The organism is Shewanella sp. UCD-KL21, assembly GCF_001957135.1.
GTDB lineage: Bacteria > Pseudomonadota > Gammaproteobacteria > Enterobacterales > Shewanellaceae > Shewanella.
This window is the reverse complement of record NZ_MPHK01000003.1, coordinates 230,686-288,356: the sequence shown is the minus strand read 5'-3', so window position 1 is coordinate 288,356 and position 57,671 is coordinate 230,686. Positions and strand designations below refer to the sequence as shown.

Genomic DNA, 57,671 nt, shown 5'->3' with positions numbered 1-57,671 from the left:
AATATTAAGCAGTGCACCTAAGAATTAACCTAACTCTTTTACATAGAGAGAAGCTTTTATTGCGTAACGATTTTACAAACTAATAAGTGAGGGCATCTAATTTGGGCTCGATTAATGACAATCAGGCGGATTGTCTGAGTCAATCCATACATTTCCAAAATGATTCAGGATATTGCTACTTGGAGCGCTGGGGAATGACAATATATTTTTTAAAGAAGCAGCAAAGCTTAAACAATACAGGTAATTAAAACGAAAAAAGGCTCATCATTTCTGATGAGCCTTTCGTCTTGAATATGGCGGAGAGATAGGGATTTGAACCCTAGATGGGCTACAAACCCATGCCGGTTTTCAAGACCGGTGCATTCGACCACTCTGCCATCTCTCCGAACGAGCGAGATAATAGCTATCTCACTCGCTGCTGTAAAGCATAAATTTAAGATTCTTTACTGTTTGCTTAAGTTAGCATCAATCTGCGCTGTTTTTATTAGCATGAAGGCCAATATTAGCTGGATCAGGCTTAATAAAGTTATTGCTTACCGATGCCCAGCTATCATGCTTAGAGAGCAAGTAACCCAAATAAACCACAACTGCACTGACCACAATACCAAAACCAATAGCCACTTCATTATATTGCACTAACATGGCGACAATACTTGATGCGCCAAACGCCATACCTATTTGAATGAAGTTTTGTAGGCCAGCAGCTTTGGTGGCATTTTGACTAAATTGTTGTAAAGCATTGTTCACTACAATTGGATAAATAGCTCCATTACCTGCTGCAAGTAATGAGAAGGTAATCAATAACGGATAAATTGATTCCATTGGAATAACTAAAGTAACTAATGCGATGGTTGCAACACAGAAGAAAAACAGTCCCAATAAATATTTAAGCGCCAGAGTAGTATCGAACTTTTTCACTAGAACTTTGCTCATGTAACCACCGACGATAAACATGATGGTTTGCGGAATAAAGCTTAAACCAATGGCTTTTGCTTCATAACCAAATTTAATCATCACACTTGGCCACACGGTTAAATAGCTAAAGAATGCTGCTGAACAAGCACCAAAGATTACTACGTTACCTAAAAAACGGGTGTTTTTTAAAATGGTTTTATAGCTGATGTTTTCTTGTGGTTCTGTTTGCTTGTTTTCTGGTGCTACTAACAGTTTAGTCATAACGATAAGCGCAACTGCAAGTATTGCTAAAGTAATGAACACTGCGCGCCAGCCAAATGCATCAACGATTGAAGCGCCAATAAGCGGTGCAACGGCAGGCGATAGTGCCACTAAAGGCATGATGTTTGAAAACACTTTCTGCGCTTTTTCAGCATCATATTTTTCAACCACAATGGCCTGCCAAATGACACCAGCACTACACGCACCTAATGCTTGAAAGAATCGCGCAATGTTAAGCATAATAATCGAGTCACTAGCAACAATTAAGCCGCTGGCCGCAGCAAAGATGGCCAAACCGATCATTAAGGCTTTTTGTTTACCTACTTTTTCAACTAATGGACCATAAAGCAATTGGCCAATGGCTAAACCCGCTAAGAAAGTCGTTAACGAAAATGCGACGTTATTTAAGCTGGTATCAAACGAGTCAGCGATGTTTTGAAATGCTGGTAAATACATGTCGGTGGCGATAAAGCCAAGCATACTTAATAGCGCTAAGTAGCCGAGTAAAATAAAGTACTGCAAATTGGCAGTGTTTGATGATGCGTTCTTCATGAAAAAGTGTCCGAAATTGGCTTAATTAAAAATCAGCGTGCAGTCTAATCACTTGCAAAAGCAATGTGAAACGTTTACTTTTGATGACTGCATTCATAAATTTTCACAGCAAAGGATCGCAAGCTATGCTTTCAGAACAAGCATTAGAAATGATCGACATTGTCGCTCGCCTTGGTAGTTTCACGGCTGCAGCAAATCAATTACATAAAGTACCATCAGCCGTCAGTTATGCAGTAAAACAAATTGAAGATGAACTTGGTGTCATTTTGTTTGAAAGGCATCATCGCAGTGTCAGCTTAACTGAGCCAGGTAAACATTTTGTCGCCCACGCCAGAGAGCTGTTGGCAGACATGAATGACTTAAAGCGCAGCACTCAGCGTGTGGCTAATGGCTGGCAGCCGACTCTTTCAATTGCTTTAGATAATATTGTCCGTGCTGATCGTATTAGTGTATTGATTGCAGACTTCTATCGACACTTTAGTGATGTAGAGTTAATCATCCGCATAGAAGTGTTTAATGGCGTATGGGAAGCACTCGCAACCGGTCGCAGCGACATTGCCATTGGTGCAACCACAGCAATCCCTGTGGGCGGCGTATATCAGTATAAAGACATGCGCGAGATAGAATGGGCGTTTTTAGTCAGTCGTAACCACCCTCTTGCAGACATTGACCGCCCATTAACAGACGATGAATTACGCATCTATCCGTCCATTTGTTTAGAAGACACCTCAAGGGAAATTCCTAAACGTACTACCTGGCTGCTGGCCAATCAGCGCCGGTTAGTGGTACCAGACTGGATAAGAGCATTCAATTGTTTCCGTGATGGCTCTGGTATCGGCTATATGCCTCGAAATCTTGCAAAACCCTTTATTGACTCTGGGGTGTTAATTGAAAAGACCTTAGAACATCCAAGAAATGCCAGCCCATGTTGTTTAGCATGGAATCAAGAAAAAATGTCACCTGCCCTTGAGTGGGTATTAGAATACTTAGGAGATACCGATAAGCTACACCAAGAGTGGTTAGCTTAACCACAAAAGCTGCATGTTGGTGACACTATTAACACGTTGTAATGATAATTTAATGTTCAGTTCAGCTTTCTTAGTAAAAATGTTGTAAAGGACAATTTTTGTTATATGCACATGTGACATTAAATAGACATTAAATAATAGTTAACATGACAGTAGCACTGATATACCTTTAAGCTGTGTTAAAGCTAAGGTATTATAAATCTAAATAATTTAATAAATATCTTTTGTAGTGACTCTACGTCATTACAGTTTTTTTCGAGTCTATGGAGACTGTTATGAATCAACAAACTTTATCGGGCCATCAAGCTACCACGATGGAAACCAATAAACTTATCAAAAATACCTACATGTTATTGTCGATGACGCTTGCCTTTGCAGCAGTCATGGCAGGTGTAGCCATGATGATGAACATTGGCCCTTTCATGTCAATCGGACTATCACTGGGTAGTATCGTAGTCATGATGGTGACTCTGAAAAAAGCAGACAATGCGTCAGGGCTTGCGTGGATTTTTGCCTTTACCGGCATGCAAGGTGCATCATTAGGCTACATCTTAAACCACTATGCTGGTTTAGCTAATGGCCCTGAGCTTATTATGCAAGCGTTTGGTTTAACTTCGGTTATCTTTATTTCTTTATCTGCGTATGCCATTACGACTAAGAAAGATTTCAACTTTATGGGCAGCTTCCTGTTTGCTGGTCTGATTGTGGTTATCGGCGCATCACTAATCAACATGTTTGTTGGTAACAGCGTAGCCTTTATGGCAATTCAAGCTGCAGTAGCGATGCTGATGGTAGGCTTAATCCTTTATGATACAAGCCGTATCGTCAATGGTGGCGAAACTAACTATATCCGTGCAACGATTTCGTTGTTCTTAAACTTCATCAACTTATTTATGGCGCTATTACACTTAATGGGCATGGGTAACGATGACTAGGCGTTAAGTTACTTGGTTATTCATTTGGTTCTAACCTTGTGATTAATCGGTTTACTACGCTAAAATGGCTCCCTTATTAGGAGCCATTTTTTATTGTTATGAATAAATTTATTATCCAAGTTAATGGCACAGTTTATGGCTCAACAGCGAGCTTTAGAGCATTGCGCTTTACTGTAAGCGTATTGTCACTCGGCCATGAAGTAAGCCGAATTTTCTTTTATCAAGACGGCGTGACCAATAGCAGTCAATTAATCTGCCCTGCCTCTGATGAACATGACATGCATAAAGCATGGAAATCCTTGGCCACTGAGCACAATATTCAGTTGATAAATTGCGTATCTGCAGCGCTGCGCCGCGGCGTGTTATCACAGCAAGACGCCAGCGAAAATGCGAAATCACAGTTTAATTCTAGCGCGCCATTTGAAATGGGTGGTTTAGGTGAGCTGGTCACCGGTATTGAAACATCTGACCGATTAGTATGTTTTTAATGCTGATTTTAAATTGCTTGGCAAGGTAACCACATGAAGCAAATTTGCGTTATTTTCCGACAAAGCCCATTGGGCAATAGCTCCAGCCGTGAAGGCTTAGACTTTGCACTACTGAGTGCCAGTTTTGAGCAACAAGTTAGCGTGGTATTTACTGATGAAGCCGTGCTGCATTTACTCGCCGATCAACAAGCTGAATTAGTTGGCAGTAAAGATTACCTGTCGACGTTTAAAGCACTGAATATTTATGATATTGAAACCGTTTTAGTGTGTGAGCAGTCAGCAAAACAATTTGGCATCACTGAAGACAAGTTTAATTTTGAGGCGCAATTAGCTGACAGCGACGCCATTAAGCAATTATTAGCACAAAGTCATGAAGTGGTGGTTTACTAATGATTTTACATCACATTCAAACCTCAGCGACCACTGACAACGCGCTTAATTGCTGCTTACGTTATATTGCTAGTGAAGACAGTATCATCCTTGCTAACGATGCGATTAATTGCTTATTACAAAGCCATTGGCAGCAAAAATTGCAAGATATACAGATTTATATATTATCTGAAGATATACAAGCTCGAGGCTTAACAGCACTTTTACCTAGCAGCGCTAATATCTCAATTATTGATTATGACCAGTTTGTACTGGCTACATTGAAACACACGAAGGTGATTACTTGGTAAATTCAATTGAATTTAATGGGCAACAAATAGAGGTTGATGCTCAAGGTTATTTAAAAAACGTTGCTGATTGGCAACCTGAAATGGCGGCTATTTTAGCTGCAGGTGAAGATATCGTATTAACCGAGCAACATTGGGAAGTGGTCAATTTTGTACGTAATTTTTATCTTGAATACAAAACAAGCCCAGCGATTAGAGTGTTAGTAAAAGCCATTGGCCAGACGTTAGGGCCTGATAAAGGTAATTCAAAATACTTGTATACTCTCTTTCCTGTGGGCCCAGCTAAACAGGCGACTAAAATTGCAGGCTTACCAAAACCTGCTAAGTGCCTATAACTCTTATGTAAGCAGACTTGCTAAATTTACAGCACAAAAAAACCAAACACTATGTTTGGTTTTTTTATGCTCAGATAACGCCTTAGCGCTAGCGAAGACTTAGCCTATTTTTTCTAGGCCGCGCATGTACGGACGTAATACTTCAGGCACGGTAATAGAGCCATCTGCATTTTGGTAGTTTTCAAGGATAGCAACTACTGTACGACCAACAGCAAGGCCTGATCCGTTTAAGGTATGAAGCAAGGTTGGCTTCTTATCATTAACACCACGGTAGCGTGCTTGCATACGACGTGCTTGGAAGTCTTTCATGTTTGAACAAGAAGATATTTCGCGGTAGGTGTTTTGCGCAGGTAACCACACTTCAATATCGTAAGTTTTCGACGCGCCAAAACCCATGTCGCCGGTACATAAAATAACGGTACGATATGGAAGACCTAGCCCTTCTAGTACTTTCTCAGCATGACCGGTTAGCTCTTCTAACGCATTCATTGAATCTTCAGGTTTAACAATTTGAACAAGTTCAACTTTATCAAACTGGTGCTGACGAATTAGACCACGAGTATCACGACCGTAAGAGCCCGCTTCACTTCGGAAACAAGACGTTAATGCCGTCATTTTAAGTGGTAAATCTGCTTCTTCAACGATAGTGTCACGTACCACATTGGTTAAAGGTACTTCAGCAGTTGGAATCAAGCTTAAACCTTGGCCTTCTTCAGTGGCCGGTTTAGTGTGGAACAAATCTTCACCAAACTTAGGTAGCTGACCTGTGCCTAATAAGCTTTCTTCGTTAACCAGTAATGGTACATACATTTCTGAATAACCGTGGTTTTCAGTATGTAGATCTAACATGTACTGACCCACAGCGCGGTTTAGGCGTGCGATTTGGCCTTTCATTACCACAAAGCGAGAACCGGTGATTTTAACGGCGTTTTTAAAATCTAACCCGTCTAAATCTTCACCCAGTTTCACATGATCTTTTACTTCAAAATCAAATGTAGTTGGCTCGCCCCAAGTGCGGACTTCAACGTTATCATTTTCGTCAGCACCGGCTGGTACTGCGTCATCTGGTAAGTTAGGCATGCTCATAGCAATAGCATTTAACTCAGCTAACAATTCAGCTAGTTCAGATTTTTTCGCATCCAGTTGAGCACCTAAGTCCCCTACTTTAGCCATGATTTCACTGACATCTTCACCACGACCCTTTGCTTGACCAATGGACTTAGAAATTGCATTTCGGGATGCTTGCAATTCTTCTGTGGCCACTTGTAGCGACTTACGCTTTTCTTCTAAAGCGGTAAGGCGGCTAATATCAAGGATAAACCCACGCTTAGCTAACAGCTCAGCGGTGACTTCAAGTTCGTTACGCAAAAATTTTGGATCTAACATGTTTTATATTCTTAATAGTTAAATGCGAGAAAAAACTAGCTGCTGACCGACATATACCATGAAAATACACAGTACAACGTTCAACAACACGTTGAGAATAGCTTTTGCAAAAAGACCTTCTTGCATTAGCAATAATGTTTCATTGGAAAAAGTAGAAAAAGTCGTTAAGGCGCCTAACAATCCAACACCTATCATGGCTTTTAATTCAGGACTTAACTGGCTGGCTTGACCAATAGCATAAACCACACCCATCAAAAATGATCCCAATACATTTACCAACAGTGTACCAAAAGGGAAACTGCTTCCAAATAGCTGAAGCATGAAAATTGAGATTAGATAACGAAAAACAGCCCCAATTGAACCACCAAGGGCCACAAACATGATATTGCTCATGCTAATCATAGCGTTTTACCTCACTGGTTCGGTCTAGTTCTGCTAAATGGGCCAGTTTATCTTTAATTCTTTTTTCAAAGCCGCGTTCAGTTGGGTAATACAATTGACTGTCTTTTATTGACTCAGGGAAGTAATTCTCACCAGTTGCATAGGCACCTGGTTCATCATGAGCATAGCGATACTCTGCCCCTAAGCCCATATTTTTCATCAATTGCGTGGGAGCATTGCGTAAGTGATCTGGCACAGATTCATGCCCTGTTTCGCTAGCCAGCACTCTTGCTGCTTTAAAGGCGGTATACACTGCATTACTTTTTGGTGCACTGGCCAAGTACACAATCGCTTGGGCGATAGCGCGCTCACCTTCAGCAGGACCTACGCGGTGATAACAATCCCAAGCATTAAGGGCGATATTCATTGCGGTTGGATCGGCGTTACCCACATCTTCAGAGGCAATAGCTAATAATCTACGTGCAACATAGAGAGGATCGCCGCCGCCTTCAAGTATTCGACAATACCAATACAATGCGGCATCGGGAGCTGAGCCTCTCACTGACTTATGCACCGCAGAAATCAAATCATAAAATTGATCGCCATTTTTGTCATAAGCAGCCATTTGATGCCCAGCCACTTGCGTCAGCATCTCTTGGGTAAATTCACCGTTATCAGCCACTAAATCACTCATTAGCTCGAGTAGATTTAATGCTTTGCGGGCATCACCATCACTAATTGAAGCTAACTGCTGCATTATTGTTTCAGAAATAGTAAAACCACGGTTACCGAAACCACGCTCAGTATCCGTTAATGCTTGATTGATAATCGCAGCAATATCGTCGCCATCTAAGCGATTAATCAAATAGACTCGGGCACGAGACAATAAGGCGTTATTGAGCTCAAAAGATGGGTTTTCAGTGGTCGCGCCAACAAAAATAACTGTACCGTCTTCAATGAAAGGTAAAAACGCATCTTGTTGGCTTTTATTAAAGCGATGCACTTCGTCCACAAACAATAATGTACGTTGACCGCGGCTTTGGGCTACTGCTTTCGCTTGCTCGATGGCGGCGCGAATTTCTTTAACCCCTGAGGTGACCGCAGAAATGCGCTCAACATGGGCATTGGCATAATGCGCCACTAGCTCAGCTAAGGTGGTTTTGCCTGTGCCCGGTGGCCCCCATAACAACATAGAGTGAGCTCGATTGGCCTCAAGTGCTTGGCGCAGTGGCTGACCTTTACCGAGCAAATGCTGCTGGCCAACATACTCGCTTATGTCCCTTGGGCGCATTCGTGCGGCTAAAGGACGAAAGTCTGGGGCAAAATCGAAACCTAAAGTAGACACAATAACCTACTGAACAAGGCTTGAGCGTTGATCGTCTATATCAACGTTTGCCGGTACGGTAAATTCAAATAAGCCGTTTTCGTCTTCGGCAACCTTGGTTTGATTTGATAGGGTGAACTGACTGTAATTGCCTTGCTCATCTAACAAATTAAAATCGCTTAGCTCTGCCTCATTGAAGCACACTGTGACAGTCACCACACTTGAATCATCCGCTTTGGGCTTAATGGAATAACAGGCTTTAGCTGATTGCGGTTCAATTTGCTCAACACGGTATTGTGACCAAGTGGCTTCATCGCGGTGCACCAGCAGCGCCATTGGCGACGCGTCGATAGCATCAGCAAAGTCCATGACTGAAACTTCTTCAGCAAAAGGGTTATAAATCCATAAGTCTTTACCATCTGCCACAATGAGCGACTCATCAGGCTCAGTTAAATGCCAATAAAACTTGTTAGGATAAGCAAGGGCAAATACGCCTTTTCCTGACTGAATAACTTTATTGTTTATATCGGTAACTTGCTGAGTAAAATCCGCTTTTAATGAATCGGCTTTGGCTAGGCGATCACGCAATTGCGCTGACTCATCAGCTAACGCATTGCCTGACAATAATAATGCTAAGGCTGTAACAACAGCAAAACGCTTGTTCATATAAATTCCTAATACTGTATTGCTAATTCTTAGCGGTAAACTTTTAAGGCTAGTGGTGATGTCTTTGCCACTTTTTGCCACTAAGGCTTTTCTTTATAAGCTTGATTATCAATGGCGTCATTATAACGGCTAATTTAATCACACAGGCTATAAACGCAGTGATTATGATGATCGGTCCGCGGTTAGTTTCTCGGTGGCGGCGGAGCTAAAACTTCACGATTACCATTATGGCCTTGCGTACTGACAATCCCCTGCGTTTCCATCATTTCGATAATCCGCGCTGCGCGGTTATAACCAATTTTAAACTTACGCTGCACACTTGAAATTGAGCCTCGACGGGTTTCAGTGACAAACGCAACCGCTTCATCATATAACTGATCGGTATCATCATCAGATTCTGCAGCTTCACCAGGCAGCAATACTTGCTCACCTTCACTGACGCCATTTAAGATTTCTTCAATATAACGCGGCTTACCACGAGCATGCCAGTCTGCCACCACTTTATGCACTTCATGATCGTCAATGAAAGCGCCATGGACACGAATAGGCACGCTGGTACCAGGTGGTAAGTACAACATGTCACCCATACCAAGCAGTGTTTCAGCGCCTTGCTGATCTAAAATGGTTCTAGAGTCAATTCTTGATGACACTTGAAAAGCTATACGTGTTGGCACGTTTGCTTTAATCAAACCGGTGATCACATCTACAGAAGGCCTTTGGGTGGCTAAGATTAAGTGTATACCCGCAGCACGAGCTTTTTGCGCAATACGGGCAATCAGCTCTTCGACCTTTTTACCGACAATCATAATCATGTCAGCAAATTCATCAACCACCACCACAATCGATGGTAATTTTTCGAGCTCTGGCGCCTGTTCATCCATACTGTCAGATGAGGTCCATAATGGGTCAACTATCGGTTCACCTGCTTCTATGGCTGATTTAATTTTAGCGTTATACCCTTTTAAATTACGTACCCCAAGGGCTGACATTAACTTGTAACGTCGCTCCATTTCACCAACACACCAACGTAATGCATTAGCCGCTTCTTTCATATCGGTAACCACTTCACATAACAAATGAGGAATACCGCCATATACGGAAAGCTCCAACATTTTCGGGTCAATCATGATAAAGCGCACATCGTCAGGACCTGACTTATACAAGATACTGGTGATCATCACGTTCACGCCAACTGACTTACCCGAACCAGTGGTACCAGCAACCAATAAATGCGGCATTTTGCCTAAATCAACCACCACGGGATCGCCAGCAATATCTTGCCCAAGCACCATGGATAAATCAGATTTACTTTCTTCAAAGGTTTTAGAGTCTAATACATCGCGCATAAATACCGTTTCACGGAATTTATTCGGTAGTTCAAGACCCACAAAAGCTTTACCAGGAATAACCTCAACAACACGGACACTTTCTGCCAATAATGAACGGGCTAAATCTTTAGATAAATTAGTGATCTTAGAGGCTTTGACACCAGGGGCTAATTCAAGTTCAAATCGAGTCACCACAGGGCCTGGGAATACCCCAACAACATTAGCGACAATATTAAAGTCAGCCAGCTTAGTTTCAACCAGCCTCGCGACAATATCGAGTTCTTCTTTGGTAATTGGGTTTTCTTTTCTGTCAGGTACATCTAATAAGGTAATACTTGGCAGTGGCGGCATTTCAACTTTAGATTGGCCATAAACTATTTGGGGCTCTTGGCCTGGCAACACCACAATGCCTTCAACAATACGCGCTTGCTCAGCTGGTTTTGGCGTTGCAGGGTTTGGCTGCGCGGTCGCTGTTGCACCAGTGCTATGAGTTTGACTGAATGCTTCATCTAACGGGTCGCTATGACTAACATGAGCCTCAGACTGTTCACTTAAATGATGATTCGCTTCAGTAAAATCAGCTGCGGGGGCATCCCCTGAAGCGACCCAAGGCGGGGTTAAATTATCATCGTCTTGCTGATCATTGCTGGCGTTTAATTTGGGTTCAACTCTACCATTATGGGAAGTTAATTTAGCCTCATGGTCTATTTCAGCGCCAAAACCGGGCTCGACATCTGCCTCTAAATCAGCAGTCAAATTCGTTTCTTCTTTGTCGCGACTGGGTATCACTTTTGATTTTATACGGCTGAAAATAGAGGTTTTCTCTTCGAATTCATTAGTTTCAGTTTCTAAAGCTGCAGTAACTTCAGTCTCATCATGGGGCATACTCGTGAGATCAATTGCTGCAGCATCAAGCTCCGCTTTGTCATGCTTTACGTTGCCCGCATCGTCACGGCCCTGTTTAAATTTATCAACGACAGACATAAAGCCGCGGGTATCTTCGGTTTCGTTACTGGCTGAGAGGTAACTTGGGATGCTAATGATTTTTTTTATACACCAAATAGTGGCTAAACCAGTACTTTCAATAACGGTTAACCAGCTTATACCAGTAGTTAAAGTAAAACCTGCGCCGATAAAACATAGCAGCAATAAGGTTGTGCCAAGGTTATTAAAGTAAGGCATCATTGCTTGGCTGATCACATCCCCTGCCACTCCGCCAGCAGAAAATACATACATGTCATCGGCATTCATACTCGCTAACGCTGCCAATGCAAACACCATCAGTAAAAAACCGATAATCCTTAATCCGACAGAAAAATAGTCGATTTCAAACAGTTTGTGAGTACGATTAAAAATAAACCAGCCAGAAGCAGCAATAATTATTGGGATGAGATAGGCAATGAAGCCGAAAAAATAAAATAAAACATCAGCTGTCCATGCGCCAACGGCGCCAGTTAGATTACTGATTTCACCTTGGAAATGCGACTGACTCCAGCCGGGATCATTAGGATCGAAGCTGCTAAGTGCAATAAGAATATAAGTTGCAGTCATGCAACAGATGATCAACCCACCTTCCAAAAGACGCTGAAGACCACTAAGTGTTTGAAGACTATTTCCCTGAGACAAACGAAAACACCCAAATAAGATTTAAAAAGAATGATAACAATAACAGAATATCAATGTGTATGCAGTGATTATGCAACGCGCGGATGCCAAGCTCAACCTAATGTTTTCAGATAGATGCCTGTAGAAGAGAAATAATTTTAATCTGGCTTTAGTTGGTTATTTTTAAGCCTAAGAATGAGCTTGCTGTAAATTTTAGGCAAAAAAATAAAGGGCAATGCCCTTTATTTTTATTGGTTATTAAATTTAGTAAGTATCAGCTAATAAATTTAAGGCAACTTTATTCGTTTGCTTAACTTCTTCCATAACCACGTAAGTACGAGTATCAGAAACTGATGGTAACTTAAGTAATGTCTCACCTAACAAACGGCGATAAGCTGACATGTCTGATACGCGGGTTTTTAGTAGGTAATCAAAATCGCCAGAAACCAAATGACATTCTTGAATATCATCTAACAACTGAACGGCTTTGTTAAAGCGTTCAAAAATATCAGGGGTATCTCGAGTTAAGGTGATTTCCACAAATACAAGTAACGATGCACCCAAGTAATGAGGATTCACTAATGCAGTGTAGCCATTAATGTATCCTTGTTTCTCAAGACGTTTAACTCGCTCTAAACATGGTGTTGGACTCAGGCCAACACGCTTAGATAACTCCACATTTGATATGCGACCATCAATTTGAAGTTCATTGAGGATATTACGGTCAATCCGATCTAAATCTTTCACAGAATTTTTCTTATTATTTGCCATATTATTAACCTTGCTTTAGCACAAAAACAACATATTCATCTTTTAATGTGTAAAGTTTAGCAGCATAAACTGCGACAGGGGCACTATACTAGACTTCCCTGAAATAAGCACGTTCAGGTCATCGAATATAATAACTATTGGCTCGCAAAAACGAGTGAAAATCAATTAGAGGCTCAAAATGATTATTGGTATCCCTACTGAAATCAAAAACCATGAATACCGTGTTGGTATGGTTCCTTCAAGCGTTCGTGAATTAACAATTAAAGGTCATGATGTATTTGTTCAATCAGATGCAGGTATTGGCATTGGATTTACTAACCAAGATTATATTGATGCCGGTGCAGAAATCTTAGCAACCGCAGCAGAAGTGTTTGCGCAATCAGATATGATAGTAAAGGTTAAAGAGCCGCAAGCGATTGAGCGCGCCATGCTGCGTGAAGACCAAATTCTATTCACTTATTTACACCTTGCACCAGACTTACCACAGACCGAAGATTTGATAAAAAGTAAGGCCGTTTGTATCGCCTATGAAACCGTAACAGATGACCGTGGTGGCCTTCCTTTATTAGCGCCAATGTCAGAAGTTGCTGGGCGTATGTCGATTCAAGCAGGTGCACGTGCACTTGAAAAATCACTCGGCGGCCGCGGTATGTTACTGGGCGGCGTTCCTGGTGTTGAACCAGCCAAAGTCGTTATTATTGGCGGCGGTATGGTCGGTACTAATGCAGCGCAAATGGCGGTAGGCATGGGCGCTGACGTGGTTGTACTTGATCGTAGCATCGATGCTCTACGTCGTTTAAATGTACAATTTGGTTCTGCAGTTAAAGCCATTTACTCTACTGCTGATGCCATTGAACGCCACGTATTAGAAGCAGACTTAGTCATTGGTGGTGTACTGGTTCCTGGCGCTGCTGCGCCTAAACTTGTAACCCGCGATATGATTAGCCTTATGAAGCCTGGCAGCGCTATTGTTGATGTCGCTATCGACCAAGGTGGCTGTGTGGAAACCTCTTATGCAACCACTCACCAAGAGCCAACTTATATCGTTGATGACGTAGTTCATTACTGCGTTGCAAACATGCCTGGCGCTGTGGCTCGCACCTCAACATTTGCGCTCAATAATGCCACGCTACCGTACATTATTAAGCTTGCAAACAAAGGTTATAAAGCCGCATTATTGCAAGACAAACACTTGCTAAATGGCTTAAATGTCATCCACGGAAAGCTTGTTTGTAAAGAAGTTGCTGAAGCATTAGCACTTGAGTTTACCGAGCCAACTAGCCTGCTTAACTAATCAATATCTGCTGGTTTAAGTACTAAAAAAGCTGCTCAATGAGCAGCTTTTTATGGATTAAACAATCGTGCAACAATTTGTATCTTAAGCTGTTTACAAGCAATTCTCATCCAGAATCGTTCACTTTATCAGCACCACTGAGCAAGCAATTTGCAAACTGAATAAAATGCGTAATTTTAGTTAGCTTTTATTAATTAAAACCACTGCCCACCTCAACCCTACACTCAGCAAGGGTTACAGTAATTACAATGGCTAATATGAGTCATTTTAGTCATACTTTATGCTTACAGTTCATTATCCTGCAGCAAGGTTTAAAGTTAGTGCATTCTACTGTTGGCCAAATCGCTGAAATTCACTACAATTCATCATCAAAATAGCGATTATAAGCAGACTTTTATGTGGCTTCAAAAACAAATATCATTAAAGCCAAAGGCTCGTGGTTTTCATTTAATTACACAAGAGGTATTAACCCAATTACCCGAATTAACAAGGTTTGATATCGGCTTAGTGCACATATTGCTGCAACACACATCAGCTTCTATTACGGTAAACGAAAATGCTGATCCAACTGTGCGGCAAGACTTTGAAGCGTATTTTAATAATGTGGCCCCAGAGAATGACCATATTACATCCACACTTATGAAGGCAGTGATGACATGCCAGCCCATTTAAAATCCAGTTTACTGGGCTGTGAATTAACCCTGCCCATCAGCCAGGGACAATTAGCACTAGGAATGTGGCAAGGGCTGTATTTAGGTGAACATCGTAATCATGGCGGCAGCAGAAAACTACTTGTCACAATACAAGGAGAGTAGTTTTACGGTATTACTATTGCTGAGTTTATTGTTCAAGTAATTTAATGAACGCCTGTTTAGGCAAAGGCTTATAGAAATAGTAGCCTTGAATAGCATCAACATTGTTTTGCTTAACAAAGTCGAGTTGCGCTTGGGTTTCAACACCTTCTGCAGTGACTGATAAATCAAGAGCATGGCTCATGGTCGTAATCGCTTCCACTAGCGCCTTATGTCTAGGGCCCTGCTCAATTTTTTGAATAAAGCTTTTATCAATTTTGATTTGATCCACAGGGAAGTTAGCCAGATAAGATAATGACGAATAACCTGTGCCAAAATCATCCACGGCTATTTTTATCCCCCAACTGCGTAAGTGATTTAGTAGTTGCTCGATCTTTTCGTGTTGCTCCATCATCAGTGATTCTGTAATTTCAATGGTTAATAAGTGAAAAGGAAAATTAACAATTGATTTAGCGGCAATATATGTTTCAAAGCACGCTATAAATTGGTGCTGTAAGTCTGCCGTCATAAACTCATTGGTGGAAACATTCACTGATAATGAAATTGACTGACCTTGTAGCCAATGTTGATATATAAAATCAAGCGCTTGCTCCCTAACCCAATTACCAATAGCTGCAATTTGGCCTGACTGCTCTGCAATGGGAATGAACTCTTCAGGAGAGATAAACTCGCCATTAAGTTGCCAACGTATTAATAATTCGGCCATCTCTACTCGCGTAGATTGAGCCGACATAATAGGCTGAAAATATAACTCAAAAGATTGATTAATTACGGCTTTGGTTAATTCCATCTGTAAATAAGCGATTCTTTCGGCTTTCTTTTGCATGCTTTGGTCAAAGAATTGATAGCCATTGCGACCTTGTCGTTTGGCATTATGCATTGCTTGGCTAGCACAATTTACCAATGCATCTACTTCCGTGGAATCATCAGGATAACGAGCAATACCAATACTCATTGAAGCTTGAATAGTTTTACTATTAAGCCAAGTGACATTGCTTACAACCTGATTGATTTGTTTGGCAAGCTTTATTAGCTCGTTTGCAGACATCTTACCTTGTAAGAAGACGCCAAATTCATCACCTGCTGTTCTTGCAAAAATACACTGCTCTGAAAACAGAGGGGCTAATCTTTTTGAGACCTCAATTAATAATCTGTCACCGCATTCATAACCTAAACTGTCATTAATAAATTTAAAATTATCAATATCCATCAATATGATTGAGCAACCTACCTCAGTTTGCTTGCTGCGCTCTTGCTGCCAAACATAATCATAGATTTTGTTAACAAAATAACGACGATTGGCCAAACAAGTTAATGCATCATTATTAGCCTGAAAATGAATAAGCTTGCTTGCATCTTTGTGTTCACTGATATCACTGATCAACCATGAAAAGCAATTTTGTTCACCATGGTAATCCCTAAATGAGGTTACTGTTACGTCAGCATCAAAGGTCTTGCCATTACGTTTGCGGCCTGTTAACTCACCTTGCCAAGTTTTACCGATAGCAAGGTTTTTCATTAAAGACGTGATATTTTCTTGCTGAGAATGTTCGAAAAAGCTCTTTGGTTCAAAGCTCTCTGAGTCAACAGTAATATCGCCACAGATACTTTTAAACTCAGGGTTAATAAACAAAATGGTATTGTTTTCGTTAACGATCAATAAGCCCATAGGCAGCTTACTGAATATTTTACTGGTAAGTCTTTGTAAGTGCAGTGCTTGACTACGCTCAATGGCTAAACTCGCTAGACGTGCAGCCTCTTGGATCAAGTCGAGATCTAATGCAGATGGAGACTTTTGGGTATCATAATACATGGCAAAAGTGCCAAGTACTTCGCCTGCAGAGTCAATAATGGGCTCAGACCAGCAAGCTTTTAATGGTAGTTCTTTATAAAGAGCCCAATTGGGATGAGTTGCAATATCTTCAACAATAACCCTTAAACCACTGGTTGCAGCAGCGCCACAAGAGCCCACTTTAGGCCCAATTTCGATGCCATCAATAGCTTGATTATATTGTTCAGGTAAGCTGGAGGCAGCGCCAGATAACAACCTTTTTTTGTCATTGCTCATTAACAGCACTGACGCCCTGGTACCGATCTTTTGCGCTTCTATTGATAAAACTAATGAATGCAGAATTTCTCGTAACGGGGAACCAGCTAACAGCATGGTAAGTATTTGGCTATAACGGTCATGACGTGAAACGCGCGTTGTTAGTACATCATAGTTTGCTGATTGTGATGCAAAAGTTTGCCCGCTATCCATAAAATTCCTTTTGAGAATAAACCATCTGACTTTACCACTTACCGTTAATGCAGATTATTCACTCTTAAGGTTAATTGCACAATAAGCTAGTAACTATTTGTTTCTTATGAATCTCTACGACTAGTCACTAACATTTATCACTAAAGCAATGCTACTTTTTATTGGGTATATATCGCAGCTAGAAAAAAAACAGTGAAGTTATCTAACTGCACTGTTTTTATTAGGTATGATTTTATTTTAAAACAATGAATTTACACTTCGCTTGTGCGTTCCATTCTTGCTAGATAAAAACCATCAAATCCATGCTCAGCAACCAAGATTAATTCATCATCTAATAATGTAAAATGTGGGTTTGCAGCTAAAAAGGCATCAACTTGATTTCGGTTTTCATCAGGCATAATTGAACAGGTGGCATAGACTAATATTCCGCCCACTTTTACCATTCGGCTATAGCTTTGCAAAATATCTTTTTGTAGCTCAATTAATACCGGTAACCTTTCTGGCGTGTCACGCCATTTAGAATCTGGGTTACGTTTTAACACCCCTAAACCTGAACAAGGTACATCAAGTAGGACTCTGTCAGCAGTCAACTTCATCCGTTTGATGGTTTTGCTGCTAGCGATAATGCGGGTTTCAACATTATGGGCGCCTGCTCTTCTTGCTCTAATTTTGAGGTTATCGAGTTTCCATTGCTCGACATCCATAGCAAGTAAACGACCTTTACCTTGCATTTGTGCGGCAATGTGCAAAGTTTTACCGCCAGCGCCGGCGCAAGCATCAACAACCCGCATACCTGGTTTTGCATCAACTGCAGCAGCAACGAGCTGCGAGCCAGCATCTTGTTGTTCAAAATAGCCTTGTTTAAATGCATCGGTTTTGAATAATGCAGAATCTGAACGTATCTCTAACGCACTTTCAACGCCTTCAACCTCTGCAGTAGCGACCAACTCTTTAGTCAATCGTTGCTTTAATTCTTCACGGGTGCCTTTTAAGCTGTTAGCACGAATATAACGCTTTGGCGCTTTAGCTAAAGCCGCTCTTTCGGCAGGCCATTTTTCGCCAAGTTGGGCTGAACCTAACTCGTCTAACCATTCAGGGCAACCATCCCATAATGCTGGTTGCGCTTTTGCGAGTTCTAGACGCTCTGCAAACTGCGCGCTATCAACTTGTAATGCATATTCCATTTTTGGTAAATCAAGATCGTGAAATAAATGCCAGCCGTTTAACAACTTAGAGCCAGTACGTTCGATATCTTCTACTTTGATATCAACCAAATAGCAGTAAAGGTTTAAACGGCGCAAAATATCACCAGTAACGAGAGTAATTCTTGCTAGCTCCGCAGGTGGATATTGCATACCTGAAAAGTTATGTGAATAAGCACGATCTAAAGGTTTACCTTCAGTTAGCACCATAGTTAACACATTAATGACCAGTTCAGATGAACTGCCTGAGAGCGGGTAAGTTAGCATTGGGGGATCTCAACGAGTTATGGAAATAAGATAAAACAGAAAAAGCGCATGGATCATAGGAGTTAACCGCCTTTTAAGCAAGTATTGATTCCTATTTATTGGCAGTGAAATAACAAAAAGGCAGCCATTAGGCTGCCTGATATAAAGCGTCTGCTTGTTGGTTACATTTTAGAGCCTTTAGCGCCGTAAAATATGATAAATGCATAACACACTACAGGCAAAATAAATGCCGGTTGTATGCCCATAGTATCAGCCATTACCCCTTGTAATAATGGGATGATCGCTCCACCAACAATCGCTAAACATAAAAAGCCACTGCCTTGCGAAGTGTGCGGGCCTAGATCTCTTAATGCTAGGCTAAAAATGGTTGGGAACATAATGGAATTAAATAAACCAACCGCTAAAATTGCCCACATGGCCACTTCACCGCTGGTATTAATCGCAACTAATACTAAGGCCGCAGCCATTAGACCATTAAAGGCTAACATGGTGCCTGCTGGTATTTTTTGCATAAGCGCTGAGCCAATAAAGCGACCAATCATCGCCCCGCCCCAGTAATAGGTAATGTATTTTGCTGCATCAGCTTCTTGAAGCCCAACGATATGCTCTTCACCTAAAAAGTTAACCAAAAAGCTGCCGATTGATACTTCAGCGCCAACATAAACAAAAATGCCCACAGCGCCCAATACCAAATGAATGCTTTGCAACGCGCTGGTTTTACCTTTGTAAGTAACCTTACCATCTGTTTCTACTGCGCTATGGGATTGGATAACTGGCAACTTTAACTGCGAAAAAATCACTGCTAAAACCGCTAACGTGGCAGATAAAAATAGATATGGCATTTTTACTACGTCTGCTTCTGCTTGTGCTTGTGCATGGCTTAACTCGCCTACCGCACCCGTTGCGACTGACAAAATCAACACTGCACCAAAATATGGGGCGACAGTGGTGCCTAATGCATTAAAGGCTTGGGTTAAGTTTAGGCGGCTTGAGGCTGTTTCTTCAGAGCCCAGTGCATTTACATAAGGATTAGCAGCTACTTGTAAAATGGTGATACCTGAAGCCAATACAAACAATGCCCCTAAAAACAACGCGTAGGTTTCAAGTGCTGCTGCGGGGTAAAATAAGGCGCAACCGATACTCGCAATCACTAAACCGGACACAATGCCTTTTTGATAGCCTATCTTTTTAACCAGACTGCCAGCAGGCAATGACACTAAGAAGTAAGCGCCAAAAAAACAAAACTGAATCAGCATGGCTTCAGTGTAACTTAATGAAAATACCGCCTTTAGATGAGGGATTAAAATGTCATTTAAACAGGTAATAAATCCCCACATGAAAAACAGTGAGGTTAACGATACTAGGGCGAAACGGTAACTCCCGTCGCCAGTACTGCTCACTGTTGTTGAACCAGTTGGAATAGCTGAAGCCATAATATGAATTCTCTTGTTATCGTTGTTATCACCAATTACTAGCATCTCTGCTAGCAACTGAATCTTGTTTTTATAAACCAAAAGCAAATATAAAAACAGCAACAGATTAAGTTGCTGTTTTATCGTTACATTATTTAATTAATGCAAAGAAACTTCCAAATGCGTTTAATGTTAGTTTAGCGTCAGCTTGCAAGGATGCAGATTCAAGACCGTGTCCATCTTTAACTGCAATAATGTCATAAGCTGAGGCATCAAATGTATTGGCACTATTATCTAAGTTAAATACCACCAGCATTTTTTCAGACTCAAACGAGCGAACAAAGGCTAAGATATTATTGTTACACTCATTTGTCCCATCAATAAAATCGATATCACCTATCACCAATGCAGGATATTGCTTGCGCCATTTTAAAAAGTGACGGTATGAGTGTAGATTCGACTGACTATCGGCTTCTTGAACATCAGCAGCCATAGCTTTATGAGCAGCAGGAATAGGTAACCAAGTTTTACTGCTGTCAGAAAAACCCGCTTGTTGATGATCGCTCACCCACGGCATAGGGGTTCTGCAGCCATCTCGGCCTTTAAACATTGGCCAGAAGGTAATCCCAAATGGATCTTGTAGCTCACTAAACTCTATAGGCGCTTCAGTTAAGCCTAATTCTTCACCTTGATAGCTGCAGACACTGCCTCGCAGCGAAAACAACATCGCATTGAGCATTTTAACCATGGCAGGATTAGTTTCGCCTTTGCCCCAACGCGTGGCGACACGTTGCACATCATGGTTACCTATGGCCCAGCACGGCCAGCCGTCACCAATACTGGCTTCTAGTTCTTCAACTGTTTGGCGTATATAAGCAGCGCTAAAATCATTGGTCAATAGCTCAAAACTATAGGCCATATGCAATCGATCGTCGCCTTGGGTATATTCAGCCATGGTCGCTAAGGAGTCTTCTGCTGACACTTCCCCTAAGGTCACGGCACCTGGGTATTGATTAATAAGCGCCCGCAACTCTTCAATAAAGCCGACGGTTTGTGGTCTCGTGTTGTTGTAATAATGATACTGGTAGGCATAAGGGTTATCTTCACTAAAGCCACGACCTTGGCGTTGATCTTTGGGTTTAGCAGGATTATCACGCAGCTGCTCATCGTGATAGCAAAAAGTAATCGCGTCTAAGCGGAAACCATCAACGCCTTTTTTAAGCCAAAAATCGACATTTTCCAGCACTGCGGCGCGAACCTCTGGATTATGGAAATTTAAATCAGGCTGACTTTTTAGGAAGTTATGCAAGTAATATTGCTGGCGACGTGGTTCCCACTCCCAAGCACATCCACCAAAAATTGCTAACCAGTTATTTGGCGCGGTGCCATCTTCTTTAGGGTCGGCCCAAACATACCAATCAGCTTTGTCGTTATCACGACTTAATTTACTTTGCTTAAACCACGCATGCTCTTCAGATGTATGACTTAATACTTGGTCGATGACTATTTTGATATTGAGCTTATGCGCCTTTGCTATCAGTTCGTCAAAATCTTTCATGGTCCCGAACATAGGATCAACATCGAGGTAATCACTGATGTCGTAACCAAAATCTTTCATTGGCGACTTAAAAAAGGGCGATATCCAGATTGCATCAACATTCAAACTAGCAATGTAATCAAGTTTGGTAATTATTCCTTGTAGATCACCGACTCCGTCGCCATTTGAATCCATTAAGCTTCGTGGATATACCTGATATATCACTCCGCCGCGCCACCATGATAACTGACTCATTACTCGCCCTCTGTAATAAAAGCATTAACCATATAGCTACCTCACCCATGGTTAACCCTATGTTGCGACCTAGTAACTGGTCGTCATTATTATTTAATTGCCTCGAGGATACGTGAATAATGAAATCGGGTTCAATAGAGCTGCATACGTATGCAAAGAATTAATACAATTTTTAAAAACACAAAACAAGAACATAAGTGATATAATTCAGCCACTTAAATAAGCAACCAACAAGCTTCTGAATGTTAAAAAAAAGTGATGATACGACCGTTTTCAGTCTGCAAAAGCTTTGAATACGTATGCATAACGTTGTCGATGAAAGAATGCTAGGAGTAGTATCTTTACCGTTCCGCAACAAAGTGGAAATAAACCTCAGCGCTTATGCAGTCATTTAAGCAAGCTGAAGTAAAAATACTATAAAGACTGTAATTATAAATAATAGAAATCTAGCAGCTCGACCTTATATAAAGGGCTGCTGGCCATTCAGAAGGGGAAAGATGGATGTCGCTATTTAAACCAAGCTTACTAACGTTAGCAATGGTAGCTGCCAGTACAAGTATGTACGGTTACGCTGCTGAAGCAGAAGATGCTGTCACTGCAGATGAATCAATTGAAGTTTTAAAAGTCACTGGTATTCGTCGTAGTTTAAAAGAATCACAATCATTAAAAATGTCTTCATCTTCAATCGTTGAAGCTATTTCAGCAGAAGATATCGGTAAATTACCTGATGTCAGTATCGCAGAATCACTTGCACGTCTACCGGGTGTTTCAGCTCAGCGTCTTGATGGCCGCGCAAACGTCATCTCAATCCGCGGCATGGGGCCGGATTTCACTACAGCGACACTTAATGGCCGTGAACAAGCGTCTGTTAACGATAACCGTGGTGTTGAATTTGACCAATACCCTTCTGAATTATTAAATCGCGTTGTTGTTTACAAAACACCGGATGCAACCGTTATGGCTCAAGCTATTGGTGGCACGGTAGATATGCAAACAATCAGCCCACTAACCCATGGCGAGCAAACATTCGCTATCGGTATTCGTGGTGAAATGAATGACCTAGGTGCATTAAATAGCGGTTCTGATGATACCGGTTACCGTGGCAGCATTTCTTATATCGACCAATTTGCAGATGACACTATTGGTATCGCATTAGGTTACGCTCGAATGATGTCACCTAACCAAGAAGAGCGCTGGCAAGCATGGGGTTACCCAGAAAATGATGCCGGTGAAAGTGTTTTAGGTGGTGCAAAACCTTTCGTTCGTTCATCAGAACTTGAGCGCGATGGTGTTTTAGCAGTATTTGAATATGCGCCAAATGATTTCTATCAAACAAAAGTAGACCTTTATTACTCTAAGTTTACTGATGACCAACGTTTACGTGGTATTGAAATACCAGCAGCTTGGGGTGCTAACGGCGGCATAGAAGCAACTAACGTCGAAAATGGGCTTGTTACTGAAGGGGTTATTCGCGGCGCTGAAGTAGTTGTACGTAACGATGTCAACAAACGTGATGCTGAATCGCTATCAGTTGGCTGGAATAACAAATTTCAAATCAATGATAACTGGAATGTGGAAGCTGACATCGGTCTATCTAAAGCCGAACGTACTGATATTGGTATGGAAAGCTACAGTGGCACCGGTCGTGGCACAGGCGTTGGCGCTGTCGACGATTTAGGTTTTGCTTACAATGGCGATGGTAGCTACAACTTTACTCATGACTTAGATTATTCTGATCCAAATGTCATCAAATTAGGCGATCCATTAGGCTGGGGTAACCCACTGGGCAACAACACCCAAGATGGTTTCATTAACAAACCTGAAATTGAAGATGAACTAAAATCTTTCCGTTTAGCTGCTGAATATGTGTTTGATGAAAGTGCTGTTCGCAGTATCGAATTTGGCGTGAATTACACTGAGCGTGAAAAATCTAAATTAGATAAAGGCTACTTCCTAACGCTTAAAGGCTATGATGGAACTGATCCTAACTATGTGATGACAGTACCTGACAAATACCTATTAAGATCAACATCATTAGACTTCTTTGGCATGGGCGATGTATTAAGCTATGACTCTTTAGCCTTCTACAATGATGGCAACTACACAGAAACTGATGTTGCTGACGTTGATGCGAGTCGTGCGGTAAATTCTTGGGATGTGAACGAAGAAGTCACTACCGCTTTTGTTATGGCAACCATTGATACTGACGTTTACGATGTACCTTTAACAGGTAACTTTGGTGTTCAAGCCGTTCAAACAGACCAAAGCTCTAATGGTACTGCGTCTACGTTAGAAAATGGCGAACTGGTTACTAACGCCAACTACGACAGCGCATCTTATACTGAATGGTTACCTAGCTTTAACTTAGGGTTTGAAGTTGCTGAAGGTCAAATGTTGCGTGTCTCTGCAGCCCGTACCTTAACCCGAGCTCGTATGGACCAAATGAACTCCAACATTGGTTATAGCTATGAAGCTAACCCAACTGACGGCGTAAACTGGTCTGGTAATGCAGGTAATACTCAGTTGCGCCCATGGTTAGCACGCCAGTACGATATCAGTTACGAAAACTACTTTAGCGATCAAGGCTACTTTGCATTAGCGGTATTCTATAAAGATTTAGAAAACTACACTTATAAGCAAACAGCATTTATTGACTTTACTGACATCGTTCCACCTCAAAACCCAGGTGATAACCCAGTAGGTCGATTTGAGCAATGGCAAAACGGTCAAGGCGGTTATGTTCAAGGTATTGAAGCGTCATTCTCTATGGACTTTGGTATGTGGGCTGATGCGCTAGAAGGCTTTGGTACGGTATTAAGTGGTTCTTACAACGACAGTGAAGTTAAAGAAACCTCTGATAGCGAGCCAACAAAATTACCAGGTCTTTCAGAGAAAACCTTCAATGCGACGGTTTACTATGAAAACTCTGGCTTTGAAGCACGAGTTAGCTCTCGCTACCGTAGTGACTTCTTAGGTGAAGTCACCGCAATCAGCTTAACTCGTCAAAATGTTAATGTTAAAGCTGAGACTGTGGTTGATGCGCAAATTGGTTATGACTTCTCTGAAAGTGGTATTGATGCCTTATATGGTTTGTCAGTGTTATTGCAAGTGAGTAACTTAACTAATGAGCCATTCACTTCATATACTGGTGATGATGCTCGTCATGTGCGTGATTACCAAAACTATGGTCGTAACTACATGTTAGGTGCGAACTACAAGTTCTAATCTGCATAAGACCAATAAGCCTCTGTAACCTGTTACAGGGGCTTTTTTACTTTATATCAACCCATTATTTAATGAGGCGATTACTATGAATAACAACAAAATAAAACACATTGTAATTGTAGGGGGGGGTACGTCAGGCTGGATGACCGCCGCCATGTTAGTTAAGCTATTTAAACAGCAGCTCAACATCACCTTAATCGAGTCAGAAGATATCGGCACCATTGGTGTTGGCGAAGCCACTATTCCGCCACTGCAAATATTTAATAATGTATTAGGCATTAAAGAAGCAGATTTTATCAAGCAAACCCAAGCAACTTTCAAGCTGGGTATTGAGTTTGAAAATTGGGGTAATCAAGATCAAAGCTACATGCATGCCTTTGGCAATGTAGGTAAAGATATTGGCTTTACCCAGTTCCATCATTACTGGAACAAATCCAAACCCACTGATATTTATCATTTCTGGGATTTTTCATTAAATTACCAAGCGGCTAAAAATAATAAATTCTCCATAATGGATCGCGTTCAAGGCTCGCCATTAGCTGGTATCACCCACGCTTATCACTTTGATGCCAGCCTCTACGCTAAGCTATTACGTGACTACAGTGAAAAGCTGTCAGTTAAACGTATCGAAGGCTTAATCACCTCCGCAACCCTTGCCAATGACGGCAGCATTGAATCTGTCTCATTAAAAGATGGCCAGATAATTAGCGCTGACTTTTTTATCGACTGCTCAGGCTTTGCTGCCTTGCTAATTGAAAAGCAATTAGATGTCGGTTATGAAAACTGGCAGCATTGGCTCCCCTGCGACAGCGCTTATGCAGTGCCTTGTGAACGAACTGAAATATTAACTCCTTATACTCGCTCTATCGCCCACGATGCAGGTTGGCAGTGGCGTATTCCGTTGCAACACCGTACTGGTAATGGCTTAGTTTATTGCAGTCAATATTTATCTGATGAGCAAGCCAAAGCGTTATTGCTTGAAAACCTCGATGGAAAACCGCTGGCAGAGCCCAGAAAAATCAATTTTAAAACCGGCCGCCGTGAAAAGCAGTGGCATAAAAACTGTGTTGCCATTGGTTTATCAAGCGGCTTTTTAGAGCCACTTGAGTCCACCAGCTTACATTTAGTTCAATCAGCCATCATACGTCTGTCTAAACTATTCCCCCACAATGGCGTTCAGCAAGCCAATGTTGATGAGTTTAACCGTCAATCAAAACTAGAATTTGAACAAATTCGTGACTTCATTATTTTGCACTATCACCTAAATCAGAAAAACTCCCACCATGATTTATGGCAGCAATGCCGTGATATGGCCATACCTGACAGTCTTAAACAAAAAATTGAATTATTTAAAGCCACTGGCACAGTCAGTCGCTACCAAGATGAATTGTTTACAGAAGCCGCTTGGATACAGGTAATGCTCGGCCAAGGCATTATGCCTAAAGACTATAACCCATTAGCTAACAGTGTAAGTGATGCAGAGTTACATGATTATCTGGGCAATATTAAGCAAATCATCAATAGAGCTGTCACCGCTATGCCGTCTCATCAACAATTTATCGATAAATTGTAATTTCATCAAAGGTAAACTTATGACTATTAGAAAACTTGCTCCACTATCGCTGATGCTTAGTTTATTAATGACTAGCGCTGCTACTGCTGAAATCAATAATGTCACCGTTGAACCACAATCTTGGTGGGCAGGCATGCAAAACAGTCAATTGCAGTTATTAGTCTATGGCGAAGGTATTAGCAGCTATGAGGTCAAACTTGTTAAATCTGACGATGTGGCACTAAAAGCGGTTCATCAGTCAGCAAGTAACAATCATCTTTTTATCGATTTAGACTTAACGAATGCCAAGCCGCAAACTATTGAAATCGGTTTGTTTGATAACAATCAGCTAGTTCAAACCCTTGACTACCCTATTCAGGCCCGAGCGGCAGGTTCACGCCAGCGCCAAGGGTTTTCTAATAAAGATGTTATCTACCTCATCACCCCTGACAGATTTGTTAATGGTAATCCTGATAACGATAACCACCCACAGATGCTTGAACTGGCCAATGGCGCCGACAAAGATGGCCGCCATGGTGGTGACATCGCCGGGATCCGTAAAGCATTACCCTACTTAAACGATCTTGGCGTCACGCAGTTGTGGATTAACCCGCTACTTGAAAATAACCAGGCGCAATATTCTTATCACGGCTATTCAACCACTAATTTTTATAAAATTGACCCACGTTTTGGTAGCAATCAAGAATATAAAACCCTGGTTGAAGAGGCTAAACAATATGGCATTGGCATCATCAAAGATGTGATTGTTAACCATATGGGCTCAGGTCATAAATGGATGGGCGACTTCCCCACCGCCACATGGGTCAATGGCCAATCAAACTGGCAGCAAACTCAAACTGACATCATGTACACCAGCCACCATCGCACTACAGTGCAAGATCCATACGCTATGCCATCTGATACTGCAGAATTCGAAAATGGCTGGTTTACCGACACCATGCCAGACATGAATCAAAACGATGCCTACATGGCAAATTACTTAATTCAAAACAGCATTTGGTGGATTGAATATGCCGGCCTCAGTGGCATTCGCGAAGACACCTACTCTTATGCTGATAAAGGCTTTTTAACCACTTGGTCCAAAGCCATAATGGATGAATATCCCAACTTTAATATTGTTGGTGAGGAATGGAGCGATAACCCCATTACAGTAAGCTACTGGCAAGCGGGTAAACACAATGCTGATGGCTATGTCTCACATACCCCGAGCATGATGGACTTTCCACTTTATGAAGTGCTCATTAAAAGCTTAACTGACGAAGAAAGTTGGGGCAGCGGGCTTATTAATCTATACGAAATGCTCGCCAATGATGTAGTTTATGCCAAGCCCACTGACTTAGTATTATTTGAAGGCAACCATGACACTAATCGTTTATTTAGTCTAATGAACAATGACCTAGCCCTGTATAAAATGGCCATGTCCTATGTGTTAACCAGTAATCGCATTCCGCAAATATTCTACGGCACCGAAGTGTTGATGCAAAGCCCGACAAAAGATCGTAATGACGGTTTAGTGCGCAGTGACTTACCCGGCGGGTTTGCTGAAGATAAACTCAGTGTATTCAAACCATCGTCTTTGTCCGCCCAGCAACAAGACGCCCTTGCCTTTAATCGCGCACTATTAAACTATCGTAAACACTCATTAGCGATACAACAAGGCAGCCTTAAACACTTCGCCCCTAAAGAGGGTGTTTACCTGCAAGCCCGCGAATATAATCATGCAGGCAGCAAAGAAAGTTTACTGATTATTTACAATAAAAATCAGCAAGAATATGAGCTTGATTTAAGCCGTTTCGCGCCAGTGATTAAACAACATACTGTGGCTAAAGATATCATCACACAACAAACGTATTCATTAACTAAGCCGCTCACTTTAAAAGAAAAAGGTGTCATTATTCTTAAGTTAATCAAATAACGGTTACACTCTTGATCATAACTAAAGCTTGTTAATCGGCTTTAGTTAAATAATATAAATCTGCCACGAGAAGCATATGTATTTACAAAAATTCAGCGTAAGTTTACCGATAAAATTAGCTCTGCTATTAACGGGAGTCAGTATGGCTATTGCAGGTTGCGCCACTGATAAAGCCAGTGTCAATGAGACAGTTAAACTGAGCGGCGCTGAGCAGCTAAGTGCTGCAGCGAAACCTTTAACCGGTAAACCTGTGGTTTATCAGGTTTTTACCCGCCTTTATGGTAATACCAATACCAGCAATAAACCTTGGGGCACGATACAGGACAACGGTGTCGGCAAGTTTAGTGACTTTACCGATATTGCTCTGCAAGACATTAAATCATTAGGGACGACCCATGTCTGGTATACCGGCGTACCCCATCATGCATTGATCAATGATTACACTGACATTGGAATAAGTAATGATGACCCAGATGTGGTAAAGGGCCGCGCTGGCTCACCTTATGCGGTAAAAGATTACTATAACGTTAACCCAGATCTGGCTGATAACCCTGCTAACCGCCTAGCTGAGTTTGAAGCGCTTATATCACGTACCCATCAAAACGGCATGCAGGTGATTATTGATATCGTGCCCAACCATGTGGCTCGCCATTATCAATCAGCCCCACAAAATGCGCCGCTTCCAAGCAATCGCAACTTTGGTGAGCAAGACAATACCGCTGTTGAATATGATAAAAACAATAACTTTTATTATATTGTCGGTGAGAGCTTCTCCGTTCCTGATGCCAAAGATAACTATCAGCCATTAGGCGGCGAGTCTCATCCCCTCGCTGACGGTAAGTTTATTGAAACCCCTGCTAAATGGACCGGTAATGGCTCACGTTTAGCAAAACCTGATGCAAATGACTGGTATGAAACCGTTAAAGTTAACTATGGGGTTAAACCCGATGGTAGTCATGACTTCCCTACACTCCCTAGTGAATATGCCCAGATGTCATCTGCGCAGCATTACCAGTTTTGGCAGACTCAGCCAGTAAGTGACATCCCTGATTCTTGGGTTAAATTTAAAGACATAACCGAATATTGGTTAGCCAAAGGCGTTGATGGTTTCAGATACGATATGGCCGAAATGGTGCCAGTTGAATTTTGGAGTTATCTTAACAGTAATATCAAACACTTAAACCCAAATGCTTTTTTACTTGCTGAAGTGTATAACCCAAGTCTTTACCGTGACTATCTTCATTTAGGAAAGATGGATTACCTTTACGACAAAGTGGATTTATACGATACCTTAAAAGACATTATCCATGGTAAAAAGTCGACGGCTGCCATTGCTGAAGATCAAGCAAAAATAGCAGACATTGAGCAGCACATGCTCAACTTTTTAGAAAATCATGATGAGCAGCGGATTAATACTGGCGACTTTGCAGGCAGCGCAGAAGCCGCCTTACCTGCGATGGTGATTTCGACCACCATTAGTCGCTCTCCGACCTTGTTATATTTCGGTCAAGATGTCGGTGAAAAAGCCGAGCAAAATGCCGGTTTTGGCCAAGCCACCCGTACCAGTATTTTCGATTACGTTGGCGTGCCGGCCCATCAACGTTGGATGAATAACGGCAAATTTGATGGCGGCCAGTCTACTGCAGAAGAAAAAGCCCTTCGCAGTTATTATCAAACCTTAGTTAACTTAAGTCACACGGCGCCAGCCCTGCAAGGTGAGTACTTTGAGCTTGATACGATTAACCGCACAGTGAGCCAAAAAACCAATCAACATGGCTATAACGATAATACCTTCGCCTTTAGCCGTTATAACGACGAGCAGTTTATGCTGGTAGTCAGTAATTTTAGCGACAGCCAAGCTGCGAGTATCAACTTACACCTCCCTGAGGCGTTAATCACTAAAGCCCAAATCAAGGATGGTAGCTATCAATTACAAAACTTGCTTACCATTGGTGCTAACGAAAACCACCCTATGAATGTGCTAAAGCAACAAGCCAGCATTGCGATTAATTTACAGCCTCTTGAATCTCAAGTGTTAGTCATTAATTGGTAATCGACACCTGCTCGGCAGAGCCGAGCTCATTGCGATAGTCAAATAAACACAAACCTGCAATAAAAAAGTTATTGCAGGTTTTTAGGCTAGTGACTCAAATAGTCAGTTAAAAGCAATTCTTATCATAGAAAACGTCATTTGAATGAACGTATTTTGTTATAGATAATGATAACTCTAGTACTTAAATCGTTTCGAATAATTTTTAACAATAAAAACCTAAAATACTTAATCGATAATATTATACATAACTAGCATATTTTTAACTTATTAAAAGCTATTTAATGCTATCGCAATTTTAGTTTATCCCCTCATCATCATTTCAGGTTATGATATTTATTAAAGGTACAATTAAACTTTCAAGCTATGTAATCTAATTCATGTAGCTCTTTAATGAAGTTAGTTGAATACATCCACAATAGGATTTAAATTTTATAATTAAAAGGCCTGATAATGTTATTGATGAGCTTTAAAGATAGGTGGCGCGCAACAGAGCTCAGTCGCGCAATAGAAGTTACTCTTAAATCACAGCCCGTTTGGTTGCAATCATCTAATTCAGCTAAGTCAATTGAGTCAATCTGCAATAAATTATCAGTCATGGTCATACATGACTATAGAAGACTTGATGTGATACCTAAACAACTGACTGAAAAAGAGTTATTAACAATATTCTTCGATGGATTCAGTATACTGATTAATAAAAGCTTAACTGGTGAAACTTTGATTACAGAGGAATACGCCATCATAGCTCTCGCAAGAGCTTTTGCCGTCGATATTGATTTATCCCATGAGCAACAGTTAATAAACCATGCTGAAGCAGTTATTCAATTATCACATAACTGGACTAAACATATACGGCATTCAAACCAAAGTATTCACAATTAACATACGCTTTAACTTACTATTCACCTTAAGGTTTTATTGACAAATACTTTGTCACAGCCTTTAAATAGCAATTAATTTAAAGCATTAAATTAAACAAATGCATGTTACTTTATTTAATTTAACCCAAATAAAATCAAACTTTAGACTTATACTGCATCATTAATGGTAATTATCAACAACGACAACTTGAATACATTTTAAAAGCTATAACAAAAACATAAAATAAAATCATAGTTATAAAATGATTGTAATTACTTAAGCCTCAACCCCAAATTATTGCAATGTAATTTCATTTATTGCAAATAACACTTCTATATATCCACATTTAATAATCACATAATATGAAACCTCATTTTATGTAATTGAATTAACCTCTCGCCCCCAATTAAGCTTTCAAAACACCTGTAAACTATATGTTTTGAATACGTATGCAATAAATTGCCGCTAAAGGATCAACCGCTCTAGTATGTAATGATTAAATAATAACAACAATATGGAGCCTTCATGCTCATACCCACAGCCGCAAACTGCCTTCAGCGTTCAGTTCAATATCAAAAACACACTCATCAGAATATGAGTTTTAAGCTTACAGCCTTGTCAATATTGGTAGGCTTGTCATTAGCAGCTTCAACTCGCGATGTCAGTGCTAAAACCGTTTCAATAACGTCACCTGATAACAATATTACTGTCAGCTTATCTGATGATGCCGATAGACCAGAATATAGCGTCACCCTTAACGGCGAACAGGTAGTAAACGCATCTCGCATGGGATTGGTTTTTGATTCTTTGGGAGAATTTGGCAGTGGTTTTAAGATCAGTAAATCTGCCACAGACAGCAATCAATCCCGCTGGCAACAACCTTGGGGCGAACGTGAATGGGTTGAAGATCATCACAATAAACTCACCACCAGCTTTAGTAATGGCGATTACCACTTTATCGTAGAATTTAAAGTGTTTGATGATGGGTTAGGCTTTAGATATCAAGTGCCAACACAAAAAGGTCTTGCCTCAGAATCCGCCTTAAACATTACCAATGAATTAACTGAGTTCTCCATTCCTGATGCCCATAATGCCACAGCATGGTGGATCCCGGGGCGCGGCTGGAATCGCTACGAATACTTATATAACACGACAACAGTAAACAAAGTCGACCGTGCTCATACCCCCTTCACTTATAAACTCGCTTCAGGCACTCATTTAAGTATTCATGAAGCGGCGCTAACTGATTATGCCGCTATGGTGTTAGATCAGCGTCGTGATGGCACCCTTAAAGCCGACTTAACTCCATGGTCAGACGGCATTTTAGTCAAAACCAAACCAGGTTTCACCACCCCGTGGCGCACCATTCAAATCGCTAAAAAAGCCACCGGCTTACTTAATTCAGATTTAATCCTTAACTTAAATGAACCCAATAAACTCGCAGATGTGTCTTGGGTTGAACCCGGTAAATACGTCGGTATTTGGTGGGGAATGCACCTTAATGAAAACACTTGGGGCTCTGGTGATAAACATGGCGCAACGACCAGCGAAACCAAACGCTACATGGACTTTGCCGCAAAATATGGCTTTGACGGGGTATTAGTTGAAGGCTGGAATCTCGGTTGGGATGGCAGTTGGTTCCATAATGGTGATGTGTTTAGTTTTACCAAGCCATATGATGATTTTGATCTGGATGCTGTCAGTGAATATGGCGCTAAACAAAACGTACGCTTAATTGGTCACCATGAAACCTCAGGCTCTGTAACGAATTACCGTAACCAAATGAGTGATGCTTATGATTTATATCAAAAGCACGGCGTTACTCAAATCAAAACCGGTTATGTCGCCGATGGCGGTGATATTAAACGCGTTGATGAAAACGGTATTACCCGCCATGAATGGCATGATGGCCAGTTTATGGTCAATGAATACCTGCACAGTATTACCGAAGCCGCAAAGCGTGGCATTAGTATTAATACTCACGAACCCGTTAAAGATACCGGTCTGCGCCGCACATATCCAAACTGGATTGCCCGAGAAGGCGCCCGCGGCCAAGAGTTTAACGCTTGGGGCACCCCGCCGAACAACCCGGAACACACAGCGATTTTGCCTTTTACTCGTATGTTGTCAGGGCCAATGGATTTCACTCCAGGGATATTTAATCTCGCGCCACAAGGGCTAGATGCAGTTAATCGGGTGCAAACAACATTAACTAAGCAATTAGCCTTGTATGTGGTGTTATACAGTCCAATTCAAATGGCGGCGGATTTACCACGTAATTATGTTGAACGCCTTGACGCCTTTCAGTTTATTCAAGATGTCCCCACCGACTGGAGTGAGAGTATTGCGGTTGCTGGTGAAGTCGGTGATTTTGTCGCCTTTGCGCGTAAAGACCGCCGCAGTGATGACTGGTACCTTGGCGCACTCACCGATGAACAAGCCCGCAGTTTTGATGTTGAATTATCATTTTTAGATAAGAATCGACAATATGAAGCACAAATTTATCGTGATGGCGCTAAAGCTAATTGGGAAACCAACCCATATGATTACGTCATTGAAACCCAAAATGTTACCGCAAATGACACTTTGGGGTTAAATCTTGCTAAAAGTGGTGGCACTGCGATTCGTTTTAAAGCGCTAAATTAACTCATTTTACTGCTCGTCTTCCCCCAAAACCTGATGGCGTTTTTGACACAACTAACGTGTTCATTGCCATCAGGTTTTTCTTGCTTTACATTGGCCTTGCTAATATCTGTTTGCTTGGCTAAACCACCTTGCTTGGTTACAAATTTGATCAGCTTTCGTTGTGCATAAATGATGAATACGTATGTAATTAGTTGTACCCAAATCCGTCACAAGGCTAATATGAAACCTGCTAAATTTCTCCTCTGCTTGTGTGGATGAAATGGGCTAGGTCGTTACTGGCGCATCACCTTCATCGGATTGTGTCAGGTTTTAAGTGCCTTTTTTACTTCAGCCTTTTTGAAGTGCAAACCAGGTCTTTGGCGAATACCCGTCTTAGGGAGATGTGTATTCGCCATTTTTTTACCTAGTACATTAGCAAACGTGATAATAAGAGTTCAGCCATGAAGTTGAACGACCTATAAAAAGGAAGATACATGTCTACCGATACTATGAGCCAAAATGTTGCCAGTGCTAATGCTCAGACTCAGACTCAGACTCAGCATCGTCAACAACCAGAGTTAAGCTTCTGGCAAATCTTTAATATGTGCTTTGGATTTTTGGGGATCCAATTTGGTTTTGCACTGCAAAATGCCAATGTCAGCCGTATTTTCCAAACGCTAGGCGCCGAAATTGATGAAATACCTATTCTTTGGATAGCAGCGCCTTTAACCGGACTCATAGTACAACCCATTATCGGTTATTTAAGTGATAACACCTGGAACGGTCTTGGCCGTCGTCGGCCGTATTTTTTAATTGGCGCAATTTGTACCACGCTGGCGTTATTTGTCATGCCGCACTCTCCTACTCTGTGGATTGCTGCCGGTATGTTGTGGATTATGGATGCATCAATCAACATCGCTATGGAGCCGTTTCGTGCTTTTGTCGGTGATAACTTGCCTAAGAGTCAACGCACTCAAGGCTATGCGATGCAAAGCTTCTTCATCGGCATTGGCGCGGTTGTTGCCTCTGCACTGCCTTATATTCTTACTAATTACTTTGATGTGGCAAACACAGCACCAGCGGGGGAAATAGCCGATTCAGTTCGTTATGCCTTCTACTTTGGTGGCGCAGTATTATTCTTAGCGGTTGGCTGGACGATTGTCAGCTCCAAAGAATATTCCCCTGAAGAAATTAGTGCATTTCATGCACATGACGATACTAATAACCAAACTGAAACCCTTGAAGATAGTCGAAGCCGCACCGCTGGGCAATATAAAACCGCAGCACTGATTTGGATGACTATTGGCGCTATTTTTACTGGGTTAGTTTATGGGCTCGGTTGGGATAAACAGTTATTTATTCTTAGTATTGGCATCTTTGCTTTTGGCCCATTACAGCTTTATTGCGCTAAGGCACTAGCTGGTATCAAGGATAAAAAACGTGACTCATTAGGTATGGTATTTAACGTCGTTGACGATTTATTTCATATGCCTAAAGCCATGCATCAACTTGCTATTGTGCAATTTTTCTCATGGTTTGCGCTGTTCGCCATGTGGATTTACACCACCTCAGCGGTAACCTCTTATCATTACGGCAGCTCTGATGTTGTGTCACAAGCGTATAACGACGGCGCTGACTGGGTCGGCATGTTATTCGCTTCATACAATGGCTTTGCCGCCCTCGCTGCTATCGTTATTCCTTTTCTCGCTAAGGCTGTAGGCATAAAGCTTACCCACACCATCAACCTAACACTGGGTGGATTAGGGCTAATTAGCTTTTACTTTATAACAGACCCACAAATGTTATGGATCCCAATGATTGGTGTCGGTATCGCTTGGGCATCAATCTTATCAGTCCCTTACGCCATGCTTTCTGGCATATTGCCACCTAAAAAAATGGGCGTGTTTATGGGCATATTTAACTTCTTTATCGTTATACCACAATTACTTGCCGCCAGTATTTTAGGTGTAATTTTAAATACCTTATTTGATGGTGAACCCATTTTTGCACTGATCACCGGTGGAGTATTTATGATTATTGCTGGTATTGCGGTGCTATTTGTTGATCAACCTAGCTCACAATTTAAAGCCTTAAAACAAGACTAATTACATTATAAATTTTTAAAAATATTTGGGGACCGTTATTCATGAGCGCTATGTTAAATATTAATAACTCACAAAAAATTAGCTTTAAAAAATCGTTTGTCGCTAAGGCGATCAATGCCGCTGTGGTGACGGGTTCATTATTGGCATTAACGGCCTGCTCTGAAGCTAAAGTTACGCCAGAACAAGCCAATCAGACAGCTGCTGAAATCACTACCATTAAGCAAGTCGCTCCTGGCGCTCCGGGTATTGATCCAACTTGGGCTTTCTCAGGTAAAACCGGTATTGGCACCTCTTATGAGCCTTATGTAAACGGTCAATACCAAAGCAGCGCTGAAAATCCACTGAGCAAAGTGTGGTTTTCCATCGCCCAAGGTGTGCTTACTGAAACCATGTATGGCTTGATCCACAATGCTCAATTAAAAGAAATGCAGTTCATCATTACTGGTGATGGCTTTGTTGATACTGAAAAACAAGACACTATCAGTAGCATCGAATATTTACATCAAGATGAACAAGGCCGACCATTATCATTAGCCTATAAAGTGATCAATAAAGCGAGAAATGGTCAGTACCAAATCGAAAAGCATATCTTTACCGATCCAAACCGCGACAGCATGATGATGAAGGTCATTTTTACCGCTTTCGCTGACGGTATTACCCCACATTTATATGCCAATCCACATGTAGATAATAGCGGCGCCAATGATATTGCCAGTGTTGAAAATGGCGCGTTAGTGGCATATACCAATAATGCTGACTCATCAGTAATGACCATCAAATCAGATGTGGCATTTACTCAAGCCAGCGCTGGATTTGTCGGAAAGTCTGATGGTTTAGTTGACCTTAAAGACAACGGTCAGCTAAATAACCTCTATAACACCACCAGCACAGATAACAGTGTTATTGGCAATGTGGCGCTTACTGCTCAATATCCAACGTTAAACAAATCAGCAGATAGCAACACCCTAGAAATGAATATTGCTATCGGCTTTGGTCACGATAAGCAAAGCAGTTTAGCCAATGTCGATGCCACACTTAATAGCGGCTATGACAAGGTATTAAGTGCTTATCTTGGCGATGACAAACATGTCGGCTGGAAAGACTATTTAAGTTCATTGCCAGTGCTTAACGACATGAGTGCTAACACCACTGATAACGGTCAACTGCTGTATACCAGTGCTTTAGTGTTAAAAGCGCAAGAAGATAAAACCCACGCAGGCGCACTAATAGCTTCACTGTCTAACCCTTGGGGTGACAGTGTTTCCGCAAAGGTGGGTAGCACAGGTTATAAAGCGGTATGGCCACGGGATTTTTATCAGTGCGCCATGGCATTTTTAGCCATGGGTGACACCCAAACCCCAAAAGTGGCTTTTGAGTATTTAAAGAAAGTACAAGTGAGTCAACAAACACCAGAATATGTCGGCACTCCAGGATGGTTTTTACAAAAAACCCACGTTGATGGTGAAATTGAATGGGTTGGTGTTCAGCTTGATCAAACAGCAATGCCAATAATGCTCGGTTGGAAACTATGGCAAGCGGGCGTATTAACTGATGCTGAAATCAGTCAGTGGTATACCGACATGCTTAAACCTGCGGCAGAGTTCTTAGTTACTGGCGGCAATGTAAAACTAGATTGGAATGACACCAGTATTACGCCTCCTAGTACCCAACAAGAGCGCTGGGAAGAACAAGCGGGTTTCTCCCCGTCTACCACGGCTGCGGTTATTGCAGGGCTTGTAGCCGCCGGTGATTTAGCCAAGCTTGCCAAAGATGAAGATGCTAATAAATACCTACAACTGGCGCGTAAGCTAGAAGCCAGTCTTGAATCAACAATGGTGACCACAACCGGTGAGCTTAGTCAGGACAATAAACCTTATTATGTTCGTATTAGCCCAAATGGTAATCCAAACAATGCCGACAAGTTATTAGATAACAATGGCAAACCGGGTCTTGATCAAAGAGTCATTCTTGATGGCGGTTTCTTAGAGTTAGTGCGTTATGGCGTAAAAGTCGCTAATGACAGTGTGATCCAAAACAGCGTTATGCTAATTGATGATACAAACCTTGAAGATAACCTTCGAGTTAAGTACGAATTTAAAGCCAAAGATGGCAGTTTAATTCCTGGTTTTAGACGCTATGGTAACGATGGTTATGGCGAAGATATCGTTAGCGGTTTAAGCTACGCTGAAAAAGGTAATACCGCAGATCAGCGTGGTCGCGTGTGGCCATTCTTTACCGGTGAACGTGGACACTATGAACTGGCATTAGCTAAAGCCAATGACACCCTTACCCCAGAAAGCCATCAAGCGCTCATTAACACCTATGTTCAAGGCATGGAAACCTTTGCCAATGAAGGCATGATGTTACCAGAGCAAGCTTGGGACGGTGTGGGTAACCCAACGCGTTATAACTACGCCATGGGTGATGGCACCAACTCAGCGACACCACTTGCATGGACACACGCAGAATACGTGAAACTGGTTCGCTCTATGACAGATAAAGCCGTATGGGACTATTACCCTATCGTGGCTGACAAACTGGCTAAATAACCGCAAAGGTTAACATACATTCAAAAGCCGCAAATAAAATTTGCGGCTTTTTTATGGTGCGATTGTCATCTTTGTGTTTGCCTGTGGAAATAGCAAAGAAGACAATGATTATGGCGCCAATCCTAAAGCGGTTAACACTGACGCCTAATATCGAACAACGGCTATTAGTACTAAGCTAAATTAGTTAAAAAAAGCATATTGAATTTCAATATGCTTTTTTATTTGCCCAAACAAAAATCAGACTCCTGAAACTAACTCAATTGCTGTTTTAATTTTAAGCCTGCATTTATTAACAGCAAACTAATACCGCCAGCAATAAGACCAAATAATGCGTTTAACAAGCTTGGGGTAATAGCTTGTAGTATCGCGCCCACATAAGCTAACTCCCCCGTCATTATCGCTATCTGGCTAATCTGCTCACTTACGATATGAATTCCATGGGTTAAAATGCCGCCGCCCACCATAAACATGGCAATGGTGCCGACTATGGTTAACCCTTTCATTAAATAGGGCGCGGCGGCCAGTAACCAAAAACCGATTTTATGCCATATTTTAACTAGCGCGCCGTCACCTTTTCTTTGGGTAAGGTAAAGGCCTAGATCATCAATTTTTACAATCCCTGCCACTAAGCCATACACCCCTACCGTCATAATCACAGCTATAACGCTTAAGGTTAAAAACTGGCTCATTAAACTACTTTGAGAAACAACACCGAGGCTTATCGCTATAATTTCAGCGGAAAGCACAAAGTCAGTTCTAATAGCACCTTGCACTTTTACTTTTTCAAACTGCTCAATATCGTGCTGGCTTTTTTCTACAATTTGCTCATCTGATACCAGCGTTTGCTTATCTTTGCGATGTACATAACTATGATGCACCTTTTCAAAACCTTCGTAGCATAAAAAGATGCCGCCAAACATCAGTAAAGGGGTGATAGCCCAAGGAATAAAAGCGCTGATAAGCAAAGCGGCCGGAACCAAAATGACTTTGTTTTTAAAAGAGCCTTTAGCCACAGCCCATACCACGGGTAACTCGCGTTCTGATGCAACACCAGACACTTGCTGTGCATTAAGGGCTAAATCATCGCCTAATACCCCTGCGGTTTTTCTTGCGGCGATTTTACTCATTGCAGCAACATCATCGAGTATCGTTGCTATATCATCGAGTAAAACTAATAAGCTTGCACCCGCCATAATGGCTTCCTTGTTGTGTTATCTAACAGTTCAGTTAAAAGGCATATTGCCACAATAGACCAAAGGTATCGAAATCGTTACCTATCCGCGTTATAACGCCAGTATTAGCATATATTTTCATGCTGTGCTGTCGATTAAAGGCCAATGAATATGTCAGCCCAAAGCGTGAGTTATCTTGAGCATCGTCGGCATCAATACCATTCTTGGTTGTTTCACCGCCAAAGAAGTAATTGGCACTTAATGATAACCATTGGCCACGGGCGATACTGTAAATGATATGTCCTTGCAGATTATATTGAGGCTGTTTCTCTAATGTGACTTGGTTATAAAAAGCATCGTTATCAGTATAGAGTCGAATCGAGCCCATTGCGCTGTAATACCAGTTACCGATGCGATAGGACATACCCAATCCAGGTCTAAATACCCATTGATTTGAACTGGCATTAATTAATTTATCTTGATCATATGAGCCAATAGGCAGACTTATTTGTAAACTTGTTCCCATCACTAAGCCTTCGCTGTACTGAGCAAAGTCCTTAGGGGAAACCGCTGGCGCGCCGTAAAAATTCCACGTTAATCGGACAGTTGGATCGCCATAACCACAACGATCAGCTTCTACAAATTCACCTAAGTAATTTGCACTGCCTTGCATACAAATTCGTGAAGCGGACATGTCGAGTTTTGATGAGCGCCCGGCAATGGCAAAGCTTGTGGCATAACCCACTACTGCAGCATCAAGTGAGAGCTGGGCATCTTTGAGGGGCACGGAAGGTGATGGTGATAATTTGCCTTCAGAGTGTAAATACCCAAGGGCTACAAAGTGCATGCCAACAGGAATATTGGTGTAACTTCTTGGTTCTAAGTCTTGGGCTTTAATTGATAATGGAAATAGTGACAGTGCGATGAACAATAGGATGAGCAATAGCAAGGTTAATGGCCAGTTAAATAACTGACGCCAAGAGTGTCGAGTCTCAATAACCTGTAAAAATACACCTTTAAATGTCACATTATTATCCATAATAATTTTCAAACCAGCTATAAAAATAATAGCTGGTTGAGTGTTATTCCGTCAGTATTTATCTGATTAGCTTTGCTCTTGCTCTTGCTCTGTCGTACCACATGATTGACGCACCACTAAATTAGTCGGAATAAGTTGCGGCGCCACCTCTTTCCCTCTAATGAGTTTTAGCAAACTTTCAACCAGGATCTCGCCGGCTAATTTAGTATTTTGCCTAACTGTCGTTAGCGCCGGATTAGCAAAACTCGCCACGGGAATATCATCATAGCCCACCACCACGATATCTTCAGGTACCCTCACGCCCCGTTGCTTTAAGGCGCGTATGGCGCCAATTGCAATTAAATCACTGGCGGCAAAAATAGCCTCAAATGGATGACCACTATCCAATAAATTAATGGCCGCATCAAAACCTGAGCTTTCAGTGCTAATGGCATCAAACTGAATATTTTTATTGGCTTTAATGGCTACTTTTTTTAATGCATCGACATGACCTAGATAACGGTCTCTAAACTCTGGGCTATGCTCAGATGCATCGCCTAAAAAGGCAATATTTTGCTTATTTAACGAAATAATATGTTCTGTGGCTATCACCCCACCTTGGTGATTGTCACAGCCTATTGATAACACTTCTTTGTGGTTGGGCTCTGCGCCCCAAATGACAAAGTGGGTATTTTGCTCCAGCAGCTTTTGTAGTTTGTGCCCATAATCCACATAATCGCCATAACCTAATAATATAATGCCATCGGCTTTATTACTGTCTTCATAATCGGCATGCCAGTCGCTAGAAAGCTGCTGAAAAGACACCAGCAAATCATAACCTTGCTGCGCCGTAGCGCGGGTTATAGAGCCTAGCATCGATAAGAAAAACGGATTGATTAACGATTCATCGTTGGTGGGATCTTCACAAATCAATAATGCCAGCGTGTAACTATTTTGAGTACGTAAATTACTGGCGTTTTTATCAACTTTATAGTTAAGTTCTTTCGCAATAGCTTGAATACGTTGCCTTGTTTCAAGATTGACTAAGGGACTATTTCTCAGCGCACGAGAAACAGTCGATTGAGATACACCCGCTTTGTAAGCAATATCAATTGAAGTAGCTTTAGATGTCATATTCGCATCACGCCTTTATTATAGTTTTTTAGGTACTCTGTTATTGTTTATACCTAAAATGACATTAACAATCACCGTTTAATTACTTTTATAAACCTAATTCAGTTAGCAGATCATCAGCTTCATTAGTAACAGCAACTGCCGCACTTGTCGCAGCCAAATGACCAGCCTGCTTATTAGCACGATTGCCATGGCTTTCAATTAAAGCATCAGGGTCTATATCTTCATCCATGGCAAACTCTTTAAGTTTGATAAACTCCGTTTTATCCATGGCAAATTCAAGATAAAAGATATGATTATCTGCCGTTCTAAAGGTCACTCTTCGAGAAACGGCCTCATCTAAATTGGTATCGATTGATATAGTCAGCTCTTTATTGATAGTCAACATTTTAGGCTGGCTTTGACTGATAGAGGTTTGTAATTCCTTAGAAATGGTTTTAATGAAATTACCCAGAATTTGATTCATTAATTCGCCCATCACATTGGCAACATCATCAGATGTATGTGAAATGGCTAGTTCAGATTCCGGCATTCCCATGTTAAGCATGTAGCGACGGTAAATTTCTATGGCCGCTTCTTTGGTGAAATTGATCACCACTAAGCCAGAAAAACCACCATCAAATATAGAGAAACAACCAAGATCTGGCTTTAAACAGGTGCGAGTGATGTTTTGCACCATACCGGCATGCGTCACTTGACTGTCGCTGGTGCTTGAAAGTACATGGGTTACTGAGTGACATAGCTTGAGTAAAATATCATCAGTAGTAACGACTTGTAGAGAATTCATAACAATGTTTTCCTTGTTTTACAATTGCTTCATTTTAGGCTTATCGCTCAACAAATCAAAGTTAAAACATTTCATTAGCAAAAATAAATACCCACACCAACAAATGCTCAATAAAAGCAAATATTTTTAATGGTTTAGATCAATATAATTAAACTTTCCCCCAGCTAGTAATGTATCATTTTGTACAAAACCGTCATTAGCTCACAAAAAACTACATAATTTGTTATTTATATAACAATTTATGACAATATTTTGCTAATAAATGTTTACCTAAATACATAAGGTCAAAAATGATTTCCTTTCTACGGCAATTAACAATTTTAAAACGCCTTTTTATAATGCTAGGCCTAGCAGCTGTTGGTACTGTCATTTTTGCCAGCTTCTCGATTAATGAGCAGTACAACAATTTATTAAAGCAAAAACATCTACAACTTGATGCACAAGTTTCCACGGCTGTATCGATGCTTGATGCACTGAGCGCCAACAAGCTAACTGTTGATAATGACACTAATGAACATCAAAAATTAGCCGAGCAAGCACTCTCAATTATCAATGATATCCGCTACCTGACAGATGATGCCTATATTGTATTCAACCAAGAAGGCCGCGTGATCAGCTTTCCAGCTAACGACTCAAATTTGGGCCGCAGCGCAGAATCATTTATTGCAGCTGATGGCAGCCAGCCCTTTGTGACGTTAATAACTGAAGCTAAAACAAACATTACTGCCCATTTGGATTATCAAGGCAGTGAAGGATATTCTAGTAAAGTTGAAACCATTTTGGCTGAAGCGCATTTTTATCCGCAATGGGGCTGGACCATTATCGCGCAAGCAAGCGCCGCCGATGTTAATGAGAGTATGGGCAGTGTGCTTATTAATTATTTGATTATTATGTTGTTAATCTCTATTCCAATTTTCGGCTTCTTTTTATTGCTTAATGTATCAATCACTTCACCGATTAATGCAGCCATTGCAGCTATGGAAGATATTGCTAAAGGTGAAGGTGATTTATCTAAACGCTTAGATAATAGTGGTAATGACGAAGTGGCCAAAATGGCCGATGCCTTTAATGCATTTGTCGAAAAAATTTCAACTATGGTGGCCAACTTAAAACCCTTAGGTACTGAGCTAGATACCGATGCGCAGCAGTTACTGGTCGCCGTGGAAGAGTCCAACCAAAGCGCTGAGCTCATCCACAGTGAAACCCAAAGTGTTGCCACTGCCGTTAATCAAATGTTAGCCACCACCAATGATATGGCGCAAAACACCTATCAAGCTGCAGATGGTGCCAACAACGTTAAACAACAAGCGCAGCAGTCTCAGCAGTTTATGCAGCAAACGGTAAATGAAACTGAAATACTGGTGACTGAACTTAAAAATGCAGAAAGCGTTACTCATGAGTTAGGTAAATCTTCAGTTGAGATCAGCAGCATTTTAGACACCATTGGCGCCATTGCAGATCAAACCAATTTATTAGCATTAAACGCAGCCATTGAAGCGGCGCGGGCCGGTGAAAATGGGCGCGGTTTTGCTGTCGTTGCCGATGAAGTTCGCGCCCTTGCCACCCGCACCCAAGCCTCTACAAATGAAATTAATAAAATTATTACTCAGATCCACAATGGCGTTGAACATGTCATCAAAAGTAATACTGAAACCCAGCAGCAATCTGAGCAATTACAAACTAAAGCGATCCAATCGCAACAAGCGATGACAGAAATCTTAACCGTGATTGCCAGTATCAGTGATATGAACTCGCAGCTTGCCAGTGCTACCGAAGAGCAGTCCCATGTCACCGCCGAAATTAGCCGCAACATTAGTACTATTTCAGAGCTTACTGAGGTTGCAGTAAAGACCAATGAAACTAATAGCCAAGCTGCGCAGTCATTACAGCACATCAGTCAACATGTGACTCAAACCTTAAGTCAGTTTAAGACCTAATAATTTGTTGATTTAAGTCTTAATAAAATCGTAAACCCGCTATTAGCCTTGGCGGGTTTACGTTATTATCATTTGTATTATTAATGCTAAGAGCGTAACTTCAATGTCCGATAGAATCTATTATGAAAAAACCGTTACCATTATCGCTCCCCATGGCATTCATACTCGACCTGCAGCTTTATTAGTAAAAGCGGCAAAAACCTTTGACTGTGATGTCATTGTCGAATGTAATGGTAAACAGGCCAGTGCCAAAAGTTTGTTTAAATTACAAACCTTAGGATTATATTTAGGTCAATCAGTTAAGGTCTTTGCCGAAGGGGAAAAGGCAGAAGAAGCCGTTGAGACTGTGTCAGAATTACTCATCACCTTAAGTTAGTAGGATAACATTTACAGGAAGTCATATGGCGGTATCAGGTATTGTAGTGTCTCCAGGAATAGCATTTGGTAAAGCTATTCATATTAATCTGCACCACTCAAAAGTGGACTATAGACTCCTGCCTGTCGCTCAAATTGCTCAAGAATGTGAAAAAGTCTCCAAAGCGATTATCTTCCTAAGCCAATATTTAACTGATTGTCAGCAACACCTTACCGCAGACAGTGAGCATTTTAACCTCATCGATGCTGACATCATGTTACTGCAAGATGATGATTTAGCCGCTGAACTGGAAAAATACATCACTCGATTTCGTTTTTCAGCAGAAGTCTCAATTGAACGGGTATTTGCTCAACATGCCGATGAACTGGCTCAGCTAGACGATCCTTATATGGCGAATCGCAGCAATGATGTTATTTGCTTAGGCAAAAGGCTGATGGCTGCGGTAAATGGTACCTTGCTGTGGGACGTGTCTAAGTTAACTGAAAATGCCATTTTACTGGCTGAAGACCTCACCCCAGCTGAATTTGCAACAATTCCGTTAAACAAAATCAAAGGCATAGTGCTCAAAACCGGGGGGCTTACCAGCCATACGGCTATTTTAGCCAAGGCGGCCGGTATTCCAGCACTGCTCAGTTGTCAGTTTGACAATTTCAATATAAATGATGGTAGCCCGCTTATTTTAGATGGCATTAGTGGTGAATTACACATTAATCCTACTGACGCTATTAGCCAACAATTACAGTTAAAGTCAGCTCAAGAAATCCAGCGTCGTCAAGCACTAAAACAATATATCGACCAAGACAGTATCACCCAAGATGGCCATCCGGTGTGCTTACTCGCCAATGTCAGTAGTTTAAATGATGTTAGCCAAATACAAGATGCGGGCGCTGCGGGCATAGGTTTATTCCGCACCGAGTTTTTACTCATGCAAGTGGATAGCGTCCCCGATGAAAAACAACAGTTTCATTTATACTGCGATGCGCTGCATAGCTTAAATGGCAAGGTACTGACCATACGTACCTTCGATATTGGCGCAGACAAAGAAATCCCCTGCCTAAGTCAAGATTATGAAGACAACCCAGCACTGGGCGTTCGAGGGATCCGCTACAGTTTGCAGCACAGATCGCTATTTAGTACGCAAATTAAAGCCGTGCTACGGGCCGCTAACCATGGCCGAGTTCGGCTATTATTTCCTATGGTCAATCAAATAGAAGAATTAGAGCAAGCATTTGAAATTATTGACTGGTGTAAGCAGCAATTAATTGAAGAGGAAAAAGGCTTTGGTGAGATCAATATCGGCATTATGGTTGAAACACCTGCTGCAATATTAAATTTACCCCACCTATTACCTCAGTTAGACTTTATCAGTATTGGTAGTAATGATTTAACCCAATATACCCTTGCTGCAGATCGAGGTAACCCAGAGCTGGTTAAGGATTATCCCCCCGTATCACCTGCAATGATCAAATTTATCAAAATGGCGGTTGATGAATGTAAAGCGCATCAAACCAAAGTCTGCTTGTGCGGAGAATTGGCCAGCGAGCCCAAACTCATCAGCTTACTGGTGGGTTTAGGGATTGATGAGTTAAGCGTTAACAGCGCCAGTTTATTGGATGTCAAAGCCACCATATGTAATGGCAATTACGCCCAGTTTACTCAACAAGCTCAGCAAGCATTAACCTTAAGTCATATTGACCAGCTCAACGAATTATTAAATTAATAACAACGATAGCGATGTGTCATCGTTAACTATTTTAAACATCGAAATAATCATAATAAAAGAGGCTGCATGTAATGGGATTTTTAAGCCGTATACGCAGATTAATATCAGGACAACCGACCTTAACCGGTGGGATCAAAGTCTACGCGCCAATTTCTGGCGAGCTAGTTGATATCGAGAAAGTACCAGATGTAGTTTTTGCCGAAAAAATCGTCGGTGATGGTCTTGCGATTAACCCAACGGGAAAACTCATCCTCGCGCCGATTGACGGCACCATAGGTAAAATTTTTGAAACAAACCACGCATTCAGTATTGAGTCACCCCAAGGACTCGAGCTATTTGTGCATTTTGGGGTCGGCACGGTCGAATTGCGCGGTAATGGCTTTAAACGACTCGCTGAAGAAGGCCAACAAGTTAAAGTCGGCGAACCCATTTTAGAATTTGATTTAGACTATCTAACCGATCAAGTTGAAAGCCTATTAACCCCTGTTGTGCTTGCTAACATGGAAGATGTGCAATATTTAGATAAAGCCCAAGGCGCAGTAATTGCTGGGAAAGACGTTATATTTACCGTTGAATTATAAAGTTAGCAGCAACATAATGACCATTACACCACCATACTGGGAAATCAAACAAAAATGAGTAGTAGTGTTATTTTCGGAATAAAAAATTGCGATACCGTACGTAAAGCCCGTAAGTGGTTAGAAGCAGAAAACCAACCTTTTAGCTTTCACGATTTTAGAGAACAAGGTATCGATGCCAAAACCATTACTCAGTGGACTGAATTAGCTGACTGGGAATTATTATTTAATAAACGCAGCACCAGTTTTCGTGCCTTAACTGATGCCCAAAAAGACGGCATAGATAAACAAAAGGCCATCGCCTTGATGGTTGAACACCCAACCTTGATTAAGCGTCCCGTCCTTATTCAAAATAATAAGATCCTTATTGGCTTTAAAGCCGCAGATTATCAAGCGTGGTTTAACTAATGACTCAAGACGTTTTAGCATTAACCAAAGAGCTAATCTCACGCCCTTCTGTGACGCCATTAGATGAAGGTTGTCAAACCTTAATGGCTGAGCGCCTTGAAGCTGCTGGGTTTAACATTGAACCTATGGTATTTGAAGACACCACGAATATGTGGGCAAGACGAGGCAATGAAGCGCCAGTGTTTTGTTTTGCTGGCCACACCGATGTGGTGCCCGCGGGCGATTTAAATAAATGGCACACCCCACCTTTTGAACCTACGGTTATAGATGATTATATTCATGGCCGCGGCGCAGCTGATATGAAAGGTTCACTGGCTGCAATGACTATTGCTACCGAACGGTTTGTGGCAAAGCACCCCGATCATAAAGGCTCCATCGCATTTTTAATCACCAGTGATGAAGAAGGTCCATTCATTAATGGCACCACCCGGGTTATTGATACCCTTGAAGCTCGCAATGAAAAAATTACCTGGTCATTGGTTGGCGAGCCTTCATCGACCCATAAGTTAGGCGATATTGTAAAAAATGGCCGCCGAGGCAGCTTAACCGGTAATCTTACCATTCATGGCATTCAAGGCCATGTTGCCTACCCGCACCTTGCAGACAACCCAATCCATAAAGCCTCACCCGCATTAGCTGAACTTGCGCAAATGCATTGGGACAATGGCAATGAGTTCTTTCCGCCAACCAGCTTTCAAATAGCTAATATTAATGGTGGTACCGGGGCGTCGAATGTGATTCCAGGAGAGCTAGAGGTGATGTTTAACTTTAGGTATTCAACAGAAGTCACTGCTGAAGAGCTAATTAAACGCGTGCTCAACATCTTAGATGCCCATGGCTTAAATTATGAAATTGATTGGGTGTATAACGGCCTGCCTTTTCTTACCGGCGGCGGACCATTACTTGAGGCCACTAAAGCCGCAATTTTAGAAGTCACCGGTTATGAAACCGATCCTCAAACAACTGGTGGCACCTCTGATGGACGCTTTATTGCACCAACAGGCGCACAGGTTATCGAATTAGGTCCGGTAAATGCGACCATTCATAAGGTCAATGAATGCGTGAAAGTATCAGATTTAGAAGTCTTAGCCCTATGCTATGAGTCTATATTGGAAAAACTTTTGTGCTAAATGTTGATATCAACAATCCAGCCCTTTATGGGCTGGATAAATCACAACTTGTCACTGTACAAGGCCATTTACTGACTCAAAAAACCGCTGACGCATTTGGCCAAATGCAGCAACACGCAGCCCTTGATGGTATTGCCATTGAGCTGTGTTCGGCTCACCGCAGTTTTGACAAACAAGCTGCGATTTGGAACGCCAAAGCCCAAGGCAAACGGATTCTTTTAGACCTCAACAATCAAGTCATGGATAGTCAAAACCTCACTGACGATCAACTTGTTGATGCGATTTTAAATTGGTCAGCCCTACCCGGCGCATCACGCCACCACTGGGGCACTGACATTGATGTCTTCGATGGCAATAACATTAACCGCCAACAACTAAAATTAATTAGTGATGAATACTTAATTGACGGCCCCTGCGGCGCCCTTTCAGTATGGCTGCAACATCATGCTCAACAGTACGGCTTTTATTTACCTTATCAAGCGGGATGCAGTGGTGTGAGTCCAGAACCTTGGCATTTAAGCTATTTTCCTGAATCTAGCCTTTATTTAGCCCAATACGATCGCAAAAGCCTCAAACAACTGTTGTCTAATTCAAATATCTCATTAAAATCAGCGCTGATAAAACGACTCGATGAATTAGTCGACCGCTATGTGTTTTTTGTCGCAGATGCGCCGAAGTGATTTTTAGGTATTTTAAGCCGATTAAATCAGTATCAAACACTAGATCTGATAAGTTTATCCTTGTATCCGCAGATTATTTTTATATTGTTAACCTTTATTGAGACCATTCATGCCTAATCAAAGCCAGACCTTTGCTATTAATGAACAGCCGCTACATTTTATTGATCAAGGCCAAGGTCCTGTCATCTTATTTATCCATGGCTTCCTCAGTGATAGCCAGCAATGGCAGCCGCAAATAGAATTATTTAGCCAATCTCATCGCTGTATTGCGGTTGATTTATGGGCTCACGGTCAATCAGGTGCATTACCTCATGGCACCACATCTTTAGTCACTATCGCTCATCATTGCTTATCCTTATTAGCCCATTTAAATATTGATCAGTGTATGGTTATTGGTAATGGCTGCGGCGGCGCCATTGCAGCAGAAATGGTCTTAGCCCATCCTAAAACCATTTCAAAATTAGTCCTAGCCAACAGTTTTATTGGCTTTGAACCACAGGTTAACAGTGCTAAATACCAATTATGGATTGATGAGCTTTGCGCAGCTAAACAATGCAGTGAAACACTCGCCGATACGATAAGCAGCCAGTTTTTTGCTGAAACAGCTGATTCTCAAGCATTAATGGCTAACTTTAACCAACAATTGATGGGGTTATCAGCTCAACGCATTGAACAACTTAGCTTGTTTGCGCCGTTAGTATTTTATAAACGTGACAGCTTAGAATTAGCAGAGCAATTCACCCTGCCATGCTTAATTCTCATTGGTTCACAAAATAAATTGCGCACCCCGCTTGAAGCCTATTTAATGCAAGACTGTATTAGCGCCAGTAAACAGCTGCAGATCAGTAACGCTGGCCACATGTGTAATCAAGAACAAGCAGACGAATTTAACCAGCTTTTACACGCTTTTTTATAAAGCCTAAAACAACAAATGTTGCTGCTAATAAACTGTACTACTTGATTAGAAATTATAATAATTACGTATTTTCATCACCTTAGTTCGATTAAACAGCATATTGCAAATATACTGATATACTGTTGAAAATTGATAATGCAACCAGTACTCCTGTTTGTCCGAGTAAACTTAAAAATGGTTATAAAGCATAAATGAAATTATTAAAGCCTCTTTTTGACAATAACCGCCGTTGGGCTGAACGCATTAGTAAGGAAGATCCTGATTTTTTTGCGCAGCTTGCCCAACAGCAAAATCCTGAGTATTTATGGATCGGTTGCTCTGATAGCCGGGTACCTTCAAATCAAATTATCGACTTGATGCCTGGCGAAGTATTTGTGCACCGCAATATTGCTAATATGGTGATCCATACCGACCTTAATTGCTTATCGGTTATTCAATACGCAGTAGAAGTGCTCAAAGTAAAACATATTATGGTCGTGGGCCATTATGGTTGTGGCGGCGTAAAAGCGGCGATGAGCAAAGAGCGTTTAGGTTTAATTGATAATTGGCTTGGTCATATTCGTGATATTTACCGAATTCACAGTAACGATTTAGAGCAACTTGAACAGCAGCAACGTTTTGATCGCCTGTGTGAGTTAAACGTCATCGAACAAGTTGCCAATGTCACCAGCACCTCTATCGTGCAAGATGCATGGGACCGAGGCCAAGAAATTGCTATTCACGGCTGGATTTACGGCATCAATAACGGCTTACTGACAGATTTGGATGTCACTGTAAGTAGTGAGCATGCCAATAATGCGCTGTAAAAATGTTGATATGGCCAGCAAACCATCTCAGCTGCTTCGATAATCTTTACAGAGATTAAACTAAATAGGTAACAACCAAATGCTGACTAAGCTATTTGGTTGTATATAATAAAGCATAAGTTACATTCGGGTTCAGTAGCCCCTTTGTTTAGCGTTTCAGATAAGTAGGATATTGATGAAAGTTACTCTTTTAATCCCAGCAAGATATGGCTCAAGTCGTTTTCCAGGTAAACCACTGGCACACATTAACGGCAAACCAATGATCCAGCATGTGTGTGAACGCGCGGCACTCGCTAAAGGGTTAGATAATATCTACGTTGCTACTGACGATGTTCGCATAAAAGACACGGTTGAGTCTTTTGGTGGTCAAGTGGTAATGACCAGCTCTGATGCGGCTTCAGGTACAGATCGCATCAATGAGGCCATCGATATACTTGGATTAGACGACAATGATTTAGTGATTAATGTACAAGGGGATCAACCGTTAATTGACCCTATTTCAATTGAACAAATGATCAGCTTATTTGAGCGCCACCCAGGCGAATTCGAAATGGCGACATTAGGTTATAAAATTGATAAAGACAAAGATATTGATGACCCTATGCAAGTCAAAGTGGTTTTTGATAACGAGTTTAATGCGCTGTACTTTTCACGTTCTCGTATTCCTTTTTGCCGTGATAATGACAGTGATGATTACGCGGTATACAAGCATATCGGCATTTATGCTTACACCAGTAAATTTGTTAAGGCGTTTGCTAAATTGCCCCTCGGGCGTTTGGAAAACCTTGAAAAACTTGAGCAGTTACGTGCACTGGAATATGGCCATAAGATTAAAATCGCCATCAGCGCGTTCAACTCACCAGAAGTCGATACCCCTGAAGATATCCGTAAATGTGAACAACGTTTAGCTGTTGATTAATCAGCAACTTAATGGTCAAAACAGCAGTTAAGGATTAACATGAACGATTTAGAAGTTTGGCTTATTATCATTTTAGTCGTCGGTATTATTGCCAGTAATTTAGCGGTTTTGAAATATAGCGCTAAATTTAAAATGCCGCAGTTTGGTGAGCCAAAAACGAAAACAGATAAAGCTGCAGAGGACGAGTCAGTAAAAGATCTTAACACCGACCAAGCGCCATCGGATAAAACTGATAACGACAAGTAACTACCGACTCCAATTCCTTATGATACATCAAGTATGACCCACAGGCTTCTGCCCTAGGTCAATTAGCCTGACATATTCGGGGAAAAATAAAAAAGCGAATGACACTGTCATTCGCTTTTTTGTAGTTTAATCTAAATTTATACCAGATATGCCAGTTGAATTAGAGCACTAGCTTGGCTCTGTTTTAACGGGTTCTGAGTAGCTATTTATGATTTTGAAACAGACGAAGTCTCTTTATCTAAAGCTAAATTGGTGCTTTGATTACTACTGTTAGGCCAAGCATTAATCACCGCTTTTACCAGTGACGCTAATGGAATGGCAAAGAACACCCCCCACACGCCCCACAAGCCGCCAAAAACCAACACTGCAGCAATAATCATCACAGGATGTAAATCCACTGCATCAGAAAATAATATAGGCACCAACACATTACCATCAAGGGCCTGAATGATCCCATAGCCAACCATCACATAACCAAATTCAGGGCTTACGCCCCACTGAACAAAGGCCACTAATGCTATGGGTAATGTCACCAGTGTCGCGCCAACATAGGGGATCAATACGGATAAGCCCGTTAGCACCCCTAACAAGGCTGAGTAACGCAGTCCCATAATGGCAAAAAATACGTAGCTCACAGTACCAATGATGACGATTTCAATTACTTTCCCGCGAATGTAGTTGAAAATTTGTTGGTCCATTTCAAACCAAACTTTACGAGCTAAATCACGATTATTAGGAAAAAAACGTTTACTGCTCTTGAGTAACTGATCTTTATCTTTTAAGAAAAAGAACACCAATAACGGCACTAAGATCACGTAAACCATCAATACTAATAGTGAGGCTGAATAACCTAAAAGTTGTTTACCAATATCCAATAAATGCTGAGTATCGACTAATTTTTTTAACTCAATCACCATGGCATCAATTTGTTCAATACTGACATATTGTGGGTAATCAACTGTTAATGCCTTAAGGGATTGCATCCCAGTATCAATCATCACAGGTAAGTCGGTGGCTAAGGCTACCCCTTGACGCCATAAACTAGGGATAAGCCCAAATGCCACTAATACCATAAGGCCAACAAATAACACTAAGATCAGTGAGGCGCCGACGGTGCGATTAACACCAAATTTCGCGATTTGCGCCACAGGCCATTCAAGTAAAAAAGCTAAAATAAGTGCGACAAACAATGGCGCCAGTAAGCCACCAGCAAAATAGATTAATAGCCCGATCCCCAATAAAATAAATAATAATGTAATTGCATGTGGATCACTAAAGCGCGCTTTGTACCAATCACCTAAAAATGAAAGCATTTTGTTCCTTAAACAGTGTCACAGAAGACTGAGTCATATTAAGAGTTTACTAATCTTAAGTCAGCCAAATTATTCAGTTAAATTGTTACCTTTCGTAACCATAAAAGACAGACAATGAGGGCTTTCATCAGTTATTTTAAGCTGATAACCCATTTTTTTTAAAAACTGCGGAACATCTCGACGTGAACCAGAGTCAGAGATACTAAAAGATAGCGATTCACCGAGCTTGAGCTTCTTCAATGCCAACTTGATTTGTACCAAAGGATACGGGCATTGATATGCAGTTAAATCAATTAATTTCATTATAAATTTGCTTTAAACATTCTCTGGCCATTATCCTAGCAAGGATAGTAAAGTACAAGTAATTCGCTTTAGCTTAAATTGCTTACCACCCGATTGAAATAATTATAATAAAGGTTTCATTTGCGCAAATTATCGTTTACCCAATTCTCAAAAAGTGTTGTAACAACTGCAGTTGCCTTAATGCTAACCGCTGGTGTGGCAAAAAGCTTTGCCAGTAACAACCTTCCCGATCTTGGTACTGCCGCAGTCAATACCTTTAGTTTAGAAAAAGAAATGGTCTATGGCGACGCCTATATGCGGGTCATTCGTTCATCAGCACCTATTGTTAGTGATCCTGTGCTGAATCAATATATGTCAGAACTTGGCAATAAACTGGTTGCCCACGCCACAGGGGTAAAAACACCCTTTTACTTTTTCTTATTAAAAAATGATGAAATTAACGCCTTTGCCTTTTTCGGGGGCCATGTGGGCGTACATACTGGGTTATTTCTCAATGCCGACACAGAAAGCGAATTAGCCTCGGTACTTGCCCATGAAATTACTCACGTAACCCAACGTCACTTAGCCCGCTCGTTAGAAGCACAAGAAAAAAGCTCTACTGCTACCATAGTAGGTATGTTAGGGGCCATTTTATTAACCATCGCCGCCCCACAAGCAGGTATGGCAGCATTAGCGACAACCCAAGCGTTATCGACACAATCACGCATTAACTACACCCGTTTACATGAAAGAGAAGCCGATAGAATTGGAATGCAAACCCTCGCCGCTGCCGGATTTGATCCCAATGGCGCCGCCGATTTTTTCTCTAAGCTTGCCATTCGTTATCGCTTTACCACAACGCCACCGCAAATGCTGCTGACTCACCCATTACCCGAGTCACGTATTACCGATGCCCGTAACCGCGCAACCCAGTTTCCTCATCGATATATCCCTGATCAGTTAAACTACCAACTTGCTAAAGCGCGTATTCAAGTGCGCTTTTCAAGTTACAGTGAGCAAGCGGCATTATCTATGTTTGAGCAGCAACTAAAAAAAGAAAGCTATAGCTTTAAGAGTGCTGCACTTTATGGAAAAGCATTGGCACTATTTAGAGCGAAACGCTTTACTGAAGCAGAAGGTATTATCGATGACTTGTTAGCAAGCAAACCAAACAATCTGTTTTATATTGATACTAAAACTGATCTGTTAGTTCAAAAGAAAGATTTTGACGGCGCCATTGAGATGTTATTACATCACAATAAGCTCAAACCTATGTCGCAAGTTATTTCCGCTAATCTTGCCAACGTGTATGTGGAAGCTGAACAACCCGAAAAAGCCATTCCACTATTAGAAGATCTTATATTTCTAGATAAGCAAAATATTTTGCCTTATCAAATTTTAACTCAGGCCTATCGTAAAATGGGCAATAAAGCGCTTGAGTATTATACCAATGCTGAAGTCATGGCCTTAGCAGCCAATTATGATGGCGCGATTGATCAGCTTAACTATGCCTATCGCCACTCAGAAGGCCAATCGTTACAAGTTGCCAGAATTGAAGCGAGGATCCGCCAATTTAGACAAGCTAAACGTGAGCTTGACGCTCTCAAATAATTACCGCTAAGCAATGGTGAGTTAAGTTATCAGATAGCTAACCATTGCTTAGATTTTTTGTTAATATGCCCCAAAATATAAAAAAAGAAGCAATCTAATGACAACTGTTACCCTTTATCATAATCCTCGCTGTTCAAAAAGCCGCCAAACCCTTGCATTACTTGAAGCGCAAAATGTTCAAATAGACATTGTAGAATATTTAAAAAACGTACCTTCTAGCGACGACATTCGCGCTATTTTAGCCATGTTAGCAATCAGTCCAAGAGAGCTAATGCGCACTAAAGAAACCGAATACAAAGAACAAAATCTTGGGGATGTTAATTTAACCGATGAGCAATTAATCAACGCCATGATTAACACCCCTAAATTAATTGAGCGCCCTATTGCTATTGCAAACGGCAAAGCTGCAGTAGGTCGACCGCCTGAAAATGTGTTAGCCATTTTGTGAGAATAACCATGACAACACATACCTTATTTCAACTATGCCGTGTAGGCTATGTCTCATTATTAATGCTGCTTACTGGCTGGTTTATCCAGCAAGGCATGACAGGTGAATATTCTTTAGCCTTTAATTTATTATGGATAGCCCCTTTGTTACTGCCCATTAAAGGGATATTAACCGGGAAACCATACACCTATGCTTGGGCAAGTTTCATTTTATGCTTATACCTTTTACATGGACTAACCCTGTTATATGTCACTGAAGATGCATTTTATTTTGCGCTTATTGAATCTGTACTGATCAGTGCCCTACTAGTGGCTTTTCCATTTTATGCTCGCCTACGTGGAAGAGAGCTGGGGTTAGGCTTAAAGAAAAAGTCAAAAGATGAATAAAGTAAGCAGTTAACTTATCAACTCTATTAATTAAGCGCCTTTGGGCGCTTTTTTGTTGTAAAAATTACAGACAATTATTTCAGCATAATCAGACGCTAAAACAACTGCCAAAGTAACCACAAGGTAAACAAAGGGTTAATAAGTTACTAGCAAATGGTTCCAACGTTCTTTTTGTAAGCAAAACGCCATGCTATATTGATTTAATTACTTTTTATAAATTTTGTGGATTGAAATGCAAAAGCAACGGAGATTGTGTATGAAAAATAACATGGCCATTTCAGCTATGCTCGCCTCAATGACTTTGTTATCGGCCTGTGGCGGCAGCTCAGACTCATCTACGCCAGGTGACACTGAAACCACATTGCCCATTAATGTCTGCGAAATCAGTTCTGGTTTAACAACCGTTAATAATGGCACTGAATTACACTTTAATGTTGAACAGCAATATTACGTCAATCAATCAGCCAGTATTACTGTTGGGGTCAATAATCAAGACAGCAGCAACTATCAATTTAAGTGGCAACAAACTGAAGGGCCAACCTTAGACATCACCTCAGAAAACAGTCCTGTGCTGGCATTTTATATTCCTGAAGCTGCAGACTATAGCTTCACCGTAGAGGCCATCAGTGGCCAAATTTCTTACAGCGACAAAATAACCATCACCGCAGCACAAATGTCGCAACAATTGAATGTGTACAGTGATCATCAAGTTGTAGCTGGAAACGATGTCAGCTTGCGCCTTGGTCAGATCAACAACCAAGTGCCATCTAACATTCAATGGTGTTATTTCTCAGACCAACAAATTAGCCTTGATTTAACCAATGCAGAAAGGCCACTATTTACCGCACCAGATAATATTGCTGAAGATACCTTTGTCGGCCTTAAAGTGACTGCAGACTTTGCCGGTGAAACCTTATCCGATGAAGTGTTTGTATTAGTGACTAAACAAAACGCCATCACCTCGCCCTACTTTGATAGCCCCATAGCTAAAACCTATGCCTATGATAGTGCATCACCTTATGCAATCAACGCGCAGCGGTGTGTTTACTCTAATCAATTAAGCCAAACTTGCCAGCTAAATGACTTACCGTTAATTGGCCAACAATTAGACTCAGAAACCATTGCAGATGTCATGGATAGAGTGGTTGTTTCCCATGACTGGATGGGACGAAACTTTGAGCAATTTTTAACTGAAGCTGATCCT

The 57,671-nt window shown here is 41.3% G+C and carries 47 protein-coding genes, 1 tRNA gene and 1 pseudogene (1 of these 49 running past the window's edge); 31 read left to right on the top strand and 18 right to left on the bottom strand.

Translation table 11 applies throughout. From position 1 onward, the window contains the following. Window positions 1-294 precede the first annotated feature (294 nt). Window positions 295-385 (bottom strand) — tRNA-Ser (locus tag BM739_RS04835). Between the two features lie 80 nt (window positions 386-465). Next, window positions 466-1,728: a purine nucleoside transporter PunC gene (gene punC / locus BM739_RS04830; protein WP_076537881.1), complete on the bottom strand. Its 1,263-nt coding sequence runs from the start codon at window positions 1,726-1,728 to the stop codon at window positions 466-468. A 125-nt stretch (window positions 1,729-1,853) separates the two neighbouring features. Between punC and punR the strand changes: the two genes are divergently transcribed. From punR to BM739_RS04800, 6 genes are all read left to right on the top strand, one after another. Further along, window positions 1,854-2,756 (top strand): DNA-binding transcriptional activator PunR, encoded by a 903-nt coding sequence (punR, locus tag BM739_RS04825; RefSeq protein ID WP_076537878.1) that lies wholly within the window; start codon window positions 1,854-1,856, stop codon window positions 2,754-2,756. A 275-nt stretch (window positions 2,757-3,031) separates the two neighbouring features. After that, window positions 3,032-3,691, top strand: coding sequence for a Bax inhibitor-1/YccA family protein (locus tag BM739_RS04820; protein ID WP_076537875.1), 660 nt, complete (start codon window positions 3,032-3,034; stop codon window positions 3,689-3,691). A 98-nt stretch (window positions 3,692-3,789) separates the two neighbouring features. Then, window positions 3,790-4,179 carry a sulfurtransferase complex subunit TusD gene (tusD, locus tag BM739_RS04815; RefSeq protein ID WP_076537873.1) on the top strand — a complete coding sequence of 130 codons (390 nt, stop codon included), beginning with the start codon at window positions 3,790-3,792 and terminating at the stop codon, window positions 4,177-4,179. 33 nt (window positions 4,180-4,212) lie between these two features. Further along, window positions 4,213-4,569, top strand: a complete 357-nt coding sequence (gene tusC, locus BM739_RS04810) for a sulfurtransferase complex subunit TusC (protein WP_076537870.1) — start codon at window positions 4,213-4,215, stop codon at window positions 4,567-4,569. Beyond that, a complete protein-coding gene (gene tusB / locus BM739_RS04805) occupies window positions 4,569-4,859 on the top strand; it encodes a sulfurtransferase complex subunit TusB (RefSeq protein ID WP_076537867.1) in 291 nt (96 codons plus the stop codon). The genes tusC and tusB overlap by 1 nt, the downstream gene beginning before the upstream one ends. After that, window positions 4,853-5,191, top strand: a complete 339-nt coding sequence (locus BM739_RS04800) for a TusE/DsrC/DsvC family sulfur relay protein (RefSeq protein ID WP_076537864.1) — start codon at window positions 4,853-4,855, stop codon at window positions 5,189-5,191. The genes tusB and BM739_RS04800 overlap by 7 nt, the downstream gene beginning before the upstream one ends. A 99-nt stretch (window positions 5,192-5,290) precedes the next feature. Here BM739_RS04800 and serS read toward each other — a convergent pair whose 3' ends face one another. The 6 genes from serS to lrp all read right to left on the bottom strand — a co-directional run bounded on the left by serS (window position 5,291) and on the right by lrp (window position 12,652). Further along, on the bottom strand, window positions 5,291-6,577 hold the full coding sequence (serS, locus tag BM739_RS04795; RefSeq protein ID WP_076537861.1) for a serine--tRNA ligase: 1,287 nt from the start codon (window positions 6,575-6,577) through the stop codon (window positions 5,291-5,293). Between the two features lie 18 nt (window positions 6,578-6,595). Beyond that, window positions 6,596-6,970 carry a fluoride efflux transporter CrcB gene (crcB, locus tag BM739_RS04790; RefSeq protein ID WP_076537957.1) on the bottom strand — a complete coding sequence of 125 codons (375 nt, stop codon included), beginning with the start codon at window positions 6,968-6,970 and terminating at the stop codon, window positions 6,596-6,598. A 1-nt stretch (window position 6,971) separates the two neighbouring features. Further along, window positions 6,972-8,303: a replication-associated recombination protein A gene (locus BM739_RS04785; protein ID WP_076537858.1), complete on the bottom strand. Its 1,332-nt coding sequence runs from the start codon at window positions 8,301-8,303 to the stop codon at window positions 6,972-6,974. Window positions 8,304-8,309: 6 nt separating this feature from the next. Then, window positions 8,310-8,948 carry an outer membrane lipoprotein chaperone LolA gene (lolA, locus tag BM739_RS04780; protein ID WP_076537855.1) on the bottom strand — a complete coding sequence of 213 codons (639 nt, stop codon included), beginning with the start codon at window positions 8,946-8,948 and terminating at the stop codon, window positions 8,310-8,312. A 182-nt stretch (window positions 8,949-9,130) separates the two neighbouring features. After that, on the bottom strand, window positions 9,131-11,902 hold the full coding sequence (locus BM739_RS04775) for a DNA translocase FtsK (protein WP_076537852.1): 2,772 nt from the start codon (window positions 11,900-11,902) through the stop codon (window positions 9,131-9,133). A gap of 243 nt (window positions 11,903-12,145) precedes the next feature. Next, on the bottom strand, window positions 12,146-12,652 hold the full coding sequence (gene lrp, locus BM739_RS04770) for a leucine-responsive transcriptional regulator Lrp (protein WP_076537850.1): 507 nt from the start codon (window positions 12,650-12,652) through the stop codon (window positions 12,146-12,148). Window positions 12,653-12,830: 178 nt separating this feature from the next. On the opposite strand from lrp, the gene ald reads away from it, so the two are divergent. Together ald and BM739_RS04760 are read left to right on the top strand one after the other, a co-directional pair. Further along, window positions 12,831-13,946 (top strand): alanine dehydrogenase, encoded by a 1,116-nt coding sequence (gene ald, locus BM739_RS04765; protein WP_076537847.1) that lies wholly within the window; start codon window positions 12,831-12,833, stop codon window positions 13,944-13,946. A 396-nt stretch (window positions 13,947-14,342) separates the two neighbouring features. Next, window positions 14,343-14,761: pseudogene (locus tag BM739_RS04760) on the top strand (secondary thiamine-phosphate synthase enzyme YjbQ). Window positions 14,762-14,786: 25 nt separating this feature from the next. Here the strand turns inward: BM739_RS04760 and BM739_RS04755 are convergent. The 4 genes from BM739_RS04755 to BM739_RS04740 all read right to left on the bottom strand — a co-directional run bounded on the left by BM739_RS04755 (window position 14,787) and on the right by BM739_RS04740 (window position 21,691). Beyond that, a complete protein-coding gene (locus tag BM739_RS04755) occupies window positions 14,787-17,018 on the bottom strand; it encodes an EAL domain-containing protein (RefSeq protein WP_076537844.1) in 2,232 nt (743 codons plus the stop codon). Window positions 17,019-17,269: 251 nt separating this feature from the next. Further along, window positions 17,270-18,487 (bottom strand): RsmB/NOP family class I SAM-dependent RNA methyltransferase, encoded by a 1,218-nt coding sequence (locus tag BM739_RS04750; protein WP_076537841.1) that lies wholly within the window; start codon window positions 18,485-18,487, stop codon window positions 17,270-17,272. A gap of 161 nt (window positions 18,488-18,648) precedes the next feature. Further along, on the bottom strand, window positions 18,649-19,920 hold the full coding sequence (locus BM739_RS04745) for a sugar MFS transporter (protein ID WP_076537954.1): 1,272 nt from the start codon (window positions 19,918-19,920) through the stop codon (window positions 18,649-18,651). A 130-nt stretch (window positions 19,921-20,050) separates the two neighbouring features. Beyond that, entirely contained in the window at window positions 20,051-21,691 is a 1,641-nt protein-coding gene (locus tag BM739_RS04740; RefSeq protein WP_076537838.1) for an alpha-glucosidase, read from the bottom strand. A gap of 501 nt (window positions 21,692-22,192) precedes the next feature. Here BM739_RS04740 and BM739_RS04735 point away from each other — a divergent pair. From BM739_RS04735 to BM739_RS04700, 8 genes are all read left to right on the top strand, one after another. Beyond that, window positions 22,193-24,916: a TonB-dependent receptor gene (locus BM739_RS04735; RefSeq protein ID WP_076537835.1), complete on the top strand. Its 2,724-nt coding sequence runs from the start codon at window positions 22,193-22,195 to the stop codon at window positions 24,914-24,916. Between the two features lie 85 nt (window positions 24,917-25,001). Next, window positions 25,002-26,489 carry a tryptophan halogenase family protein gene (locus tag BM739_RS04730; protein WP_076537833.1) on the top strand — a complete coding sequence of 496 codons (1,488 nt, stop codon included), beginning with the start codon at window positions 25,002-25,004 and terminating at the stop codon, window positions 26,487-26,489. Between the two features lie 19 nt (window positions 26,490-26,508). Continuing rightward, window positions 26,509-28,404, top strand: a complete 1,896-nt coding sequence (locus tag BM739_RS04725; RefSeq protein ID WP_076537830.1) for a glycoside hydrolase family 13 protein — start codon at window positions 26,509-26,511, stop codon at window positions 28,402-28,404. A gap of 142 nt (window positions 28,405-28,546) precedes the next feature. After that, window positions 28,547-30,457, top strand: a complete 1,911-nt coding sequence (locus BM739_RS04720) for an alpha-amylase family protein (RefSeq protein ID WP_254843465.1) — start codon at window positions 28,547-28,549, stop codon at window positions 30,455-30,457. A gap of 450 nt (window positions 30,458-30,907) precedes the next feature. Beyond that, window positions 30,908-31,339, top strand: a complete 432-nt coding sequence (locus BM739_RS04715; RefSeq protein ID WP_076537827.1) for a hypothetical protein — start codon at window positions 30,908-30,910, stop codon at window positions 31,337-31,339. Between the two features lie 504 nt (window positions 31,340-31,843). Further along, a complete protein-coding gene (locus BM739_RS04710; protein ID WP_076537824.1) occupies window positions 31,844-33,964 on the top strand; it encodes a glycoside hydrolase family 97 protein in 2,121 nt (706 codons plus the stop codon). 488 nt (window positions 33,965-34,452) lie between these two features. Next, window positions 34,453-36,048, top strand: a complete 1,596-nt coding sequence (locus BM739_RS04705) for an MFS transporter (RefSeq protein ID WP_175609487.1) — start codon at window positions 34,453-34,455, stop codon at window positions 36,046-36,048. 41 nt (window positions 36,049-36,089) lie between these two features. After that, on the top strand, window positions 36,090-38,597 hold the full coding sequence (locus BM739_RS04700) for a glycoside hydrolase family 15 protein (protein WP_076537818.1): 2,508 nt from the start codon (window positions 36,090-36,092) through the stop codon (window positions 38,595-38,597). Between the two features lie 251 nt (window positions 38,598-38,848). Here BM739_RS04700 and BM739_RS04695 read toward each other — a convergent pair whose 3' ends face one another. The 4 genes from BM739_RS04695 to BM739_RS04680 all read right to left on the bottom strand — a co-directional run bounded on the left by BM739_RS04695 (window position 38,849) and on the right by BM739_RS04680 (window position 42,708). Then, window positions 38,849-39,790, bottom strand: a complete 942-nt coding sequence (locus tag BM739_RS04695; RefSeq protein ID WP_076537815.1) for a DUF808 domain-containing protein — start codon at window positions 39,788-39,790, stop codon at window positions 38,849-38,851. Window positions 39,791-39,824: 34 nt separating this feature from the next. Next, window positions 39,825-40,796, bottom strand: a complete 972-nt coding sequence (locus tag BM739_RS04690) for a transporter (protein WP_254843464.1) — start codon at window positions 40,794-40,796, stop codon at window positions 39,825-39,827. Between the two features lie 78 nt (window positions 40,797-40,874). Beyond that, window positions 40,875-41,921, bottom strand: coding sequence for a LacI family DNA-binding transcriptional regulator (locus BM739_RS04685; protein ID WP_076537812.1), 1,047 nt, complete (start codon window positions 41,919-41,921; stop codon window positions 40,875-40,877). 88 nt (window positions 41,922-42,009) lie between these two features. After that, the gene (locus BM739_RS04680) at window positions 42,010-42,708 is read right to left on the bottom strand and encodes a DUF3334 family protein (protein WP_076537809.1); all 699 of its coding nucleotides are present in this window, start codon (window positions 42,706-42,708) and stop codon (window positions 42,010-42,012) included. A gap of 290 nt (window positions 42,709-42,998) precedes the next feature. Here BM739_RS04680 and BM739_RS04675 point away from each other — a divergent pair, with 290 nt between their 5' ends. From BM739_RS04675 to BM739_RS04625, 11 genes are all read left to right on the top strand, one after another. Further along, window positions 42,999-44,645 (top strand): methyl-accepting chemotaxis protein, encoded by a 1,647-nt coding sequence (locus BM739_RS04675; protein ID WP_076537806.1) that lies wholly within the window; start codon window positions 42,999-43,001, stop codon window positions 44,643-44,645. Window positions 44,646-44,748: 103 nt separating this feature from the next. Next, on the top strand, window positions 44,749-45,021 hold the full coding sequence (locus BM739_RS04670; protein WP_076537804.1) for an HPr family phosphocarrier protein: 273 nt from the start codon (window positions 44,749-44,751) through the stop codon (window positions 45,019-45,021). Between the two features lie 25 nt (window positions 45,022-45,046). Beyond that, complete coding sequence (gene ptsP / locus BM739_RS04665) at window positions 45,047-46,741, top strand: phosphoenolpyruvate--protein phosphotransferase (protein WP_076537801.1); 1,695 nt, start codon at window positions 45,047-45,049, stop codon at window positions 46,739-46,741. Window positions 46,742-46,815: 74 nt separating this feature from the next. Beyond that, the gene (gene crr / locus BM739_RS04660; protein WP_076537798.1) at window positions 46,816-47,325 is read left to right on the top strand and encodes a PTS glucose transporter subunit IIA; all 510 of its coding nucleotides are present in this window, start codon (window positions 46,816-46,818) and stop codon (window positions 47,323-47,325) included. 54 nt (window positions 47,326-47,379) lie between these two features. Then, window positions 47,380-47,730 carry an arsenate reductase gene (locus BM739_RS04655; protein WP_076537795.1) on the top strand — a complete coding sequence of 117 codons (351 nt, stop codon included), beginning with the start codon at window positions 47,380-47,382 and terminating at the stop codon, window positions 47,728-47,730. After that, window positions 47,730-48,860, top strand: coding sequence for a succinyl-diaminopimelate desuccinylase (gene dapE, locus BM739_RS04650; protein ID WP_076537792.1), 1,131 nt, complete (start codon window positions 47,730-47,732; stop codon window positions 48,858-48,860). Before BM739_RS04655 ends, dapE begins: the two co-directional genes overlap by 1 nt. Next, window positions 48,854-49,540, top strand: coding sequence for a M15 family metallopeptidase (locus BM739_RS04645; protein WP_076537789.1), 687 nt, complete (start codon window positions 48,854-48,856; stop codon window positions 49,538-49,540). The genes dapE and BM739_RS04645 overlap by 7 nt, the downstream gene beginning before the upstream one ends. 109 nt (window positions 49,541-49,649) lie before the next feature. Further along, entirely contained in the window at window positions 49,650-50,456 is an 807-nt protein-coding gene (locus BM739_RS04640) for an alpha/beta fold hydrolase (RefSeq protein ID WP_076537786.1), read from the top strand. 191 nt (window positions 50,457-50,647) lie between these two features. Beyond that, on the top strand, window positions 50,648-51,262 hold the full coding sequence (gene can, locus BM739_RS04635; RefSeq protein ID WP_076537783.1) for a carbonate dehydratase: 615 nt from the start codon (window positions 50,648-50,650) through the stop codon (window positions 51,260-51,262). 175 nt (window positions 51,263-51,437) lie between these two features. Next, complete coding sequence (gene kdsB, locus BM739_RS04630; protein WP_076537780.1) at window positions 51,438-52,181, top strand: 3-deoxy-manno-octulosonate cytidylyltransferase; 744 nt, start codon at window positions 51,438-51,440, stop codon at window positions 52,179-52,181. A gap of 39 nt (window positions 52,182-52,220) precedes the next feature. After that, window positions 52,221-52,427: a DUF2897 family protein gene (locus tag BM739_RS04625; protein ID WP_076537777.1), complete on the top strand. Its 207-nt coding sequence runs from the start codon at window positions 52,221-52,223 to the stop codon at window positions 52,425-52,427. A gap of 206 nt (window positions 52,428-52,633) precedes the next feature. Here BM739_RS04625 and BM739_RS04620 read toward each other — a convergent pair whose 3' ends face one another. Both BM739_RS04620 and BM739_RS04615 read right to left on the bottom strand, forming a co-directional pair. After that, window positions 52,634-53,740, bottom strand: a complete 1,107-nt coding sequence (locus tag BM739_RS04620) for an AI-2E family transporter (RefSeq protein ID WP_076537774.1) — start codon at window positions 53,738-53,740, stop codon at window positions 52,634-52,636. A 69-nt stretch (window positions 53,741-53,809) separates the two neighbouring features. Next, entirely contained in the window at window positions 53,810-54,043 is a 234-nt protein-coding gene (locus tag BM739_RS04615) for a sulfurtransferase TusA family protein (protein WP_076537771.1), read from the bottom strand. Between the two features lie 180 nt (window positions 54,044-54,223). On the opposite strand from BM739_RS04615, the gene BM739_RS04610 reads away from it, so the two are divergent. The 4 genes from BM739_RS04610 to BM739_RS04595 all read left to right on the top strand — a co-directional run. After that, window positions 54,224-55,633, top strand: a complete 1,410-nt coding sequence (locus BM739_RS04610) for a M48 family metalloprotease (RefSeq protein WP_139326818.1) — start codon at window positions 54,224-54,226, stop codon at window positions 55,631-55,633. Window positions 55,634-55,730: 97 nt separating this feature from the next. Continuing rightward, window positions 55,731-56,081, top strand: coding sequence for an arsenate reductase (glutaredoxin) (gene arsC, locus BM739_RS04605; protein WP_076537765.1), 351 nt, complete (start codon window positions 55,731-55,733; stop codon window positions 56,079-56,081). An 8-nt stretch (window positions 56,082-56,089) separates the two neighbouring features. Beyond that, window positions 56,090-56,467, top strand: coding sequence for a DUF2069 domain-containing protein (locus BM739_RS04600; RefSeq protein ID WP_076537759.1), 378 nt, complete (start codon window positions 56,090-56,092; stop codon window positions 56,465-56,467). 256 nt (window positions 56,468-56,723) lie between these two features. After that, window positions 56,724-57,671, top strand: the beginning of a protein-coding gene (locus tag BM739_RS04595; RefSeq protein ID WP_175609485.1) for a hypothetical protein. Its footprint extends 1,002 nt past the window's final position; the window shows 948 of its 1,950 coding nt (coding positions 1-948); its start codon is at window positions 56,724-56,726; its stop codon lies beyond the right edge, outside the window.

What these genes read in the sequence shown, in the direction of transcription:
- punC (WP_076537881.1), bottom strand. Translation starts at nt 1,728, where the DNA reads ATGAAGAACGCATCATCAAACACTGCCAATTTGCAGTACTTTATTTTA.
- punR (WP_076537878.1), top strand. Translation starts at nt 1,854, where the DNA reads ATGCTTTCAGAACAAGCATTAGAAATGATCGACATTGTCGCTCGCCTT.
- BM739_RS04820 (WP_076537875.1), top strand. Translation starts at nt 3,032, where the DNA reads ATGAATCAACAAACTTTATCGGGCCATCAAGCTACCACGATGGAAACC.
- tusD (WP_076537873.1), top strand. Translation starts at nt 3,790, where the DNA reads ATGAATAAATTTATTATCCAAGTTAATGGCACAGTTTATGGCTCAACA.
- tusC (WP_076537870.1), top strand. Translation starts at nt 4,213, where the DNA reads ATGAAGCAAATTTGCGTTATTTTCCGACAAAGCCCATTGGGCAATAGC.
- tusB (WP_076537867.1), top strand. Translation starts at nt 4,569, where the DNA reads ATGATTTTACATCACATTCAAACCTCAGCGACCACTGACAACGCGCTT.
- serS (WP_076537861.1), bottom strand. Translation starts at nt 6,577, where the DNA reads ATGTTAGATCCAAAATTTTTGCGTAACGAACTTGAAGTCACCGCTGAG.
- crcB (WP_076537957.1), bottom strand. Translation starts at nt 6,970, where the DNA reads ATGAGCAATATCATGTTTGTGGCCCTTGGTGGTTCAATTGGGGCTGTT.
- lolA (WP_076537855.1), bottom strand. Translation starts at nt 8,948, where the DNA reads ATGAACAAGCGTTTTGCTGTTGTTACAGCCTTAGCATTATTATTGTCA.
- lrp (WP_076537850.1), bottom strand. Translation starts at nt 12,652, where the DNA reads ATGGCAAATAATAAGAAAAATTCTGTGAAAGATTTAGATCGGATTGAC.
- ald (WP_076537847.1), top strand. Translation starts at nt 12,831, where the DNA reads ATGATTATTGGTATCCCTACTGAAATCAAAAACCATGAATACCGTGTT.
- BM739_RS04755 (WP_076537844.1), bottom strand. Translation starts at nt 17,018, where the DNA reads ATGGATAGCGGGCAAACTTTTGCATCACAATCAGCAAACTATGATGTA.
- BM739_RS04750 (WP_076537841.1), bottom strand. Translation starts at nt 18,487, where the DNA reads ATGCTAACTTACCCGCTCTCAGGCAGTTCATCTGAACTGGTCATTAAT.
- BM739_RS04745 (WP_076537954.1), bottom strand. Translation starts at nt 19,920, where the DNA reads ATGGCTTCAGCTATTCCAACTGGTTCAACAACAGTGAGCAGTACTGGC.
- BM739_RS04740 (WP_076537838.1), bottom strand. Translation starts at nt 21,691, where the DNA reads ATGAGTCAGTTATCATGGTGGCGCGGCGGAGTGATATATCAGGTATAT.
- BM739_RS04735 (WP_076537835.1), top strand. Translation starts at nt 22,193, where the DNA reads ATGTCGCTATTTAAACCAAGCTTACTAACGTTAGCAATGGTAGCTGCC.
- BM739_RS04730 (WP_076537833.1), top strand. Translation starts at nt 25,002, where the DNA reads ATGAATAACAACAAAATAAAACACATTGTAATTGTAGGGGGGGGTACG.
- BM739_RS04725 (WP_076537830.1), top strand. Translation starts at nt 26,509, where the DNA reads ATGACTATTAGAAAACTTGCTCCACTATCGCTGATGCTTAGTTTATTA.
- BM739_RS04720 (WP_254843465.1), top strand. Translation starts at nt 28,547, where the DNA reads ATGGCTATTGCAGGTTGCGCCACTGATAAAGCCAGTGTCAATGAGACA.
- BM739_RS04715 (WP_076537827.1), top strand. Translation starts at nt 30,908, where the DNA reads ATGTTATTGATGAGCTTTAAAGATAGGTGGCGCGCAACAGAGCTCAGT.
- BM739_RS04710 (WP_076537824.1), top strand. Translation starts at nt 31,844, where the DNA reads ATGCTCATACCCACAGCCGCAAACTGCCTTCAGCGTTCAGTTCAATAT.
- BM739_RS04705 (WP_175609487.1), top strand. Translation starts at nt 34,453, where the DNA reads ATGAGCCAAAATGTTGCCAGTGCTAATGCTCAGACTCAGACTCAGACT.
- BM739_RS04700 (WP_076537818.1), top strand. Translation starts at nt 36,090, where the DNA reads ATGAGCGCTATGTTAAATATTAATAACTCACAAAAAATTAGCTTTAAA.
- BM739_RS04695 (WP_076537815.1), bottom strand. Translation starts at nt 39,790, where the DNA reads ATGGCGGGTGCAAGCTTATTAGTTTTACTCGATGATATAGCAACGATA.
- BM739_RS04685 (WP_076537812.1), bottom strand. Translation starts at nt 41,921, where the DNA reads ATGACATCTAAAGCTACTTCAATTGATATTGCTTACAAAGCGGGTGTA.
- BM739_RS04680 (WP_076537809.1), bottom strand. Translation starts at nt 42,708, where the DNA reads ATGAATTCTCTACAAGTCGTTACTACTGATGATATTTTACTCAAGCTA.
- BM739_RS04675 (WP_076537806.1), top strand. Translation starts at nt 42,999, where the DNA reads ATGATTTCCTTTCTACGGCAATTAACAATTTTAAAACGCCTTTTTATA.
- BM739_RS04670 (WP_076537804.1), top strand. Translation starts at nt 44,749, where the DNA reads ATGTCCGATAGAATCTATTATGAAAAAACCGTTACCATTATCGCTCCC.
- ptsP (WP_076537801.1), top strand. Translation starts at nt 45,047, where the DNA reads ATGGCGGTATCAGGTATTGTAGTGTCTCCAGGAATAGCATTTGGTAAA.
- crr (WP_076537798.1), top strand. Translation starts at nt 46,816, where the DNA reads ATGGGATTTTTAAGCCGTATACGCAGATTAATATCAGGACAACCGACC.
- BM739_RS04655 (WP_076537795.1), top strand. Translation starts at nt 47,380, where the DNA reads ATGAGTAGTAGTGTTATTTTCGGAATAAAAAATTGCGATACCGTACGT.
- dapE (WP_076537792.1), top strand. Translation starts at nt 47,730, where the DNA reads ATGACTCAAGACGTTTTAGCATTAACCAAAGAGCTAATCTCACGCCCT.
- BM739_RS04640 (WP_076537786.1), top strand. Translation starts at nt 49,650, where the DNA reads ATGCCTAATCAAAGCCAGACCTTTGCTATTAATGAACAGCCGCTACAT.
- can (WP_076537783.1), top strand. Translation starts at nt 50,648, where the DNA reads ATGAAATTATTAAAGCCTCTTTTTGACAATAACCGCCGTTGGGCTGAA.
- kdsB (WP_076537780.1), top strand. Translation starts at nt 51,438, where the DNA reads ATGAAAGTTACTCTTTTAATCCCAGCAAGATATGGCTCAAGTCGTTTT.
- BM739_RS04625 (WP_076537777.1), top strand. Translation starts at nt 52,221, where the DNA reads ATGAACGATTTAGAAGTTTGGCTTATTATCATTTTAGTCGTCGGTATT.
- BM739_RS04620 (WP_076537774.1), bottom strand. Translation starts at nt 53,740, where the DNA reads ATGCTTTCATTTTTAGGTGATTGGTACAAAGCGCGCTTTAGTGATCCA.
- BM739_RS04615 (WP_076537771.1), bottom strand. Translation starts at nt 54,043, where the DNA reads ATGAAATTAATTGATTTAACTGCATATCAATGCCCGTATCCTTTGGTA.
- BM739_RS04610 (WP_139326818.1), top strand. Translation starts at nt 54,224, where the DNA reads ATGCTAACCGCTGGTGTGGCAAAAAGCTTTGCCAGTAACAACCTTCCC.
- arsC (WP_076537765.1), top strand. Translation starts at nt 55,731, where the DNA reads ATGACAACTGTTACCCTTTATCATAATCCTCGCTGTTCAAAAAGCCGC.
- BM739_RS04600 (WP_076537759.1), top strand. Translation starts at nt 56,090, where the DNA reads ATGACAACACATACCTTATTTCAACTATGCCGTGTAGGCTATGTCTCA.